The organism is Brevibacterium sp. (genome assembly GCF_052105255.1).
Lineage (GTDB): Bacteria > Actinomycetota > Actinomycetes > Actinomycetales > Brevibacteriaceae > Brevibacterium > Brevibacterium linens_B.
In genome coordinates, this window is sequence record NZ_JBQDYQ010000001.1 from 1 (window position 1) to 57,671 (window position 57,671).

Consider the following 57,671-nt stretch of genomic DNA (forward strand, 5'->3'; position numbering starts at 1 on the left):
CCTACGACGCCTGGCGGTCGCTCGAGTCCTGATCCGGAACAGGGAGCTGCCGGCCCTGCGCGAGCCGCTTACCCCTCCGGGGCGGGGATGATCGGCAGCTCGGTGGTCACCTCATCCCGGGGAACCGCCTCGGTGCCGGTGGCGATGTTGCCGACGGAATCGTCGGCGGGCATGCCGGTCAGCCGTTCGGGGTGGAGGATCTCGCCGAGCTCGTCCCGTTCAAGTAGCCCGTGCTCAACGACGAGATCGGCGATCGGTTCGTTCTTCGCCAGTGCTTCCTTCGCCAGTTTTGCTGCGGCGACATAGCCGATGACCGGGGCCAACGCGGTGATGACGGTGACCGAGCGGTCGACGGTGTCCTCGATATGCGCCTCGTTGGCGGTGATGCCATTGACGCAGTTGATGCGGAAAGTCTGGGCCGCGCGTTCGAGCCACGTGATCGACTGGAACAGCGAGTGGGCGATGATCGGCTCGAAGGCGTTGAGCTGCAGCTGTCCGCCTTCGACGGCCATGGACACGGTGACGTCGGCGCCGGCCACGGAGTACGCGACCTGGGAGACCGCCTCGGGGATGACGGGATTGACCTTGCCGGGCATGATCGACGATCCCGCCTGGCGGGCGGGCAGCTTGATCTCACCGATGCCGGCCTGCGGCCCCGAGGACAGCAGGCGCAGGTCGTTGGCGATCTTCGACATCTTCAGCGCGCTGCGCTTGAGCGCCCCGGAGAAGGTGATGAAGACGCCGGTGTCGGAGGTGGATTCGACGAGGTCGCCGGCCGTTTTCAGGTCGAGCCCGGTGATCTCACGCAGGTGCTTGATGACCGCTTCCTTGTACCCGACCGGGGCGTTGATCGAGGTGCCGATCGCGGTAGCACCCATGTTCACCTCGCCGAGGAGGGCGACCGCTTCCTCGAGACGTTCGACGTCCTCGCGCAGGGTGGTGGCGAAGGCGTTGAACTCCTGACCGAGCGTCATCGGCACCGCATCCTGCAGCTGGGTGCGCCCGACCTTGACGATATGGGCGAACTCGCGGCCCTTCGCGGCGAAGGCATCGGCCAGGAGCGTGAGTTCGCCGAGGAGGTTCTGCAGTGAGAACGCCAGCGCGATCTTGATCGCGGTCGGGTAGGTGTCGTTCGTCGACTGGCTGTGGTTCGTGTGGTCGTTGGGGTGGATGAACGCGTAGTCGCCCTTGGACCGGCCGGCGATCTCGAGCGCACGGTTGGTGATGACCTCGTTGGCGTTCATGTTCGTCGAGGTGCCGGCTCCGCCCTGGACGACGCCGACGGCGAACTGGTCGTGGAGTTTGCCGGACTTGATCTCTTCGCAGGCGGCGTCGATGAGGTTCGCGCGCTGGTCATCGAGCGCTCCGATCTCGGCGTTGGCCCGGGCTGCGGCCTGTTTGACGCAGGCGAAGGCGCGGACGAAGTCGGGATAGACGGAGATGGGGCGGCGGGCGATGGGGAAGTTCTCGTTCGCACGGGCCGTGTGCACTCCCCAGTACGCGGTGTCGGGGATCTCGAGGCTGCCGATCGAGTCGGTCTCGGTACGGGTGGGGAGGTTCTGAGGGTCCTGTGCAGTCAGGGGAATCGAAACGGTCTGCAGTGAGGATGAAGTCGACTCAGTCATAGTGTTTTCACAGTCTCATCTCTGTCATGTGTTTGAAAATCTCACGATCTCTTCAGCGCGGACTTCTCGACCGCCTCGGCGACGGCCGGAGCGACTCGGGAATCGAGCGCACCGGGCACGATGTAGCCGGGCTCGAGGTCATCGCCGACGAGATCGGCGATCGCACGAGCGGCGACGAGCTTCATATCGTCGGTGATCTCGGATGCATCAGCGTCGAGCGCACCGCGGAAGATTCCGGGGAATGCGAGGACGTTGTTGATCTGGTTCGGGAAGTCGCTGCGCCCGGTGGCCACCACGGTGGCGTACTTGGCGGCGACGTCGGGGACCACCTCGGGGTTGGGGTTCGACAGAGCGAAGATGATCGCGTCGTCGGCCATGTTGGCCAGGTGCGCCTCGTCGATGGTGCCGCCGGAGACGCCGATGAAGGCATCGGCACCGTCGAGGGCCTCGCCGATCCCACCGGCGATTCCGCGCGGATTCGTCGACTCGGCCAGGAACTGCTTGGTCTCGGTCAGATCGGAGCGACCGGACTCGACGACGCCCTTGGAATCGAGGACGACGATGTCCTTGACACCTGCGTCGGCAAGGATCTTCACCACGGCCACACCGGCAGCACCGGCACCGGAGACGACGACGCGGACGGACTCGAAGGACTTCTTCACCACGCGCAGAGCGTTCGTCAGCGCGGCGAGGACGACAACGGCGGTGCCGTGCTGGTCATCGTGCATGACGGGAATGTCGAGGGCTTCCTTGACCCGGTCTTCGATCTCGAAGCAACGCGGGGCGGAGATGTCCTCGAGGTTGATCGCTCCGAAGGTCGGGGCCATGCGGACGATCGTTTCGACGATCTCGTCCGTGTCATTGGTATCGAGCACGATCGGAATCGCATTCAGCCCGGAGAAGGACTTGAACAGAGCGCACTTGCCCTCCATCACCGGCAGCGAGGCGGCCGGACCGATGTCACCGAGACCGAGCACAGCCGACCCGTCAGAGATGACCGCGACGAGCCGGCCGGTCCACGTGTGCGTGCGCGCCAGCTGCGGTTCGTCCTTGATCGCGGTGCAGACCTTGGCCACGCCGGGGGTGTACGCGATCGAGAGGTCGCGCTGGGTCTGGAGCGGTGAGGTGAGCTCGGCGGAGAGCTTGCCGCCTTCGTGCGCCTCGAAGATCTCGGCGTCGGTGATGGGAGTGTGGTTTTCGGTCTGGGAGGTTTCGGTCGGAATCGACATCGTCAGTCCTCATTGCCTGGTTGATGGAGGTGGTCTGCGGCGACATTCGATGTGCGCGCAGGGAGGATTCGGGCGCACTCGACCGGACGGACCCCGTCTCGGGTCCGCCGGCGGTCGGCGTTCGAATCTGGCGGGCGTTGGCCGATGCAGGTGGCTGGTGGAGGTCGTCAGCCTCGGTGGAGTTCGAAGTTGAGACCCTCACCGCTGTCGATCTTCGCGACTCCGACGACGCTGTGATCTTCATTGCCGAGCACGGTGCGCATCGCTTCTTCCGTCCGGATCTCGCTGAACGAGGACACGGATCCGACGATGAGGACCCTGCTGTTCGGCGTCAGGCTCGGTTCGATCGACAGGATGCCCATGTCTTCGTCGACGACAGCGCGAGAGGCACCGAGCTTATCGGCGATGACATGGGCGACCACTGTGTCCTCGGCGTTGAACCAGCTGACGATCACGTCGGTCGAGATCCCCGACAACTCTGCGATGACTGCATCAGCGAGCACATCGACCTGATGCGGTGTCCGGTACATGGCAGGCAGAGTGGAGACAGAGCTGCGACCGGAGGTCTCTGGCGTCGGGGAAACCTCTTCTGCGTTGTGTGCGTCTGAACTGTTCATCGGCTATGAGCTCCTTCGGCTGTCGAGGGTGTGATCATATGGGTGTTCTGCGTGCGATGCAAGGACGACTCCGTCTGGTCTCCGACACTGAGACCGCAGTCGGCGTCGACATGGGTGAAGACCCCGTCGCAGACGGCCCCGACGACCTTGTGACTGAACTCGAAGGTGGGGAACGGAGTGTTCGAGGAACGGCTGAACCGTCGGCTCGTGTCCGGCGACCACGTGTGGTCGCTGTTGACGAGGGCGAAGTTCGCCGGTTCGCCGACCGCCAGCGGTCGACCGGCGAAATCGGCGATGCGCCCGATGCGGGCAGGAGTGGTCGAGGTCAGCTCGGCGAAGCGCCGCCAGTCCAGTCCGCCGCAGTCGGCGAGGACGTAAGCGACCACGGCCGCTGCGGTCTCCAAGCCGATCATTCCGAAAGGTGCCTCACACCAATGATTGTCCTTGCTCTCCGCAGTGTGCGGGGCATGGTCTGTCGCCACGGCGTCGATGGTCCCGTCGAGGACGGCCTCGCGCAGGGCCAGGACGTCATCATCGGATCGCAGCGGCGGATTCACCTTGTACCGCGGATCGGCGAGGGCGGCGATCTCATCGGTGAGCAGCAGGTGGTGAGGAGTGACCTCGGCGGTCACGGGCCAGCCCTGGCTCTTGGCCCACCGGACGATATCGACCGATCCACGCGTCGACAGATGGCAGACGTGCAGGTGGGCACCGAACTCCGCGGCCAGCAAGGCATCTCGGGCGATGATGATGTGTTCGGCGACCGACGGCCATGGCGGCAGGCCCGTCGTTTCCGCCACGGGACCGGCGTTGATCTGACCGTCACCGGCGATCGGGCCGTCCTGAGCGTGCTGAGCGATGGTCACATCGTTCGCAGCTGCCGAACGGAAGGCCCGGCGCATCAGAGCCGAGTCGTTGACGCACTTGCCGTCGTCGGAGAAGACCCGCGCTCCGGCGGCAGCCATGTCCTCCAGCGGGGCCAGCTCGGTGCCCCGGAGTCCGCGGGTGATCGCTCCCACGGGGTGGACACGGGCAGAGGTCTGCTCCCGGGATCGTTCCTTGACCTCCCGGATTCGGTCCGCATCGTCGGTCACCGGATACGTGTTGGCCATGGCGAACACGTCGGTGAATCCGCCCGCGGCCGCGGCACGGGCCCCGGTCGCGATCGTCTCGGACTCTTCGCCGCCCGGTTCGCGCAGATGCGTGTGCAGGTCGACGAGTCCGGGCAGGAGAATGAGGTCGCGGGCATCGATGACTGTCTGTGTCGGCGTCGCGGTGTCGCCGTCCGCCCGATCGGCCGCCGGCTCCATCGCCGCGATCCGCCCGGCCCGGATGGTCACATCTGTGCGGTGACCGCCATAGGGGCGCACGCCCGCGAGGATGCAGTCCCCGGTCGGGTCGCCGACGCCCGATCTCGCGCCCTTGTCCGCGCTCATGCGTTGCCGCCCGGCAGCTGCTCCCATGCGAACACAGGACCGTCGTTGCAGATCAGCGGGCTCTCGGCGCCTTCGCTGCGAGCACCGGACGCGCAGCCGTGGCAGTAGCCGATCCCGCAGGCCATCTGTGCCTCCACCGACACCTGGATCGCGCAGTTCCAGCGTGCGGCCAAGGACTCCGACAGGGTGACCAGGCGGTTCGAGCCACATGTGAGGATCACGTCCGGCGGCGCGGAATCGAGCTCGAGGGTGAGAGCGGTGTGAAGGCATTCGGGGCTGCTAGTCCCGTCAGCGTCCGTGACCTCGAACACCGTCCGGGCACCGTGGCGCCGGTAGAAGTCGGCTCCGATGAGCGACTCCTGTCGGCGTCCGCTGGTCACCGCAGTGATGTCGATGCTGTCGCCGTATTGCTGGGCCACGGTGGTCAGTGAGCAGGTGCCGATCCCTCGTCCGAGGAGCAGCGCTGAGCGTGTCCCCCGCCCGAGGTCGAACGACTGTCCGAGGGGACCGATGAGGTGGATCTGTTCACCTTCGTCGAAGCCAGCGAGGGTCCGAGTTCCATCGCCGACGACTCCGTAGAGGATCTCCACGGTTCCGGCTTCGACGTCGACCGAGTAGATCGCCATCGGCCGGGGCAGCGCCGGCACCGTTCGGTTCTTCCTCGCCACGGTGAGCATGACGAACTGTCCGGGCAGTGCCGTGCTCGCGATCTCCGGTGCCACGACGGTCATGGCACGGTAGTGCTCGGTCAGTGGTCGGTGTTCGACCACCTCGGCGTCAAGGCTTCGGATGCGAGGACGTGAGGCGCGCTGCAGGCCGACGAGGCCCCAGCTCTTCTGCACGGATGCGGTCTCTTTCGCCGAACCGGGCGGAGCGGCTGGTGGGGTCATGGTGGTCATGGGATGTCCTTAGATTGCCGAGTCGAGGCCTCGCAGGCCGGCGATGAGCACGTCGATGCCGCGAACGATATCCGTGGTGTGGGTGAGTTCTTCCGGAGCGTGGCTGATGCCGTGGTTCTGGCTCGGGACGAACAGCATGCCCACTGGGCAGACATGGCTGATCATCTGTGTGTCGTGGCTCGCCCCGCTCGGCATGACTCGGTAGGAGCAGCCGACCTCGTGAGCTGCGGACGTCAGCTGCCGCTGGATGCTCAGCGGCAGAATCGCCGGTGAGGCGTCGGCGACGACCTGCACATCGCTGTCGACGCCGCGTTCGGCCGCGAGCCTTTCGGCTCGGCCGATGAGTTCGAGAGCGGTCTCGCGCTGGCGGCGGTCGTCGGTGTCGCGGATGTCGACGTCGAGACGGCACAGGCCGGGAATGGTCGTCATTGATCCGGGTTCGACCTCGATCGTGCCCACCGTGATCCGCGTCCCGCGGTGACGCGGGTCCGTGGCCAGGGTCTCTCCGGCTGTGATGAGTTCGGCCGCAGCGGCAAGGGCATCGGCGCGCAGGTGCATGGGCGTGCCTCCCGTATGAGAGGCCCGTCCTCGGAATTCGACGTGCAGGCGAGTGCTGCCGGAGATCGTATCGACCACGCCGATCTGCGTGTTCGTGTCGGTGAGCACGCTTCCCTGTTCGATGTGGAGTTCGACGAAGCCGGCCCAATCGTCCGCGCTCCAGCGAGCCTCGTCTGCCGCCTCGGGGTCGAGTCCGACCTCGCGGAAGGCGTCGGCCATGCTCGTTCCCGCCGCGTCGTGGAGGTGGTCGAGATCGGCCGACTCCGTGAGCCCTGCGGCCAGGCGGCTGCCGGTGCAGGCCTGACCGAACCTGGCTCCCTCCTCGGCGGCGAAGGCGACGAATCGCAGAGGATGGTCGAAGGTCTCCTGCTCGGCCAGCTGCCATGCCGCGACCATGGCGGCGATGACTCCGGCGATGCCGTCATAGGCGCCTGCGTTCGGGACGCTGTCCAGATGGGATCCGGTGCCGATGGCTGGTCCGGGCCGACGTCCGGCGAGCTCTGCGATGGTGTTTCCGGCCTGGTCGGTCCAAACGGTAAGTCCTAGATCGGTCATGAACTCCGTGAAGACCTCATGAGCTTCACGTTCAAGGCGCGTATAGGCTAGTCGCGTCACTCCCGGCCCGTGGCCGGTCTCGGTCAGGCGCGCGAACCGGTTGAGCAGTTCGTCGACGAGGGTCTCAGTTGTCGTCTGCGACGCCAGCGATGCTTCGGTGATCGTCGTCATCAGTGTGCCTCCTCACCGGTCTCACCGAGTAGCCCCGGCGCGGTCACCGCGGAGGTCGGCATAGCACGGTCGCCCGGGAGGTCGATCGCGTGCAGGTGGCCGAGCACTGCGGCTCCGCGTTCACCAATCTGCGCTGCCAGGCTGTGTGCCTCGTAGTCGGCGGCGAACAGGGAGACGGTGACGATCCGTTCGCCCGGGTGGATTTCCCCGCTGACGGATCCGTCGGCGCTGATAACGGCCAGCGCCACCCCGGTGTGCACTGACACTGCGGTCGCCAGCTGTGCGTCAGGACCGGTGCGGGCAATGATCCGGTCGGTCTCGGGTCCGATGGACGCCGCGATGCCGGCGGCCAGGCGACGCAGGATCGAGGGTCGGCCCACGAGGATCGGCGAGTCAGCGGTGGGGTCCGAACTGAGTACGGCGCGCAGGTCCGCGTTCAGCTGTTCCTGCGCCTCCGCCGGTGATGGGAGGGGCAGGTGAGCGGCGGTCATGGTTGTCATCTGTGGTCACCTTTTCTGTCAGCGGTCGGGCCGGTCATTCGAGTTCTGTGCCTGTGCGTTCCGGGATGAAGAACATTGCACCGAAGGCCAGCAGGTAGATGACCGGCAGCAGCCCCAGCGCGAACGCGAACCCGTGGTTCTCCGCGATCAAGGCGATGATGAGCGGTGCGAATCCGGCAATGCCGCGGCCGAAGTTGAACAGAACGTTCTGCGCGGTCGCACGCGCCTCGGTTGGGTAGTGCTCGGAGATCAGCGCGCCGAGGAGGCCGAGCATGCCGTTGGCGAAGAAGCCCATGACGAAGCCGCCGACGAGCAGCAGCACAGGGCTGTCGATGAGGCTGTAGGCGAGCACCGAGGCTGCGGCGCCGATCTGGATGATCCAGAAGGTCTTGCGGCGTCCGATCCGGTCACCGAGCTGGCCGAAGATCACGATTCCGAGCATCATTCCCAACACCGTGACTGCGGTCCACAGCGACGAGCCAGTGACATCGAGTCCGATCTGCGTGCTCAGGTAGTTCGGCAACCAGGTGATGATTCCGAAGTAGCCGAAGTTCTGCACGGTCGCGAGTACGGCGATCGCGATCGTCGTCCGGCGTCGGACGGGAGAGTCGAAGAGCACCCGCAGCGAGGACTTCTGAGGTTCGGCGAGTTCGCGTGCAGCTTCCTGATGGGCGACGAACTTCGGGGGCTCGTGGAGGCGCTTGCGGATGATCACGGCGATGACGGCAGGCAGGATTCCGACGACGAAGAGTCCGCGCCAACCGAAGGCGGCGATGATCGGGGCGGAACCCAGAGCTGCGGCGAGGACCCCGAACTGGAAGCCGATGGCCACCCTTGAGGTCGCCCGGGCACGTTTGGACGCCGATACCGCCTCGGAGGCCAACGTCATGCCGATGCCGAATTCACCGCCGATGCCGATGCCTGCGATGAACCGGTAGGCGGCGAGGTCCCAGTAGCCGAAGGCGACGGCGCTGAGACCGGTGAATACGGAGAAGAGGATGACCGAATAAGTCAGCATCCGGACGCGGCCGAGGCGGTCGCTGAGCATCCCGAAGACGAGTCCGCCCAGGACTGCGCCCAGCAGCGTCAGAGTGGTCAGCGATCCTGCCTGGACATTCGTCAGTCCGAAGGTGGCGATGATTCCCGACAGGGCGAAGCTGAGGATGAGCAGGTCGAATCCGTCGAGGCCGTAGCCGATCGCTGAGGCGAAGACGGCTTTGCGGCCGTACTTCTGCTCCTCGACTGTTTCAGGTGGCTCCATTGCCGGCCCGCCTTCCGCTGCGGTGCTGCGACTGGTCGCCGCTCGTGCTGTGGGTGTTCCGTTGTCTGCGTCCATGGTCCTTTTCCTTCGAAGCGGATGGTTCAGTGAGGCATTTCGAGGCTGCCGATGACCTCGTGGAGTGCGGTGATTGCGTATCGTGCGCAGACCTCCGGCAGCTCGTTGATGATGTCGTTCATGGCAGTCGGACGGGTGAAGGTCGCGGTACCGACCTGGACCGCGCCGGCACCGGCGATGAGGAACTCGAGCACATCCCCCGCGGTGGCGACCCCTCCGCAACCGATGACGGGGATGGACACAGCTCCGGCGGCATCGTGGACGAGCTTGAGGGCCAAGGGTTTGACGGCGGGCCCGGTGTAGCCGCCTGCGCCGTTGCCCAGCACGCTTGTGCGTGAGGCGATGTCGATCGCGAGTCCCGGGTAACTGTTGGACACGACGACCGCGGCGGCTCCGGCATCTTCGCAGGCCGCTGCGATCTCTGCGATCGAGGCGACGGTGGGGGTGAGTTTGATGAAGAGGGGCTTGTCCACGATCGCCTTGACGCCGGTGATGACCTCGTGGGCCCGCTCCGGTGAGGCACCGATAGGCAGCCCGTCGTGTTCGAGGTTGGGGCAGGAAATGTTGAGTTCGAACGCGTCGAGGGTCTCGTCGGCGAGTGCGCCGGCGATGTCGTAGTACTCATCGGTGTAGAGCCCTCCGATGCTGACGATGAGTCGGGTTCCGCATGCCTGGTAGTCGCGCAGCAGACCACTGCGGAACCCGGCAGAGCCCGGGCTCGGGATTCCTACGCTGTTGAGCATGCCGTGCGCGGTCTCCGTCAACCTGTGTGCGGGGTTGCCCGCCCGCTGTTGGTCGAACACCGTCTTCGTCACCATCGCGCCGAGGCCGTCGACGTCGATCACTCCGGCGAGTTCGGGTCCGAAACAGCCGGAGGCCGGCATGACGGGATTCGTCAGGTGCACCCCGCCGAGGTCGACACCGAGGTCGACGACCGGTGCGGGGGGAGCTGTGACTGCTGTTGCCGACATCATCGTCCAATCTGAAAATGCGATTTCCACTTTTGCTATGTCGACATTCTTAGTCGGGCGCTTTTCAGGGTGTCAAGCAGATCACGGAACTCGCTTTGAGATTTCCGCGAGGTGAATGCAATCGCTCACATCTGCACCGCCACGCGGTCGTCGCGAGCTGCGGGTGGATTCGCCGGCCCCTACGTCTCGGAAGGGGTGTATCCGAGGTCACCGGACATCTCAGAAGCGGTGTCTCTGACCGTGGAAATCGCCCAGGATTTCGCTTCCTCGGTGCCCATCCGGTGGAAGGGAGCCGCTAGGGTGACTGACGCGACGACGTCGCCGGTCGACGAGCGGATGGGAGCCGAGACGGCCCAGACGTTGTCGTCGAGCTCGGAGTCGCAGATGTCATAGCCGCGTGAGCGGATGAGCTGGAGGTGAGAGAACACCTCGGCGACCGATACCGGGGTGCCGCGCATATAGCGCAGAAGCGCTGATCGGGACAGCACCTGCCGCACCTCTTCCGGATCACGCCAGGCTAAGAGGACCCGCGCCGAGGCGGCGGCATTGAGAGGCATGGTCTGACCGACCCGGACGAACAGTCGCAGCGGTCGTGTCGACTCCGTCATCGCGATGCAGACGACAGCGGCACCGGTGAACTCGCAGAGGAATATGGTCTCGCCGCTGACACGGCCGGCCTCGACCACGGCAGGGTGGGCGGTCACCAACGGAGACTGGTGCTGCCGACCGGCTTCGGCGAGCTCTCGGCTGGCCGGACCGATGAAGTACCGCCTATTCGTCGTCGAGCGGGTGACGAAACCTTCGGATTCGAGCGTTCCCATTAGCCGATGGGCCGAGGACACGGGGATGCCGATCCGGTCGGAGAGTTCGGCGAGGCTCAGGCCGCCGGCGCTGTGAGCCAGGGTCCGCAGAATACTCAGTGAGCGAACGATCACCTGCACACGGCCTCCTCCGAATAGTTGCTGTGAGTCTACGAGCATTGCGGCTCATCAGTCTATCCAGCTCACGGTCGCTGCCGCGCGCTGCGCTCTAGGTGGTCTGCGACGTCCAAGACACCGCCCGCAAACTCCATCTGGTCTCACTCGACTGCTAGGGTACGGCAGCAATGATCGCGATAATGCAGTTCCGTCACTGAGCGGGTTCTTCACTTACTGTCGAAGTAGAGTTCCGAGTGCGCCGCACAGCGGGGGTTGAATGCCGCATAACATTCCGGGCACTCGTCGACCGACTTATACGTCTCGATCGTCATTTCTGTCCAGCAGTTCCCGCACAGAATGGCGGGCTGGTCGAACTTCTCTCGTGGCCACTGCTGTGCGGGATGATCCGCAGTCTCGGAGTGGCACAGGTGGCAGGGATAGTAGCGGTCACAGCAGGCGAAGCGGATGGCGATGATATCGAGTTCGGTCACGTAGTGGACGCACCGAGTGTGCTCATCGACCGTCGGGCCGAATACTTCGGGGATCCGCGCCATAGCTCGGCACGCCTTCCTGAACATCGCGACTAGGGCTGGTGCTGGTCCGATCCAGCCTAACCGTTGTGGTTCTCCACCTGATCTGGTGATCATCCCAGTAGAGTGGAAGACCCCGAGCCGATGAGGATCCATGCCGCAGATTGACGACTACGTCCACCCCTTCGCCGAGGTGGCGCTGAGCAATATCACCCGCGAATATCCGTACGCCTCCCATCATCTGGCGCGGAGTCTGGCCGATATCGTGCCCGCGGTGGAGAAGCACCCCGCATTCGCGAACTCCTATGACTGGCATTCGAGCGTGCACATGCATTCCCTCCTGGCGTCGTTGTTGGAGACTGAAGTGGCCGAGGGTGCTGGTTGGCGCGAACGCGCGCTCGAAGTTCTCTCTTCACACCTGAGTGAGGAAAATATACTCGCCGAGGCTGCCTTCCTCCGTGAGAATCCCTCGTGGGAGCGGCCGTATGGCTGGGCCTGGGCGGTCGAGCTCAATCGGGTGCTCAATGCCAGCGAAGTTCCGGAGTTGCGCGCGCTTGGTACTCACACGCAAGTGCTCGCCGAGACTGTCTTCGACTTGGCGGCTGCATGGCTGCCGAAGGTGGCCAAGCCGGTTCGACATGGAGTGCATTCCAACACGGCGTTCGGACTGCGTCGAATCCTCATCGGTGCTCGAGAGGCAGAACGGCACGATGTCGTCGATGCCATCGCAGGTGCGACTCGTCGATTCTTCGCCGAGGACACGGCGTGGAACTTCCGCCAGGAGCGCAGCGGTCACGACTTCCTCTCCCCCGGCCTATGCGAGGCAGATCTCATGGCTGAAGTGCTCGCCGAGGACGAATTGGCGACGTGGCTACCTGAGTTTCTATCCGAACTCTCGCCGGAGTCACCAGCGCTCACACCGGTCAAGGTCCTGGACCCAACCGACGGCCAGCAGAGCCACCTCTACGGTTTGGGCCTCTCGGTCGCGGCATCGGTGATGCGATTGTCGCCGAGGCTAGAAGCGATCGCGGAGAATACGGGCAATGATGACCTCATGGCGCAGGCCAAAGGCATGTTCACACGGGTCGAATCGCTGATGGCCCCCGGTCTCGAGGCCGCGGTTTCAGACGAGTACGTGTCGTCCCACTGGCTCGCGACCTTCGCGTGGGAGGCCGTTCAAACGAGTCCGGGCAAGTAACTCAAATCAGCTCAACCCACATACATCGACTGAACCTGCACTTCGGATCACTGCACGGCTCGCTTCCATTCAGCTTCGATGCGGTCGGCGGCAGCACTAGAGTCTTCGTGCTCCCATACCCGAATAACGGTCCATCCCGCGTCCTTCAGCTTTCGGTTGACTGCAGAATCTCGTTCCGAGTTTCGGCTGATCTTCGTCGACCAGTAATCTGTGTTCGTCTTGGGCATGATGAAATGCTCCGGGCAACCATGCCAGAAGCACCCGTCGACGAAAACTGCGATCTTCGCCTTGGTGAAAACAATGTCAGCTCGTGACCTGACCCCTTTCATCGGAGAACAGTCCACACGGAAGCGCAGCCCTCGAGAGTGCAGGATCGACCGCAGAGCCAACTCCGACTTCGTGTCACGCCTCTTGTTAGCTACCATGGTTAGACGCGCATGCTCAGAAGACGCCCATGACCCGTTTTCACCCTTTCGTGGGCCACTCTCAGAACTCGTCTTTGCCCACCACCCCAAAATCTGCCAACCGCTGCAGAGCAGTAAGCACCGATTTGGACTGTCGTGCAGTCGGCACCATAGAACCCTGGCGAAGCTTCTCAATTATTCCGACGTTTGTGCTCGAGAGCAGACCCTCAGAAACACCTTCCGAGAGCGCCTTCTCCCATACAGCAGGGGCTATCGCCAGCACTCGCGCCGCATCCTCGAATTCATTGTCCATCGCCTGCAGCTTTCGGGCTTCCGTACGCTTTCCTTGAGCATCAGACTTGTCAACAAGCGCCTTCTTGAACTCTGGACGGAACTCAATAGGTGCGCGTTTGACCCGCTCCCAACACGCCTGTTGCTTTGCCCACTGAGTTACGTTCGCCTGCGGCCTATCTTCCGCGGTCAGTACAGCGAGCACGGTCTCGGCAATTGAGTCGATCGAGCCGAGCATTGTTTCGGGCAGCTCTTGGCGCTTCCATATTGCAGAGAAATCCAATTCGGATCCGGCGAAATGCCGAGGAATCTCATACGCGATTTTTGCCATTGTGTAGGCAACGATATTCGCCAGATAGCCCGACTCGTACCAACTTGCCTGCGCAACTGTACGGCGGATTGCTGAATACAAAATCGCCTTTGCCACGCCATTGCGAAAATATTCCTCATTGAACGCGGACTTCTGTTTTTCCCACAGGTCTGTTGCGTTCTTCGCGAACTCGAGGAAGTTCGACTGAGCACCTTTGCTGACAAGGTGCGGCAGTAGGTCCCATGCATTCAGATACTTCGCCCAGTCGGTCTTAGTGATCTTCTGGCTCTTGGGCACTTCGAGATCAAAAACTTTCACTTGAGCGACTGTCCGATTTGCGCGTTCATTATCGAACTCACCTCTTGTGCGCTCGTAGAACCATCGGGTGCTGTATTGAGCTCCTCTGGCTCGAGGCGCCAGCACCTTTGCACTCAACCTGCTCATGTGCCGGTGGTATTCACTGTTAGAGAAGAAGTCAGCTTCGCTGACCTTGTTCTGGTTGTTGGCATAACGGGAGATTTCCGATACTCGCTCCGCAGCCTCCTCAGAGGCAACGAGCACCAGCTTCATCTGCACATATACATCATCGAGAGTGTTGCTCGAATTGCTCTTCAGGTAGTGTGCCAATGATGCTGTGGTCTGACCTCCGTTGACGATCTGCCAATTGGTGATGCTTTCGATGAAACGAGTGTGGTCATCTCCTGTCGACAAGATCTCTGACGCAGTTGTGGACAGCCCATTATTGAACGCTAGGAACATCTCCGGGTTCTGTTTCAGAGTCTGTTGGATGCCACGGTTGACCTTTCCCCGTGCGCTCAGAAACGTCCGCACGTTCGATTCCAGAAGTCTGGTCCCGTGACGACGGTAGACTTCGGCTAGAACTGTGCCCGGAATGATGCCGACAAATGTTGGATTATCTGAATCGTCCTGACTGGCCAGCATTGGCAGCCCCTCTGGCATCCACTCAGTGAAATCGACATTTGTGTCTTCTTTGCCCGAAGGCGATTCGGCCAGCTGCTGGAACCGGTTGAGGTCCCATATTTCAAATGTTGATCGCAGCCCGGCAACCGTTTCATCAGGAATGTGCTTGATTCGGTCGCTCATCGTCGCGTCGGTGATCAGGAAGAAACGAATCTGCTCATATCGCTCTGAGGCCGTCTTGAAATACTCTGCGTACTCGTACTCTTTCGAACTCTCTTCGAGATAGTCGACGAGGTATCCCCCTTCAGATTGAATCAGGAATGACTTGCCAAAATCGAAGATCTTGTCAGCATCAGTTTTGTTCAGCTTCGCGCCGGATTCGCCGAAATATTTGCCGACCAGAACAATCAGAGAGTCGTCTCCGCCGTCTTCGGCGTACCCGAGGATTTCAAGTCGCTTACGATTTCTGCCGTGGCACGAGACAGGTTCGATGTTCAGGTCGAACATTTCTTCTGCGTCCTGCAGACGGTTCCCGAGCTCTTCTGCAAACGCTTGTATCTGGAAAATACCTTGCCCACTAGCTCGTAGCGCAATGTCGTTTTCGAGCTCGGCGTGGAAGTCATTCATCGTCGAATCCTCTTTTCACTATATGGAAACGTAGCCAAATCAGATCAAGGCAGGGCAAGCTCGGCGGCGAACTTGGCCAGATCTCCGGTCCTCAACGTATATGAGACGTCTCTGATCTGATCAGCAATATCGCCTGCTCGAATCCGCGGAAAATCATCTTTGACGTCGTATACAGCACAATCGCCGTAGCTGAATGCGACGTCTTTCAGCTCGTCGTCGGCGTTCACCAGCCCTAGAGCTATGATCGCGTCGTCTAAGTGTTGGAGGGCATTTTCGTCGTTGGCACATTTGACACGTATGTCCGAAAGGACATCCGCAAAGCCCACTGACTTCGGAGCATCCACGTCGTTTTCGACAAGTGGCCACACTGCAAGTTGCAGTCCATGATCTTCCTGATCCAACTGGCTGACGCTAGATACGGTAATAGTTCCACTGTCAGGTCGGGCCGACTTCACCTCGAGACTGTGCGTCGCCGAAAAGACGAAATCTCGCACAGAGCCCCAAGGCGCTTTCCATCCGGAAAGCACACGCTCCGCGTCACCACCTAGATCGATCAGACTCTGAATTGTCAGCAACTCGGCGATAAGTCCTCTAAGCTCGTCTGCGGAAAATCCTGAACGACCTCGCCCAAACAACTGTTTGAGATCTCGCACTGCAACAAGGAATGAACTCAAGCTAGCTTCAGGCGATTCGCTTTCCAGGCTACTTTCCCACGCAGCCACCATGACAGTCGCAAAAGCCCTCCTCAGACTGGCTTCGCTCTCTTCAAAGACCACGTAGTTCATCGCTCTCTCTTGCCTGAAGTCGTGGATAACTCGGTACCCCCGGCTTGAGCGAAGTCTTACAGGAATCCTGCCTGTATATCCCACTGATACTCGACAATGTCCTGCTCGAGACTGGAGCCAAACATTGAAGTGCGGATGATCAAGCGCATCGAATTCTCCGTCGGCCAACTGAGAAGATCTCACGATGCGTTCAATTGATAGACTCACAGGCCAGCTCCTTCATCTTCGTCTACATCGTCCCAATCACCGAGTCCGAGCTCCAGTCTGGCGTAAACAGAATTGACGATGTATTTGGAGCCGAATTTGGTTCCTCCAGATTCGAGGTCCTCTCTTGTTTCCTGTTCCGATAGTCCCGGAGTCGCCATAACCAAAGCAGGTACTTCCTTCAACTCGCTTAGACGTCTACGGGCATTCCTCTTCTCCGGAGGCATGCTGGCGTCTACCGCCGACGTTGACTCAGGTCCTATCGAAACGGTGTAGATGAGTAGCATCGGGCTCTTTAGCCCAGCCCTCAACACTTCGCTTTGTGTAAGTTCACGCTCGGAATCGTTGGAACCAGAGTACGATTTGGACTTCTTTCGGGCGGCCAGAGCCGCAGCCCGTTCCTCACTAGCGACAGAGGCAACTATGTTTCCTCCGGTAGCCAATCTCCGCTGGGAAAGCCTTAAGTCCTTCCCGTCCTCGGACAGTTCCACGTTGTTTCGATACGATGCACGCGCATCGACATCGTACGGAAGATCAGCCTCTGCAAGGTACGTCACCGGATGTTTGCCGCTTCCGCTCATGAGGCCGACAGTCCACCCGCATTGACGCCCGACGCTAGCTATGCCCGCAGGCAGTGACGAGCCGATACCGAACACCTTGCTTGTAGGTAATTTCGTATTCAGGCTGAAGTCGTGAAGGAAACTTTCAACAGTTTCATGAGCTACACCCCGCCAGTAGATATTTCGACTCCCCGACGACCGTTCAGCGCCTCCAGCGGGCAACATCTCGAGCAGACCTAACACCGCTTGACGATTCTGCTCAGTCAATTGTTCATTGTTCGGAATTGTGTGAGTTTCAAATGCCTTACCTCGGTACGAAAACACTCCGGGAGAATCATGTTTCACACCAGCTCGCTGTTTGTTGGCTGCTGTGATGAGAAAGGAAGTCTCCGGATGCAATCGAATTTTCAGTCCAAATTCCCTCGGGGTCAAATTCAGATCGCGCATTTCGGCAACGCTATTTCGCAGATCTTGCGAAACCCCGGCCACGTAGGTGAAATGATCGATGACTTCACGGTCCATCCAGACTCGTGTCAAATCGTCATAGCCTGGCCGATGCCCGAACCAGCGCCCCATCTGGAGCAATGTGTCCGCGGCGCCCGCTCTACGCGTAAAATAGGAAACGACCAGGCCATCCAAGGTCAGGCCGCGGGCAAGAACATTCCCACCCACGTAGATCGCGGGCCTTTGCTTCCACTCAGCGAGGGACTTTCGAGTGAATGTCGCCAACCGATCATTGCGGTCCTTCATCGTCAGACCGTTCACTAGGTCAATGTGAATATCTTCAGCGACCTTCTGCAGCTCCGGCCCAAGATCGCGTACATCAAGATTTTGCGAAGCAAACTGGGCATTTGCTACTCGTTGCAGCTCCCTTATGATCCTGGGAGTGGCATCACTTCTCTCACCGAAGTATCCAGCCGAAGCGAGGATAGCTTCACCTACAGATTCCACATAATCTTCTATTAGTATTGAAAACTTTTCCTGGACAGCATTGAATCTGGATACATTGACCATCATCGAGGAGGGCGATTGGGCCCCGTCCCTACGGTATCGTTCCGCCGTAGCGAGAAAGAATGCAAGGATTGCATCTTTCAAACTTCGAGCTAACTTATTGACTACAGCATCTTTTTTATGCTTCTGGGGTAGCAATTCATGAAAGTCGTCTATATCCGAATTAATATTCTGTGATTTATCACCCTCAGGTGGGAAATAAAAATCGACCCCTCGATAAGTCGAAGGGCTTTCCAGCGCCACGATGTAATCACGCGGGAAAAGGTCGCGAGCTTCTTTGTCGTCTGCGATAAGGATATTTGCAAATGGTGTCGCAGTGATCCCCAAATAGGAGTTCCGCCGAGAAACCGACAGCAGGTCGATAATCGCCCTATTGACCGCGGTCCGCTCCTTGTCTTTGGCACTGGTATTCACAGATGCCCAATCGGACTCGTCGTCGATAACGACGAGCGGAACATTATGAACATCTCCAACGGCAGTCGAACGGATATATTTGGCGAGGCTCTTCAGAACAGAAGTATTTTTCTTCACCACAAATACGGTCGGATTGCCAGTGGCCAAATTGACTGTCGTGGATTCAGCGGTCTTCATACTGAAGTCATAGCGAGCCGAAGTCAATGCAGTTGTTCCGATATTCTCATCGATCCGGCCAACACCGATCCGTGTGTTAAGTCGCCTCGAGGCCCCATCGCTTCGAAAAGAAGTGTCATCACCAATAAGGTCGGAGTCCAACCGCTCCTGCGTCTGCCTTCGAAGGTCCTCAGTGTGGCCACCGATCACGACGACTATCTGGTACCCAAGATCAATAGCCTTATTCAGCACACCTATATACGTGGCGGTCTTTCCCGACTGCACCTCACCGATAACTAGTCCTTTTCGACTCCAGCTGGCTCCGACCTCCGGATCTCCCAGAAGTTCTACAATCTTGTCGGTTTGTCTACCAAGTGTCCGAACGACGCTCTTGCCCCAACCACGCTCGATCAACAGCCGATCGTATGTTGCGCCTCTGCGCATCTCGACCTTTGCTTTGCGTTCATCGAGCCATGGATCGAAGGTGGACTCGTTCCGAACTGTCGCACCCAACTCCAGCTTGCTTTTATGCGCCGAGGCCAATTCAGTCGCGATCTTTACCGCTCGCTGGTCAGAAATCCTCATGCCGAATTTCTCATTTAGCGCATTGTATTCCAATGCTATTTCATTAATATGGGCAAGATCCGAATCATCGGTTTTCGACAGGATGTTTGCGAGAATGTTACGAAAGGTTTCCTCGTGGGCAGAATCAGTCAACTTAGTCCTCAATCAATTCTTCGATAATTTCGCGGAGAGTCGGTTGCTCAGAAAATGGCTCTATATCCTTTAGGACATCAAAAGCGATTTCCGAATCTCGAGGTATGAGACCACCGTCGATAAAAACGGCGACTCGTTTACTAATATCCTCTGCGTCGTATTCTTCGGCGGCATATGTTTTGTTATCGGATATTTCAACATATGCACTCTGCGCGGGCACACAGCGCGCGACGTCTTCGAGAAGAGTCTCCACGGCACGGCGTTGCGTTTTCGTCAAACCGGTAAATGCCGTTTGCACTAACGGATGGTCGTGATTGACTTCATATCTGATCTGGTGGCGTTCTTCGATGTAGTTCCACAGCGGGGTTACCTCATCCTCTCGCCGCCGAACTCTGCCGCGGTACGTGTGTACCCGCTCGCTCTTCCTCGTTTCGTTGAGGATCAATGCCCGATAGTGGTTGAGGAACTCCCGAGGTGGCTGGACTTTTGATTTGCGGATATCAAGCTGCCAAAGATGATCTAGGCTGTTCGGGAACTCCACCCGTACTCGGGTTTGCTTCTTCAACTGCGACTGCTTGGTCACTCCGTACCAACTGCCCCAATCGATCAGCCGATGCCCTCGATAGACATAGAAGCCTTGTTTCGATTCCATCGCATAGCTCAAGTCCTTGCGTCTCAGTTCCTTTTCTGTCAACGCACTGCTGTGGGGCAACACGAAGGACTGCATCTCAACAGTCTCACCGAGAATCTTGAAATATTCGACTGGTGAGCGCTGTGTCTTCCGGACCGAAGAAAGAAACGGGTCCAGTGGCTTTGCTTTGACAGAATTGACGTAGATCTCAAGTCCACCGATGTAGTTATGATCCAGAAACTGGTGAAACACCAATCCGAGATGCTCCCGCAGTTCTTGAAGGTGCTTGGCCATCACCTCGTCAGGATGCTCGGACTCTCCTATCAGATAGTCCAGAGTTTCCCAGATCACCAAGGTCCCAGAGTCCAACCGGTCGAAGTCTACAGCCGCAGGTATGTGGTCAATATCTTCGCGGTCGAGAACGCGGATTCGCCAGTCCCCTGCTTCAGCAACGAAGTCCAAGTCCCACTGGATCACCGTGACTTCACCGTTCAACTTCGAAGCCAGAGTCAGCTTTCGACCTTGCGAAAGTGAAGCGGTCTTGAGGCCCAGTCCGAATCGCCCCAAGTCGTTTTCGGCCCGCGCATCGCGTCCAGTTCCAGCAAGACGCAAAGCTGTCCTCGCTTCTTCGGGCGACATTCCGTCCCCGTTGTCGAGAATCGACACATAGAGGCCGTCGACTGGATCTCCTGCCACATCGACACGGTCCGCATTTGCAGTGACGCTATTGTCGATAAGATCTGCGATGGCGTCGTCGAAGGAATACCCTACTGATCGCATGGATTCCAGTAGCTCGATTCCCGGGGTGAGGATCTCATAGGTCATAGGAATATCCTCCCGACTGCAACAGGGAGGTTCTGTGATTCAGGGGCCTGTTTAAGCTTTAGTGATTTCGCCACGTGTCTCGATGTAGTCGGGGGATAATGCGATGAGTCCAGAAACAGTCGTTGCCTGGTGAAATTCGTGACTCTGGCTGTACCGCCTGCGCCGAGGAAGCGTTCACTCTGCCTGAATCTGATCACTGTCTACACCTACCTTGCTTGGTACTGATGACGCTCTGTTTCAGCGTGCAATTTCGAACCTTCTCGTAGCTTAGCTGCTCCCACTGACGTAGTGGGCGATATCGATCAATTCCCTGTTTTGGAACGCAGGCTGATTCAACCACACAGGTCCTTTATCGCAATCAATCAGCTCAGATGGGAGCATCGTCTTCCGCCGGGCACGAAATATTGCGGTTTCCAGGTGTGAAAGAAGGACTTTTGTTTCGTCCAGTCTGCACTCGACAAACTGATTCGCCGATGGCCCTTTGCAACTTCGCCTACTAGCCGAGGGACACGTCGCGATCTGCGCTCAGAACTTTCTTTAGGTCTTCCATCGTCAATTCGCTGTTCAGCGCAAACAGATCCGCCATGCGTTCAGAATCAATCTTGCCCTTTTGAGCAAACCGAATCATTTCAGTCCAGGCCAACATTCCGATCACAGCACCTGGACTGTCAACGAGGTCGGCCAGCTGCCGAACTCGGTGTCTTGCACCTTTCGAAACGGAAGCAGCAATGAATACCCAGAACCTCAGCGGAGCGCCCGGCGCTGCGCGGTAAGTTTCCACATACTCACGCATAGCTCGTTCGTGAGAAGAGGGAAGCGAGTAATCACCACTGTAGGCCTTTGTATCGACGATTCCTCGCCACTCTCCAGGCTTAGTGACTACGACGTCTGGCTCACGCCCTGCTTGTCCGACGCACTCCGCATCCAGCTTGAAAACCCGCCGAAAGAGCTCGGCGGTAGCCAGTTCGAACTTCCGGGGCGCATCTTTGGCCGAGGAGTACGGCAGCGACTGGTAGCTGTATAGAAAATTATCCAGTGTCCGATCTGTCCCGAGCACCTTCTTAGCAGCTTTCTCAACCTCAGAGTGACTAAATCCGGTCTCATCGACAAGCCGCGTGACAATGTTCGAAGTCGCGCCGTCGACAAGCAGTTCCTGCTCTGACATTCTCGTCAATTTCGTAGTCACCTGACGGCGCACAAACTCGTTGCGTGTGATGCCTTTAGCGCCGCTCAGATTTCTTGTGTCCTTTGACTTTCCCGGAGGGAGTCCATACGCCCGCTGGAACCTGTCCTCATCCTCGGGGTTGGGAATCAGTTTGACTCGCCCATATTTTTCAATTAGTTTGGCAGCTTCATCCCCACCACTCGGGGCTAGACCGACCTCGCCCGGCCTACGGTCAATCACGCCTGTAACCTCAAGCCAATTGAATACAGTGTTTGCGATGTCACCGAACCGATCCGCAATCTTTTCGAAGGTATCGCCTCGTTTACCGAATCTCTCTACAAACTCGGCCTCGTTGATTTCTGTCGAACGATACTTCTTAACCTCCGCCGCTACTCGATCAGCGTCAGCTTCGGTGTCGCCGGTGCCGTTCAAGATCACCACTCTGGCAACTTCATCATTCGTAAGATAGCCGCCTAGTTCAGGGTGAAGAAGAAGTCGGAGCAACAGCACAAATGGTCGAAGTTTGAAAGCTGGTGAAATATCAACACCGCGCGACATCGAGTAAACAGAAGGGTACTGGAACTTCATCACCTGATGTTTGAGGACCGCGGACGGATTTTCGCCCTCTGCCAAGGCAGTGCCAGCTAGAGTCAGCTCAAGTCTTCCGGTTTCGTCTGAGTTGAATGCCAGGCCGAGGCTACGCACCAGTGCCGCGTGCGTCCGTCCTCCAGAACCAGTTCGGTCCCTTCGTGCACCGCGGCGTTTGATTTCTTCTCGCTCGAGGATCTCTTCGAAAACTAGGTGGCTCTCACGATTCCCACCCCACCCCGACTCACCAGCCGCTTCATTCAGGGCGGAAACAGTCAGAGGCAGACGGTAGAGCTTCCGCTGCGGCCGCGAGAGCATCCAATAGTCTTTGGTCGCCATATTCGAACCCTACCGCGAACGGTTGCTCCCGCTCAGTTCGGAATGTACTTCATCAAGGATGGTTCAACATAGGGGTACTCGATTCCAGCAAAGCTGTTGAGGATAGCTTCGAAGATCACCTTCGCGCCCTTAGGCGGCACAGCCATACCGATCTGTTTGCGCACCGACTCCTTATTTCCCTTGAACACGAAGGAATCGGGGAACGTTTGGAGGCGCGCACGCTCACGATTTGTGAGAGCCCGGGGCTCTGACCAATGGTAGATGTGGGTGCCGCCTCCGCCCGACCCGGTGACAGTGTAGGCAGGCTTATCCGAGCTCAGCCGACGATAGATGGATGAAAGCTTGGTCCGAGTATTGATTCTCAGGTGTTCGGGCATGTTAGCGACCCATGCATTGCCTCCAGCCGGGATGTGGTTGAGCCGTTCAATTACTCGCTCTGATTGGCGAGTCGGCTCCTGATTGGCAGCCCACTCCGGGATACCTGCAAGTGCTGTGCTCGCGGATACATCTGAATCGGCAAATACCTCGGGGCTTGGCACCTTGTACTCAACATCAATGTCTTTGCGGATTCCGACCACGATCATGCGATGCCGAGCCTGAGGAACTCCGTACTCTTCGAACTTGTAGTAGTGCGGGTAGATCCGGTAGCCAGCATCGATCATGTCTCCGAAGATCTTGCGAAGCGTGGCTCCACCATCAGCACGAATTCCACCCACGTTTTCAGCCAAGAACCATTCCGGCTGGAACCGTTTAAGCGCCTGGACTCCGTATGTGTATAGCGGACCGAACTCACCTTCGAATCCTTTCCGCTCTCCAACAACGCTGAAATCGTTGCAGGGAAAGCCGAATGAGAGGCCGTCGATATCCCCGAGCTTCGCAAGCTCTTCGTAATCCAGCTTTCGAATATCCGCGTGAACGACCGACCTTGATTCTTCATCTCCGACAATGTTCCATGCGTAGGTTCGGCAGGTATCTTCGTCATAATCGGTGGCCCACTGATGAACGATCTTGCCGTGCTCATTCGAGGCCAAATGTGCGCCCACACCAAGCCCTCCCGGGCCTGAAAACAACTCGCCCATCCTGAACGTCTTCACGGAGGCGTCTTGCGGATGCGTCGCCCTGCTATCTTCCATCTGCATCGTCATCTCGAACGCCCTTCTTCCTGCCTCAGACCATGTCGTAGCGCCACCGCGGATGCACTTCACGAAGTGCTCATACACCCCGCGCTGCACTGTTCAACACAGGATCATCTTAGCTGTGTTGTGTCTTGCGCGCAGCTCCGCTTCTTATACTCGGGAGCATATAGCTCTGCACTGACATGGGCGGCACGCCGCTTAGGAGTATCTGTCAGATGTTTCTTGAAGATACACCTGGACGAACTTTTCTGTGCCAATGCTCGATGCGAACCTCGACGCTATATCTAAGAGACCACTTCCAAGACAGCGTCAGTTGCCGGCCAGGGACATCCACCCGCGAGCGAGTTCCTGAGTGATGAGCGCATACGCCTCGGTCGAGACCTTGCCCATCCCCCACGGCTCGTCGATGGCGAGCCCGTAGATTCCCATGTCCTTCATCGTCATGAGGTCCTCGGGCATGGGCATCGCCGAACTCACCCGCTATGTCGAGATCGTCAATCAAGGCGAGTCGACCACTCCGGAACGTCTGCAGATCACGCGCAACCAACGGCAGCGGATCATCGAACAGATCCACGACCTCGAACGAGCACTGACCGCCACCGAGTACAAGATCGCCGTCTACGGCGGCGCTGCCGACGACGATGCCCACGCCACACTCGGCAAAGTCGTCGAGGCCGGCATCACCCTGCTCGACACTGCCGACGTATACGGCGAACCCCGCGACGGCACCACCGGCCCGGCCGGGACCAACGAGGAGATGCTCGCCCCTTTCCTCGCCAAGCGCCGCGACGATGTCCAGCTCGCCACGAAATTCGGCATCATCGGACTGCGCACACTCTCTGACGGATTGACGGAACGCACCGACGGACGACCCGAATACGCACACGAAGCCTGCGATGCTTCGCTGCGCCGCCTCGGCGTGGATTCGATCATCTCTACTATTTGCATCGGCCGGATCCCGATGTTTCCATTGAGGACACGGTCGGGGCCATGGCCGAGCTGATCACGGCCGGCAAGGTCGCGCACATCGGCCTGTCCGAGGTCACCGCGGACGAGCTGCGCCGCGCCCACGCGGTCCACCCGATCACGGCTGTCCAATCCGAATGGAGCCTGTGGTCGCGTGACGTCGAAGACCACGTGGTGCCCGCCTGCGCCGAACTCGGGGTCGGGTTCGTCCCGTACTGCCCGCTGGGTCGCGGATTCCTCACCGGCACCCTGACGAAGGACCAGGTGGCCGGCGATGTCCGCGGCGGGACCGCGCGCATGGGTGAGGCGTGGGATGCCAATCAGCGGATCGTCTCCATCGTCGCCGAGGTGGCCGATCGTCATCACGCGACCAACGCTCAGGTCGCGCTGGCCTGGCTCCTCAATCGGGCGGCCAAGATGGGAGTCAACTCAGTTCCGATTCCCGGGTCGCGCAGGCCCGAACGCAGTCTGGAGAACCTCGGCGCGCTCGACCTGCCACTCGAACCTGAGGACATTCAGCGGCTCGATGAGATCCGGGCTCTTGTCGAGGGCGGGCGCAATATCGTCGACAATCCGAGGTGAATCAGCTCCGGACGGGGGTAAGGGAGGAGCGCCGCCAGTCGCTCACCCGACAGCGGCCAAGAACCCCTCACCTCACGGGCCCCGGAAGTTCAAGCACTCGGGAATTGCGAAGCCGCCACCGGAGCACGCTGATGCCCAACCTGGTGCGGTTGTAGCCCGACAGCGGGTCGTAGCCGAGGCAGCGTTCGATCTGCTCGGCCCGGCTCTGCACCGTGCTGTGGTGGAGACCGAGGTCGCGGGCCGCCTGCCTGATCGTCGGTGCTTCGAGGAGCACGCGCACCGTGGACTCCGCCCACGGCGAGTCCATGATCTCGTCTATCAGAGCAGCGTCCGGATCGGTTGTGTCAGATGATTCGGCGAGCAGTTCGACGAGCCCACCGAAGTTTTCCGACCGCACGAGCCCTTCCTCGGGCGGGCGGCTGAGCCGCAGTGCCACCACGGCTGCCCGCAGTGACCGCGGCAGTTCTCCGATCGACCCGGACGGCCCCAGTCCGGCCGGTGTCACGGCGATGTCCTCGGTGTCGTCGGTCACGATGACCACCTGCAGAGTGCCATGTTCGCTGGTGATGACATCGGTGGGACCGGCGGGTCGTTTCTCGAAGACGGCGAACAGCGGGGCCGCGAGGACTCGATATCCCGAACCAGGCGTCAGCCCGAGGCGAACCGCGGCAGCACTCCGGTCTTCGGGCGTCGCGGCAGGATCGAGGGCGAGTGCCACGTCCCGCGGGGTCTCCAGCTGCTGCCGTTCGAGACCGAATCTCACCCCGATGGCCAGGCCGAATCTCTCAAGGATGAGTTCATCGTTGGGCAAGGCACCGTCCTCCCGCTCGAGCCAGACCTCGGAATCGTTCGGCAGGGACAGTGCGGCCACCTCGGCGGGTCGGTCTCCCGGAATCGAGACTCCGCCTGAATCGACCCTCAGCTGCCTGCTCCCGTCCCCACTGCGAAAGCCGGCCGGGCAACCGGCCAGAGCCGCGGCCGCGGAAGCGAGGGCATGGGAATTGACCTCGCCGGCCATGAGTTCGTCGAAGCAGGCGATGACGCGCAGACCCAGGCTCGCCTCGGGATCGAGCTTGGCAATCCTGCCGAGCAGCTCCTGCACGTCACCACCTCCTCGTTCGTCCGTCGGTCGACGATTGGCAGTCCACGATTGTCGACCGACGGTCGCGATTCGCCTCGGTCGCGAATCAGCCTTTCAGAGCATCGTAGACTGCCGTCTCCATCTCGAGGTAGCCCCCAACCGATTCCGGGTCGGCGAAGGGGAAGATCTGTGTGGCCCAGTACCCGCCGATCTTGTTCTGTCGGTCGAACCAGTAGAAGAGGTTGGCAAGACCCGCCCATGCGGCGGCGCCGGCCGGGCGTCCGGTCGGGGCGTCCTCCTCGTTGATCATGAACGTGTATCCCCAGGTCTTCGGCATGCCGGGGAAGAATTCCGCATCGTTGGACAAGCTCGGGATGACTCCGGGCAGCAGTTTCACCCGAAGATCGCCGAGGTGGTTCTGCGTGGCCATGTCCACCGTTTCGGGGCGGAGGACGACGGTTCCGTCGTCGGCTGCTCCGTCGTTGAGCCACATCCTGATGAACTTCAGGTAGTCATCGACGGTCGAGAAGAGTCCGTGGCCGCCCATCTCCACCTCCGGTTCGGGCAGCATGAAGTCGGTCGCCGCGAGTTCGCCGTCGGTGCGCTGGTGCATCGTGGCCTGCCGCTCCTGCATCGACGCGGTCGGACGGAAGGTGCTGTCGTCCATGCCCAGCGGTTCGAGGACTCGGGTGCGCATCGCCTCACCCAGAGTCTTTCCGGTGATGCCTTCGATGACCTGGCCGGCCCAATCCATGTTCGACCCGTACTCCCACTGGGTGCCGGGATCGAACAGCAGCGGAGTCTCCAACGCCTTCCTGGTCGCGGTGACGATGCTCGGCTGGCCGTGTTCGCGGGCGAGTCGTTCGTACTTCTCGTTGAAGAAGTCGTAGCCGAAGCCGGCGGTGTGCAGCAGCAGCTGTTTGGTGGTGGGTTCGCTGGCGGGTGCCCGGAGGATCGGTTCTCCACTGTCGTCGAAGCCGTCGATGACCTGTACGTCGGCCAATCCTGGGGCATAGTCCTTCGCCGGGGCGTCGAGGTCGAGCTCTCCCGACTCCACCAGCTGCAGTGCCACGGTGCCGGTCAGGGCCTTCGTCGTGGAGAAGATCAAGAACACGGAGTCCGTGGTCATCGGCTGCGGGTCGTCGAGGGAGCGGACTCCTGCAGCAGTGAGACTGATGGTCTCCTTGTCGGTGGTCACTCCGGCGACGACGCCTGGGACGCCGCCGCTGTCGACCGTCTTCGTGGCCACGCGGACAACTGCGTCGTTGACAGCTGTGTTCTCAGACATGATGTTCCTTTCAGTCGGCCAGGAGCTTCTCGATCCAGGCCATTCGGGTGCTGATCATTCCTTGCGCAAGGTGTGTATGGGCGGCGAAGATGTCGAAGGCGTGGAAGCCTCCGGGCCACACGTGCAGCTCCGCTTCGCTGGCGTCGTTCCAGAGGGCCGAGGCGTAGGCGACGGCTTCGTCCCGGAAGATCTCGGCCGAGCCCACGTCGATGTACGCGGGCGGCAGATCGGTGAGGTCGTTGGCACGCGATGGTGCGATGTAGGGCGAGACCGCCTCGGTGCGGAAGTCATCGCCGAGCATCGCCTGCCATCCGGTTTCGTTGCTCACCCGATCCCAGACGCCGATGCCGTCGAACTGATGGGTCGACGGTGTGATGCCGCGGTCGTCGAGCATCGGGTAGATGAGCAGTTGGCCCTTGAGCTTCGGTCCGTGCCGGTCACGGGCCGCCAGCGCCATTCCGGCGGCCAGTCCCCCTCCGGAGCTGGCTCCGGCGACGATGAGACGGGCGGGGTCGACGCCGAGGGTGTCGGAGTTCTCCGCCGTCCACAGGAGCGCGGCGTACATGTCCTCACGCGCATAAGGGTCTTGGAACTCGGGCGCCAGGCGGTATTCGGGGCAGATGAGGATCGCACCGATCTTCTCGACCCAGTCGAGGTTGAGGCCGAGCGCGCTGAAGCGATCGCCGAACATCAGCCCGCCGGAGTGGGCGTAGACGATCGTCGGTCGTCGTCCGGTGTCCCCGGATCGTCTGAAGACGGAGACGGTGATGTCCTCGCCGAGGTGGCCCGGCACCTGATATTCGGAATGTTCGACCCGACGGCCGCTGAGAGTCTCCGCCAGCGGCTCCGAGGCGTACGAGACTCGCATGAAGTCGATGAGCGAAGGAGTGATGGTCGGCGGAAAGACCCCGCCGATGACGGACAGACTCGCGGCGAGCTCCGCGTCGAATCGTGACCGTCGTTGTGTCATATCACCAAGTATGCCGACCCCGGCACCGCGGCACTACCGCCAGACCATCGTGCTTTTCGCGCACACACCCGACAGTTGTCGGGTGCACCTCACTTCACCCGATGAACCCCATCACCGACTCCTTGACCTGGAGGATCGCCAAGAATCCGAACAGTGCCAGGCACACGGCGAGCAGCACGTTCGACCACTTCGTGTTGCGCAGCTGAGCCGGCACGGATGAGCGATTGAGGATGACGAGCAGCGCCAGGGCGAGCACCGGCAGAATGAACGCGCTGATCGCGGCGTAGACGAGCACGAGGGTGACGGGTTTGCCGAGGCTCATGATGACCAACGTCGCGATCGAGAGGTAGACGAGGACGCCGCGGAACTCGATCGACTTCGCCGACATCTCATTGGCCGGTTCGTCCTGGTGCGGGTAGCGGCGCAGCACGCGCAGGCAGTCGGCGGTGACGTAGGCGATTCCGGAGAACCCGCCGAGCACGCTCGTATACACCACGGCGAGGAAGCTGATGAGGAAGACCATCCGACACCGAAGGCAGGCTGGTCCTGCCCGGTTCGATGCAGGAGAACTGCGCAGACGTTACACGGGGCGGGCGGACTAAAGCATTGTGAATGCAGAAAATGCCCCGTTTGACCGTCCAAAGACAACCACACGGGGCAGTTTGCTCCACGAGGACTACAGCCCCTCGCCTGCAATGTCCGAAAGCAACTCCACGAAGTTCTTAAACGGACCAGCGATGCGCCATTCCAGCTCATCGTCCGACAGGGCAAAGAACCCAGCCGACACCCCAACCTCAGCCCTGGTTAACACGTCGAAGTCCTCCATAGAGAGTTCGATAGAGGGCTCACGAATCAACCGCCCCCTAACCTCGGCGGGAAGAGACTCCCACTGGCGACCGACAGCATCGGGGACATTCACCCACTCGCCCGTATTTTCCAGAAGCCTGACTGGGAACCCGCCGAACAAGTCAGCACCTCCACCGTCAAACAGAACAGCGGGGGAAGACGCGGTCTGTACCGCCGGGCTGTCAACTTCTACCGACTGCCGGAATGCACCTTTTGTAAGTAAATGAAATCCCATACACCCCATTGTGCCCGACCTCAACCGGCCCCCACCCCAATATGCTTAGATTCAGTCATAGAAGGATGGGGAATCGCCGGGGCAGCTGTCGCAATCCTCAGCCCAGGTGTCGCAGTCTGGGCACGTTGCGATGCTCGGCGCGCGCTCACGCAAGCCAAACGATCAGCCAACGCAGCCGAAGACGCAACCGGCATCAACAAGGCGCTATTCGAACAGGGGAAAGTCCGTCTGGGCCTCACCCCGAACCCGCACGAATCTCACTGGCACAACCTCACCAACTACGGGACGCACACCGCATTCAGCATCTCCATCACCGCTCCGGAGCTATATCTGAACCTGCCTCCACAGCTTCCCGAAACACTCTCGCCAGGAATGAGTGTGGCGCTCATCGCAGCACCCGAGTTAGACAAGACTGATCGGCGCATATTCGTTAAGTACAAGCGGAACCCAGACGGCCCGGACGAGAGCGCAGTGTTCTATATCTAGGCCAAATCTTGCTCGATCTGGTCAAGCCCGTTTTGTTTCGTCGGCGATTCACAGATCCTCAACTGAGGCCCGCCGAGTCCAACCGCTCGGTCGACCGCACCCAATCGGCCGGCAGACGCTCAGTCCTGCCGAGCTCCGAACACCGGGTGGTCGCTGGCGATCGAGATGCGGTTGAACGCGTTGATGAGGATGGTCGACCATTCGATCGCAGAGATCTGTTCGGTCGTCAGGTGCTGCGCCGCGTAGGCGGCGATCGCGTCCCGATCCTCCGCCTTGTCCAGCACGGTCAGGGACTCGGCCAAGGTCAGCGCCGCGAACTCCTGTTCGGTGAAGATCTCAGCCTCATGCCAGCTGGGCAGCACGTCGAGCTTGAGCTGGGAGACGCCGGCCTTCCTGGCCGCCGGGGCATGGATGCTCAGGCAGGTCCGGCACCCGTTGATCTGCGAGACCCGTGTGTTCACGAGCTCGATGAGCCCGTCATCGAGTCCTGCGGCACGCGAGGCCTTCCGCGATGCCGCGGCCGCCTGGGCCATGGTCTTGTAGTTCTCGGGGTGGATCTTGTCGATGAAGGGACGACTCGCGTTGCTCATCGACCCGCTCACGCCTGGCTTTTCACGATGTCGATGTCGGCACCGGTGGCGTTGCGGTACTTCCCGCCCTGCGCCGCGTAGTCGTCACCGGTCTCCTGCAGCTTCTTGACGAAGAGCGGGCACACGGGCACCACCGTGATTCCGCGTTCGCGGGAATCATCGAGCGCCTCGGCGACGAGGAACTTCGACAGTCCCCGACCGCCGAACTCCTCGTCGACGACAGTGTGGTGGAAGATGCGTTCTGTCTCAAGATCCGGCCCGGGCAGGAAGTACGCGTGGCCGGCGACGGTGCCGTCGGCGACGGCGATGTCATAGGACCGGGTGGCCTCGTTGATCGACACGGTCACCTCGGCGCCGGTCTTGTCCTCGAATGTCTTCACCATGGCTATAACCCTTTCGTCGTGCTCTGTTGGTACTGGGTGAAGCGGAATTCGGCACCGCTCTATTCCGCAGGTCCACCTTGAACCTGGGGCGGCGGATTCTTCCGCGGTCTGATCGTGACGTCGGGCAGCCTCGGCGCGGGGAGCCTTCCCATGCCGTCGGCATTGCGACCGGGCCCACCCTTGCCGACGTAGCCGTCGACGACGCCGAAGCGGTCGCCCTCGGCCTGCCATTCCTCACGGTAGGCCGCGGTCTCCTCATGGGTGCGGCCGACGAAGTTCCACCACATGACGATCTCTTCGGGGAACGGTTCGCCGCCGAGGAGGATGAGTCGGGCGGGTTCGTCGCTGCGGTTGGCGATGCGCAGCTCTTCAACACCGGTTCCCGTGTAGCCGACCGCCGCAACGGGCAGGTCGACGTTCTCCAAGGCGATATCGCCGGAGTCGACGAGGACGCCGTGCTCGAATCCCGGATTCACGGGCAGGTCGATGCTCGCACCGGGGTCGAGGCGGATCTCGGCGCCGAGCAGCGGCGAATGTGTCTGCACCGGAGATTCCGTTCCCCAGAGTTTTCCGAGGAAGACGAGCATCTCTCCGCCGGCGAAGGAGCCAGGGGCGGGTTCGAAGTGCTCGAATTCGCGTTCGGGCTGGTGGCGGGTGGCGTCAGGCAGGGCCAGCCACAGCTGGACGCCGTGGAGGGTCGTGGTCTCCTCGGTCGAGACCTCGGAATGGCAGATGCCGGCGCCTGCGGTCATGAGGTTGACTTCGCCGGGCAGGACGAGGCCCGCGTTTCCGCCGGAATCGATGTGTTGGATGGCGCCTTGGAACAACCAGCTGACGGTCTGCAATCCGGTGTGCGGGTGCGGGGCGACGTCCATGCCGCCGGTGACCGAGACATCGGCTGGCCCGTAGTGGTCGACGAAGCACCAGGGTCCGATGAGGGAGCGCTGCCGCTGCGGCAGGGTGCGGCGCACGATCATCGCCCGTGGACCGCCGAGCGGAATCTCACGGGAGGTGATGATCTCAACCGGGGAACGTCCCTGCTGGTCACAGGCCGGCCCGGGCAGTCCCCCGGCCTTGCAGACCACTTGATCGGGGCGGGTCTCGACGTTGCTCATGGCCACATCGTAGCCCTCTTCGCGGCGGGCGGGGAGGGGGAGCGTGTGCCGCGCGGACTCGACTGCTCAAGCCGGGCGACGCCGACCCGCACGCTCGGCGAACGCGTCGACCGCTGCCAGAATCTCGTCACTGCGCCAGAAGGGCCCCAGACCATGTTCCGCCTTTGACTTCACGATGCCGGCATCGACAAGCGTTCGCAATGGTGGATAGATGTTCGGCTGTGCGACCCCGAGCAGCTCTGCGGCCGTGGCGGAATTGAGCACAGGATGCTCGAGAAGAATATCGAGCAGGCGCCACGCGTTCGAGTTCTTCCGAGCAGTCAGCGTCGAATCCCAACCGCGACGAATCTCCCTCAGATCGTCAACGAGCTGAGTGCTGTTGTCCACCGCGCGGAAAGCTGCCTCGGCGAATATTCTGACGATCGGATTGACATCACCATTGCGATACTCGGTCAGGGCCTGGTGATATCGACGGACGTCTGTCAGCAGCCCAGCTGAGACCGGAACAGCGACATTCCGGGTAATGCCTCGCTGCCGAAACATCGCTTGCACCAATGCGCGTCCGGTGCGTCCATTTCCGTCGGTGAATGGGTGAATCGTTTCGAATTGGGCATGTGCAATCGCGACAGCAGCCATTGTCGGAACATCACGCCGTTGAATGAACTGCGAAAGGTCCTCGATCAGACCTTCCACTCGGGAATGATGAGGCGGAACGTATTCCGCCCCAACAGGCGAATCCGATCGGCTCCCGATCCAGACCTGCTCATTCCTGAAAGCTCCGGCGGGATGACGTGACTGCAGTTCCATGAGAACGCGGTGAATTTCTCGGATCGACTGACTGCTGATCGGCCCCGAATCCTTGAGAGCGCCCGACAATGCATTCGTATTCGCAGCGATCTGCTCCGCATTGCTCCCCGCGCGGGCCCCGTACTCTGCCGAGAAGATGGCACGTGCGCTCGCAGTCAGGTTCTCGATCTGCGATGACGATGCAGCCTCCGACCTGAGCAGTATCGGCGCGAAACCTGCAATCTCCGCACCACGCTCGGCATCGAAGCGACTGAGTTCACGCGTAGCTTCTTCAGAAACCTCTTGGACATCACGACCGAGGTCCGGAATACGATCGGCAATCGCCGGTGGAACCGCCGCCTCATATTTTTCAGTTCCGATCATCGCGGTCGCCTTCGGCCCAAACCCAGGTCGCGTGCTCCAGATTAGGGTTTCACTCTCCAGGGCAGGCCACTGCGTCAGTGCGCGTTGTTCCCGTCTCGGTCGTTCAGAACTCATAATCGCCATCTCCCAAATTTATGAGTTATACCAGTTTCTCATAAAAGTGAGGCCGTCGCTTTATAGGTTTCGTTCGGACCGACCAGACTCGGAATGGGCGAAGACGGCGGCCTACTACAGCTCATCGAGAACAGGCATCCAAGAACTCCCCCTACTCGACCGGGCGGACCTTCGATACGAGTTCGAAGATCTCGTCGGCCTCGGCATCCGTGAGCCCGGCGAAACCGTCGAGGATGATCTCGGCATTCGTCGCGGCCGCCTCGTCGCAGAGCCGCAGTCCCTCCTCGGTCAAGGCGACGAGCACCCCGCGCTGATCCTCCGGGTCGGGCTCTTGCGTGACCAAGCCACGATCCTCGAGCTTGCCGAGCAGTCGACTGAGCGCGCTGCGGCTGATCACGAGGCTGCGCAGCAGCTCTCGGTGGCGCACCTGGGCCTCGGGTCGGGCGTTGATGAGCACGTCGAACTCGTTCACGGTCAGCCCGTGCCGGGTCCGGAACTCGTGTACGAACCTCGTATAGAAGTCCTGATACTTCTCCATCATCAGACGCCAGGCCGCGATCTTGATCGGGCCGTTCTGCCTGATCATGCTGCTCACCGGAGTCGTCTTGTCCATCGGTCCGCCCCCGCTCGTCGATGTGTCATGCCACACTTTTGTTGCATAGTCAACAGAATAGTAGTTCAATGATATAACTGGCCCCAGATTCGGGGCCCGTCGACCACCCCTCGGCGTCAGTACCCGGCACATCCCCAACGTACCCCCGGCTGGAGAGATTGAGCAGAGTCGCCCGGACTCCGGTCTCACTCCGGGGGTATCGTGTTGCCGCCGTCGGCCCTTCACCATCGGTTCGAACTCGCCGAGGCGGCTCGCCCGATCCCCGACCGGCTCAGTCTTGCGGGATCCGCTTCCGCCACGGCCACCACACTCCGCGTCCGATGTCGTGGACGAGCGCCGGGACGACGAGCGAGCGCACGAGGATGGCATCGAGCAGCACGCCGAAAGTGACGATGAAGGCGAGCTGGACGAGGAACATGATCGGGATGACCCCGAGTGCCGCGAAGGTCGCCGCAAGCACCACGCCCGCCGAGGTGATCACCCCACCCGTCGCCACGAGCCCCTTGAGCACGCCTGCCCTTGTGCCCACCTTGAGCGACTCCTCGCGCACCCTGGACATGAGGAAGATGTTGTAGTCGATGCCGAGCGCGACGAGGAAGACGAAGGCGTAGAGCGGCACCGAGGGATCGGCGCCCGGGAATCCGATGAGGTGGTTGAACACGAGCGCCGAGACTCCCAGCGCGGTGCCGAAGGACAGCACGGTCAGGACCACGAGCAGCAGCGGCGCGAACAGGGACCGCAACAGCAGGATGAGGATGACCGTGATGACGACCAGGATGATCGGGATCGCCAGGGTCCGGTCCGCCTCGGCGGTGTTGTTCGTGTCCAGGTCGACCGCGGTCTGCCCGCCCACCAGCGCATCGGGGTCGACGTCGTGGACGGCCTCGCGGATCTCCGTCACCGTCGTCTCGGCAGCCAGGGAGTCCGCCGCATTGGAGAGGGTGACTTCGAGGAGGACCTGACCGTCGACCTCGGTGGGATCGATCGCCGCCGAGCCGCCGGCAGCATCCGGTGCTCCGCTGGCCGGGCCACCCTGCGGGGGCTGGAGCTTTCCGTCCTCGTCGATCCCGATGGTTCCGCTCGGGGAATCCTCAGCGGCCACGGTCATCGAACCGACCCCGCCGAGGCGGCCGACCGCCTCGGCGGCAGTGCTCAGTTCGTTCGCGTCGAGCACTACCTGGGTCGGAGTTCCGGACCCACCTGGGAAATGCTCGGCCAGGACGTCCTGGCCGTCGCGAGCCTCGGATTCGCCGAGCACGAACTCGCTCTGCGCGACCCCGGAGGCCTTGAACTGCGGCACCGCGATGAGCGGCAGAGCCAGCAGGATGACGAGTCCAATCCAGATCAGGCGCGGTCGGGCGGCGATCCCACCCGCGATCCGGGCCCACATTCCCTTCTTACGGAGCCCAACCTCGGCGGTCGTCACCTGGGGTCGGAACGGCCAGAACACGGCACGACCGACGATGATGAGCGCGGCGGGCAGGAAGGTCAGCGCCGCGAGCATGGCAACGACGATGCCGATGGCCGCGACCGGGCCGAGGGCGCGCGTCGACGCAAGGTCGGTGAGCAGGAGGACCAGGAGGCCGGCGATGACGGTGCCTCCGGAAGCCGCGATCGGTTCGGCGACGCCCTTGAGCGCAGCGAGCCCGGCCCGAACACGATCCGGCTCGGTCTGCAGGGCATCGCGGAACCGGGCCACGACGAGGAGGGAATAGTCCGTGGTGGCGCCGACGACGAGGATGAAGAGGATGCCCTGGACCTGGCCGTTGATGAGCAGGATCCCGGCGTCGGCGAGATGCCAGATGACGAAGATCGACGCGGACAGCGCGGCGACCGAGGTGAAGAGGACGATGACCGGCAGCAGCGGAGAGCGGTAGACGATGACGAGGATGACGAAGACCGCGATGAGGGCGACGAGCAGGAGGATCCCGTCGATGCCGGCGAAGGCCTCGGTGAGGTCGGCGGCGAAGCCGGCGGGGCCGGTGACGTAGACATCGGCAACCGTGGCCGGGGTGGCGACGTTGCCGGACTCATCCGGCGCCGCATCGGCGGCATTCGCGGTCGGGAAGGTGTTCGCGATGACGTCTCTGATCTTCTCGACGTCATCGGCGGTGGTGTCGGAGGAGACGGGGAGGATGAGTTGGAGGGCGTCGCCGTCGTCCGCGGGGATGACCGGTGAGGCGTCGGCGGCAAGCAGACCGTCGTCGTCGAGTTCCTTCGCCACGTCGTCGAGGGCCACGGAGTCGTCGTCGGTGAGGCCGTCCGTGTTCTCGAGAACGACGATGGCGGGGACATAGTCGTCGTCACTGAAGCGGTCGATGATCTCCTGTGCTCGGGTCGATTCGGCGGACTCGGGGAGGAATGAGGAACGATCGTTCGTGGCCACCTCGGAGATCTTGCCGAAGTAGGGTCCACCGACTCCGGCGACACCCACCCAGGCGACGAGCAGGATCGCGAAGAGCGCGATGAGGCTGCGGCGGGCAGGGACGGGCCGCCGGTGGGTGGGGGCGGGGGTGCCGTCGGCACCGTCTCCAGCGGTGCCGTTGCCGCTCGGAGGGGTCGAAGTCAGCAGATGGTGGGGCATGGGTCCATGCTACTCGGGTCTGGGTGTCAGGGAGTCGGGCCGCGCGATCCCTCCGGCCCTGCCGGCGCCTGCCGCGGTGTCGATATCGGACCGCGCTCACCGTGCGATTTCCATTCGCTTCGACTCGAATGCGATGACGATGTCGGCCATAGTGAAAGGATCGCTGAGGCGACGGCTGAGCTTCTTCTCGATCTGCCCCAACCGATAGCGAACGGTGTTCTCGTGCACGTGGAGCCGGGCGGCTGTCTCGCTGATCTTTGCTCCGCAGTCGATGTATGTCGTCAAAGTCGTCCAGGCATCCTCGCTCTCCGAGAGAAGGCCGAGGAATCGACTGATGAGCTGTCGATCAAATCGCGAGTTCATTCGCGCCGCGGCCCACTCGATTGGCCGCATCTCATCAACATAGGCGAAACCACCATCTGCAGCAGCCACCAGAGCAACGTCCGCTGCCCTGAGCATCTCCGGGACCTGGCTGAGAGCAGTGAATGGCCCAGAGATGCCGATTCCGATCAGGCCCGGCTCATCAAACCTCTGCCTGATTTCATAGTCCGCCTTACAGAGAGCAATCATCTCAATCTCGGTCGGCATCGTCCCCGAATCACTCAGCAGCAGTCCGTTGCCGACTTCGGCTCGTCGCAGTTCCGTTGAAGTCTGTTCGGGATCCGTCCGAATCCTTAGGACTCGTACCGGCTCGAATGCCGAAAACCCGAACCGCTCCAGCGATCGCCACAGACTCGACTCGCGTCCAACAGAGATTCCCGCCTCAAGGTCCCGCAACAGGCGTGCCGATTCCTCATTGCGATTGCTGATGGAAAACGACTCGAAGCCGGCAAAGGCGCGCAAAAGTTTGGACACGGTGTCAAGTACGGCATCCACCTCGGCACGCCGGTCTGCAACCGCTTCCTCATCATCATGACTGGCAACGACGACGGCGTGGTCTCGCAATCGGATCCTCATGGTCCGGGCGAAAACATCCCACCGACCGATCGTCCCGCGAATCGTCTCCAAATGTGAACCCGGCCCGGTGTCACCGGAGAACACCGAAGACCGTATCCACTCAGAAACAAGGTGGCTCGGCGCAGCGCCGACCGAACGGACGACCTCACCGAGCTCGTTGATCACAAGCGCGGATCCACCACAGAGCCGGACAACCTTCTTCAGCATCGACTCCACTGGGTCGACAGCATCCAAGGACATGAGCAACTCGTCGAAGATCCGCTCCTGCGATATTTCCTGGCGTGCGCGCACTACGTATTCTCCTGCCGACAGCGGCCATGAATCGGTTTTGTAAGTTTCACAAAATCGTCCCACAGAACTTTCGATTGCTCCATTGACCAAGGGGCCAGGCTGAAGTCAGGCTATGAAGCACATCACAATCAAAGGAGAGCCCCGTGGCTGATCTGCGAGTCGCCGTCGACGTTGGCGGTACTTTCACTGACATTTGCATCTTTGACGAATCCACCCAACAAATGCGGGTGACGAAGGTCCCTTCGACCCCCAGCAACCCAATGGAAGCAGTCCTCAACGGCGTGCGTCGGGCTGACGTCGACCTCGAACAAGTCGAGCTCTTCTCCCATGGAACGACAGTTGCCACCAATGCACTCATTACTCGTAATTTTCCCAAATCTGCGATGGTGACAACCAAAGGTTTCCGTGATGTCATCGAGATTCGAGACGGAACGAAGAACGATCTCTGGGATGCGTACTCCGACGTATCCGGTCCCTATATCCGTCGGCGTGACCGTTTCGAGGTCACTGAGCGCATAGATTTCTCAGGCAACATCGTCACCGTACTCGACGAAGATGAAGCGCGACAGCTCGGGCGCTTACTGAAGAAGCGCGGGGTCGATACGGTGGCTGTCTGCTTCATCAATTCCTACGCGAATGCCGCACATGAGATCCGCATGCGAGAGATTCTCAGTGAGGAGCTCCCCGAGGCTAGCATCTCCACCTCGGCCGAAGTTCTTCCGGAGATCTTTGAACACAACCGTTTCAATACCACCGTAGCCAATGCGGTACTCGGCCCATTGGTCTCCGGATACGTCGAACAACTGGATAACAACCTGACTGACGACGGATACACCGGTGAGCTTCTGCTGCTCCACTCGGGCGGCGGGTCCATGACCGCCGAGATGGTCAAACACTTCCCGGTCCGCCTGGCGGCCTCGGGAATCGCCGCCGGCGCTATTGCCGCTCAACATGTCGCCGAGCAATGCGGTCATGCCAATGCAGTCGGCCTCGACATGGGCGGCACCTCGACGGACATTTCGCTCATTGCCGATGGCGAGCTGCGTGAAACCAATGAGTGGGAGGTCGAATACGGTCACCCGATCGTCTTCCCCAGCATCGAAGTTCTCACGATCGGTGCGGGAGGCGGATCCCTGGCGCACATCGATATTGCCGGGTCGTTGAGGAACGGACCGCAGTCGGCTGGTGCCGATCCTGGCCCGGTCTGCTATCGCCGCGGTGGGTCAGAACCGACGAACACCGATGCCAACCTTTGGCTCAATCGGCTCGGCACGGATCTTGCCGATGGAGAGATGACACTGGATCGCGAAAGTGCAAAATCTGCCATCAAGGAGAAGATCGCCGATCCCCTCGGGCTCGATGTCGATTCCGCGGCCGAGTCCATCGTCAAGGTGGCCAACGCAAACATGGCGGATGCCGTCCGTCTCGTGTCTATCCGCCGCGGACTCGATCCCCGCGATTTCGCACTCATTGCCTTCGGCGGTGCTGGAGCATTGCATGGAGCCGATGTCGCTCGCGAACTCAATATTCCTTCTGTAATCGTGCCGCCAAGCCCCGGAGTCACCTCGGCCCTCGGGTGTCTGCTTGTCGACATCCAGCACGATCTGTCCCAAATGTTCACCGGCGTCGCAGATTCAGCCGACGCCGAAACAGTCGAACAGCACTTCCGTGAGCTCGAGCTCGAGGGACGAGATCGCCTACGTCACGAAAAGGTGGCAGAAGAAGATGCCGTGTTCGAGCGCGGGATCTCGATGCGCTATCACGGTCAGTGGCGTTCGCTGCAGGTCAAAATGGGTTCCGGGCCGAACGCGTTGCGCGAGGCAGTTCAGTTGTTCCACGAAGAACACGAAAAGCAGTACGCGTTCCGACAGGACGACACCCCTGTCGAGATCTATCAACTGCACCTGAAGGCTCTCGGCAAGACACCGAAACCGACGTTCAAACCGACACCGGCCAGCGGCAAGGATCCAGGAGAGCCCATCGAGGTGCGGGAAGTCTTCTTCGACGGTCAATGGCACTCGACGCCTGTCTACCAGCGGGAGAACCTTCCGTCCGGAGCTGCATTCATCGGGCCCGCAATTCTCAACCAGATCGATTCGACTACGGTCATCCCGCCGGATTCCTCCGCGGTGATCGACGAGTGGTTCAACATCCGCATTGCACTGACAACCGAGGCAGACGTGCCCGCACTGGAAACCGCTTCCGCCGATTCGACACAGAACGGCCTGTGAGGAGAGACCAATGACGACAACAACGGAAAAGTCGACTTCCACGCTCGACCCGGTGACCTTCGAAGTACTCAAAAACGCGTTCGCGACCAGTGTTGATCTCATGAGTGAGCAGATTCTGCGGACCTGCTATTCTTTCGTCATCTATTCGAGGGACTTCTCATCTGCACTCTGCGACCGTCACGGAAATACCGTGATGCAGGGCAGCGCCGACATCGCCGTCCACGTCGGCACCCTTCACTTCCAATGCAAAGCAGTGATGGAAGAGTTCGGCGACGATATCAATCCCGGAGACGTCTTCCTCATCAACGACCCCTACCGCGGCGGCACTCATTTCAATGACGTCAGCTTCATTCGCCCGATCTTCGCGGACGACGAGATCATCGGCTTCGCGCAGAACAAGGGCCACTGGGCCGACATCGGCGGATCCGTGCCCGGGTCGTTCGACGTCTCCGCCAGCGAGCACTTCGGCGAGGGACTCCGCATCACCCCGCTGCGGGTATGGCACAAAGGCCGGTTCCTCCACGATGTGGCTCAGCTGCTCGTGTCGAATACGCGTGCCCCTGATCAAGCACTCGGCGACCTCAATGCCCAGGCTGAAGCAACAGCTGTGTGTGAGCGCGAGGTCCTGCGCCTTGTCGACAAATACTCGAAGGACACGGTTCTCGATGCAATGCAGGAGACACAGGACTATGTCTGCCGCACCGTGCTCGCCAGCCTCGGCGACCTACCCCGTGGAGAGTGGGAGACTGTCGACTACCTCGATGGCGATCCCGCTAAGGGTGAAGGCCTGGTGCCGATCCGGGTCAAGCTCACACTGGACGGCTCAGGCATTCACTATGACCTCACCGGATCGGCCGAAGCCGTTTCAACATTCCTCAACTCCGGATACGGAACGACATTCTCTGCAATCTATGCCGGCACGAAGACCTTCTTCCCAGAGGTCCCACTCAACTCGGGCTTCTATGAAGCTGTGACAGCAGAGATCGGAGAAGAGGGAACGGTCGTCAACGCAGGTTGGCCGCATGCTGTGACCGGTTTCTGCTCGGGTCCTTACGAAAAGGTCATGAACGCGATCTTCGAACTGTGGTCTCACATCATGCCCGAACGAGCGATGGCCTGCGCCTTCAACCTGGAGTACCTGCTCGTCGGCGGGCACGATGCACGGTCGCAGTCGAATCCGTATTTCATGTGGTACGACTGGATGGCCGGGGGCTGGGGCGGTCGGTCGACCAAGGACGGATCCTCAGCAACCTCACCGGTCTTCGGCACCGGGCTTGCCGTGCAGCCGGTCGAAGGTCAGGAACGGCTGACACCGGTGATCACCACACAGCATTCGATCAACACCGACTCCGGCGGACCCGGGCGTTTCCGCGGAGGCTGCGGGGTGAACAAGGGCGGCATCCTCACAGACGCGGCCGGCGCGGTGATGAGCTACTGCTGTGATCGCGGCCGGTCGACGACGTGGGGAATCAACGGTGGCCTTCCGTCGATCCCCCACGGTGTATGGCTCAACCCCGCATCGGAGAACTCCCACTATCTGGGAGCGACTTTCTCGAACGTGTCAATCAGCCCCGGTGACACATTCGAGCGCCCGAGCGCTGGTGGAGGCGGCTTCGGCGACCCGCTGGAGCGTCCAACCGGTGAGGTCCTCGAGGATGTCATCGACGGCTACGTCTCCATCGATCGTGCAGCCAAGGATTACGGTGTCGTCGTCCATGAGATCGATGCGGAACTCGACGAGTACGAGATCGATGAAGCGGCGACAGCACGGGAGCGCGAAACGATCCGCGCCGAGCGCGATTCCTGGTTGGACGCTGATGCCGCCGAGGTCGCACGTCGCTACCGTGACGGCGAGCTGTCTGTTCACGACGTCGTCCGTCAACACGGCGTCGTCCTCGACTGGGGCACCGGTGAGCTGCTCGAAAAGTCGACCGCTCAGTTCCGCGACAGCATGCGATCGCGTTCAGCCTCCTATTGGAACTGACGAATGCGATCAGCGGAGGCGCTCGTCCTTTGAAGGCGGGCGTCTCCGCTGTCGTGGAGTTGACCTTTCCCACCTCGCGGTCGAAAGTGAGAGCAAGAAGTGTTCGGCAGAGCACATCGGCAGAGCGAGGAAGGTCAGCCACATGCCCACAGCAGCAGTCGTCCAAGCAGGATCAGTTCCCTTCGACATCGACGCCTCCGTCGACAAGGCGATTCGCCTGATGACCGAGGCTCGCAACAACGGCGCCGAGATCGCCGTCTTCCCCGAGGCATTCATCGGCGGCTATCCGAAGGGCAGCACCTTCGGCGCACCGGTGGGACTGCGCACGGATGACGGGCGCCGACAGTACGAGCGCTACAGCAACGGCGCGGTGACCCTCGACGGGCCGGATGTCGAACGACTGGCTGAGGCTGCCAAAGAACTCGGACTCTTCGTCGTCATCGGGATCATCGAACGACTCGGCAACACACTCTATTGCACCGCACTCATGCTCGACCCCGAGGTCGGAGTCGCGGGCGCACACCGGAAGCTCATGCCCACCGGTTCGGAACGGCTCATCTGGGGCTTCGGCGATGGGTCGACCCTCGACACCATGGATACTCCGCTCGGACGCGTTGGGTCGGTCATCTGCTGGGAGAACTACATGCCGCTGCTGCGACAGGCGATGTATGCGAAGGGCGTGGAGCTCTACTGCGCTCCGACCGTCGATGACCGGCCGACGTGGGCCGCGACGATGACGCACATCGCGCTCGAAGGGCGCACACATGTGCTTTCCGCTTGCCAGTTCATCACTACGGACGCGTATCCCAATGATCACCCGTTCGAAGTGGACCTGCCGTATGGCAGCACGGCCATCCGCGGCGGCAGCATCATCGTCGCACCCACCGGAGAAGTGTTGGCCGGCCCTGTCTATGACGAGGAGACGATCCTCTATGCCGAGATCGATCCGACGGCGAAGACGCGTTCACATCTCGACTTCGACGTCGTCGGCCACTACTCCCGCCCGGACGTCTTCGAACTCACGGTCCGCACCGAGCCAAGGAATTCGGTGAGCTTCGACTGATCGGCTGATCACCCCAACGGGACCGTGAGACCGACCTTTGCGGCGTCCATGACGACCTGGGTGCTGAAGCGGCGGATGTTGTCGTCGCCGAAGAACAACTGCCTCGTCAGCTCCGTGTACTCGGCCATGTCCTGGACCAGGAGGATGAGGATGAAGTCCCACTCCCCGGCCACGAGTGGCACTGTCGGAAGTGGCACTGCCGACGGCGGCACGGCACCGCTGCACAGCCGCGACTTCGACTTCAACGACGCAATCCTCGGTGCGGGGATCGACTTCTTTACCGCACTCGTCACCTCACGCCTGCCCGAAGGGAACCGCTCATGACCACGACAACCGCCGCATGGACCGCCAACGACCGTGACCACAATTGGTCAAGTCCCGACCAGGACGGTGCGGCCCTGAACTTCCACCGCACACTGAACGGCTACGAGCCCACCGCGCTCATCGAACTGCCGGAGCTCGCCCGCGAACTCGGGGTCGCCGCGGTCTTCGCCAAGGACGAGTCGACCAGGCTGGGCATGCCCGCGTTCAAGGCACTCGGTGCCTCGTGGGCCGTCCACCGTGCCCTTGAGGCGGCGCAGGCGGACACCGACGCCGAGGTGGTCACCGCCACGGATGGAAACCACGGTCGTGCCGTAGCCAGGTTCGCCCGGGAGGCTGGTCGTCCGGCTCGCATCTTCGTGCCGGCAGGCGGCATCCACCCGAGCGCTGTCGCCGCGATCCGCGGTGAAGATGCTGAGGTCGTCGAGTTAGAGGCCAACTACGACCAGTCCGTCGAAGCGGCCGCCGACTATGTGGCCGCCAACGGCGGGGTGCTTGTCCAGGACACCGCGTGGGACGACTACGAAGAGGTTCCCGGTTGGATCGTCGAAGGCTACTCGACGCTGTTTCGTGAGATCGACGCTCAGCTGAGTGAGGCCGGCCATCACGCACCGGACCTCATCACCGTGCCGACCGGAGTCGGGTCTCTGCTGCAGGCCGCGCTCGCGCACCACCGGCGGGCGAGCGTCGGCGACGATGCCTCCCGTACGGGAGCGGCCGGCGCCGTGAACACGGCAGTCGTGTCCGTCGAAACGGAAGTGGCGGCGTGCATCGGACCGGGCCTCGATGCCGGGCATCCGGTGACCGTGGAGACCGGGAAGACGATCATGTCCGGCCTCAACTGCGGAACCCCCTCGTCGCTGGCGTGGCCCTTGGTCCGTGACGGCCTCGATGCCGCGGTCACGGTCAGCGACGCTGCCGCGATCGATGCCGCGCATCGGCTCGCCGATCTCGGGGTGGCCGCGGGACCCTGCGGAGCCGCCTCGTTGGCGGGGGTCAGAGAGGCACTCGCCGGTGTGGACGCGGAGTCCCGGCGCCGGCACCTGGGCGTGGACTCAGGCAGCGTCATCGTCCTCACCGTCACCGAGGGCTCCGCAGCGAACCCGGTGCCCGACGCCTGAGGCTGGATGCCTAGGGCACGTCGGGCACCGGGGCTTCGCCGGGATCAGTCCGTCACTCGTTCTCGTCGTCGCGCCAAGACGCCGAGGGCCACATCGATGATGAGGAACACGACGAGGCTGATCCCCACCATCGGCAGGGATATTCCAATGCCGATTCCCGCGACGACGATGACGCCGGTTCCCCACCACGGCGCGTTCAGCAGTGCTCCACGGGGTGGCTTTACCCCACAGCGTCTCGTTGGGTCGTGCTTCGGCCGACGCTGCCACCACATGATATAGCCCCAGACGACCATCGCCGCGATCCCGATGGCGAGGACGAAGAGCACGATCTGGTTGGCCAGCCCGAACAGCGATCCCATGTGCAGGTCGATGCCCCAGCGGGCGAGCTTCGCCGCCAGACCGTAGTCGGCGAAGTCAACGCGATCGGTGACCTCCATAGTCGTCGGATCGAAGGCGACGGCGTCGACCTTCGTGGGATAGTTGCGCTGGATCTCCCGGGCCACCCACGCCGAGTTCGTGTCCGTAGCCGGCAGAATTTCGACCGCTCTGGTGTCGATGTTGACCCCGTGTGCCATGGCCAGCATCATGTCGAAATCGGCCGGGTCGACGTCGGCGGTATCGGTCGTCGACCCTTGTCCTGTGCCGGCCTCGTCGCCGTTGTGCTCGGCGTGGGCGTCATGGCCTTCGTGTCCCTCATGTCCTTCGTGGCCAGAGTGGTCACCGGCACCGCCTGCATCAGCCGACTCCGTGGCCGACTCTCCCGTCAGCTCTGTGGAGATCGCCGGTGTCTCCCAGATCAGTGCCGCACGCAGCTTCGTGACGTTCTCGCCGCCGAGCTGGGACCAAGTGATTCCGGTGGCGGAGAGGAACAGCATCCCGATCGCCGCCCAGATGCCGACCGAGGCATGCCAGGAAAAGGTCCGTCGCAGGCCTGCTCGGCGCTCGATTCCGCCTCTTGAATCAAGCATTGAACCAATGGTACAGTACCAGTATGTCTACAATGCCGCAGACCTCATCGCCCGCCAACGCCCGCACACTCCTGCTCCCCTATGCGCTCGGCCTCATCATGGCCATGCTCATTGTCCAGGTCGTCATCGCCGCCACTGGCGGAGAGGTCACCATCCTCGCCGGGATCCTCACCGCCGTCGTGGCTCTGGGCATCGCAGTATGGCTGTGGCGGAACCGGCGCGTCCTCAAACGCGTGCGCTTCGGAGTCGTCATCGCTCATGTCATCGCGTTCGTCACGGTGAGCACGTCGTACAACTTGCACGCGATCGTTCGCCTCATGGCCGAGGGCGCTGTCGACAAGAGCGCTTCGGACATTGCTCAGGCCGCCCTCGGTGGCTCGTGGTTCGGGGTGACCATCGTCATGAGTGCCCTCTGGGGCTTCGGCCTGCTCATCCACCTCGTCGGCGCGGTCCTCGGCCGCGGCTGGGAGGACTGAGTGTGGCCGTGTCCCCCTCCCCGGAGGAGCAGGAGTGGATCGACCATCGAGTCGACTCCTGGGTTGAGACGTACAAGAAGTCGATGCTCACCCCGGTCACGCTCTCCCTCGTCGCCGAGCATCAACCGGCCGAGGTCTCAACCATCGCCGAGGCGGTCACCGCCGCCACCGGGTGGCAGATCACCGAGCGCGGCCTCTACCGTACGGTAAAACGTCTGCAGGATTCCGGCCTGCTGCAGAGCGCCGCCGTCGCCGCCCCGCGGACCGGGGCGAAACGCAAACTCCTGACTCTGACCCCGCTGGGGGCGAGCTTTCTCGACGGAATCAGGGGCAACCTCGTCGAGGTGCCGGGCGGCTGACGATTCTGACGAGGCTCACCCCTCCAACAGACCCTTGATGTCCGCGGCCGAGATCACCTCGCTGAATGCGCTGCCGTCGTCCATGAGCGCGGTGAAGAGTTCGGCCTTCTTCGTCTGCAGCGCCAGCACCTTCTCCTCGATCGTGTTCTCGGCGACGAGTCGGTAGACCATGACCTGCCGGGTCTGACCGATGCGGTGCGTCCGGTCGACGGCCTGATTCTCTGCCGCAGGATTCCACCACGGGTCGAGCAGGAACACGTAGTCCGCCTCGGTGAGGGTGAGGCCGAACCCGCCGGCCTTGAGGCTGATGAGGAACACGGGAGCGTCGCCCTCCCGAAAGGTTTCGATGACCTTCGTGCGATCCTTGGTCGACCCGTCGAGGTAGACGTAGTCGATCCCGCTGTCCTCGAGTTCGGCCGCCACCGCACGCAGGTAGCTCGTGAACTGGCTGAACACGAGCGCCCGATGACCCTCATCCCGGACCTCGGCGAGGTGGCTCATGAGCACACTGAGTTTGCTCGAGGCGATCCCGGAGTCCGCATACTCGGCGACGATCCCCGGATCGAGCGCGAGCATCCGCAGCAGCGTCAGTGACCGGAAGATCGCGAACCGGTTCTTCTCGAACTCCCCGAGGAGGCCGAGCACCTGCTTACGCTCGCGCTGCAGCACCGTGTCGTAGAGGCGCCGGTGCGCTGGCTCCAGCTCGACCCCGAGTATCTGCTCCTGCTTCTCCGGCAGGTCCGCGGCCACGAGATCCTTGGTCCGGCGCAGCATGAATGGCCGCAACCGCGACCTCAGCCGATCCATCCGCTCGGGAGACTCTCCCGATTCGATCGGGCGGACATAGTCCTCCCTGAAGCGCTTCGCGTTCGGAAACAGTCCCGGCGAGGTGATCGCGGCCAGCGACCACACATCGGTGAGCGAATTCTCCATCGGCGTGCCCGTGATCGCCAGCCGGAACGGGGCCTCGAGTCGCCTCGCCGCGCGGTGCGTCTTCGCCTGGTGATTCTTCATGAACTGGGCTTCGTCGTAGATGAGGCCGGCCCAGTCGAGGGCGGCGAATTCGTCGATGTCGAGACGCATCACCGCATACGAGGTGACGACGATGTCGGCACCGGCGACCGCCGCGGCGACGGAGCGCTTGCGCTTCTTCGCGGTCTCTCCCACCGCCGTCACGCTCAGGTGCGGGGTGAATTTGCGGGCTTCGAGCACCCAGTTCGCCACCACCGAGGTGGGGGCGACGACGAGGAATGGGGCCTGAGTCTCGGTCTCGCTTTCGGTGCGGTCGTGGTCGATGAGAGCGAGCGTCTGCAGGGTCTTGCCCAGACCCATATCGTCGGCGAGGATCCCGCCGAGGCGGTGCTGCCGGAGGAACGCCAACCAGCGGAACCCCTCCACCTGGTAGGGCCGCAGCTGCGCGTTCACGGTGTCGGGCACGGCCACCTCGGCGATCGTATCGAGGTCCCTCAGCCCGCCGATGAGTTCGATCCACTTCGGATCGTCGGCGATGTCGTCGGCGAGATCCTCGAGTTCGTCGTACAGGGCGGTCTGGTAGCGGCTGATCTGCGGGTTCTCCGGCGAGAAGCCATCGAGGGCATTCGCTTCGGTCAGCAGTTCACGCAGACGGCCGAAGGCGGGGTTGTCGAGGGAAAAGAACGATCCGTCGTCGAGGATGAGGTGGGTTTGCTCCCTCGCGAGCGCGGTGAAGAGTTCGACGAAGGGGATCTCGTGGTCATCGACCGTGATGTCGATGCCGAGGTCGAACCAGTCCGAGTCATCGGTCGCCTGCGTGCGGAGGCTGACCTGCGGGGTCGCGTCGAGTTCACGGAATTCCGGGGCGTTGTCGCTGTCGGCGAAGGTAACCGTGACGTCATCAAGTTCTTGGATTCGGGGCAGGATCCGGGTGCTGAAGGTGGCGGCGTCGATGCCGGTCAGGATGGTCGATTCCGTTCGGGCGGCGTCGGGGTCGATGGTGCGCAGGCGACGGAGGACGGCGTGCTCAAACTTCTGGTCGCGACCGCGCACCTGGTCGGACAGTTCGCTGCGATGGGGCACCAAGTGGAATGTCCGCTGTGGCGAGTAGTAGGTCCATGACCAGCTCAGACGCATCGTCGGGGTGGATCGGCCCGGGCCGCGGTCGCTCTTGTCTGCGCCGCCTCTGGCGGACCTGCGCTGGTCGGGGTTGTCGTAGCTGATGTGGAGGTTGAGGTGCGGGGACTTCTCGACGGGCAGGTCCACGGATCCGTCGCTGCTGATGACTCGGTCACCGGGACCGCTATTCGTGGCGCCGAGGTCGGACTTCTTCCCGTTCCCGACTCCCCGGATCCCGCCGCGCCTCTCGGGCGACTTCCGCAGCAGCGGGAGGACGCGGTCAACGAAATCTTCGTGCCCTGGTTCGGGGATCCTTGTGGCCGCGGGCCCTTCGAGAAGGGTGCGCTGTGCCTCGGTCATCGGCTCGGTCAGTGGTGCAAGTGTGACCACGGCCTTCGCCTTGCCCACCATGTCCAGGTGGTACACGCCGCCGAGTCCGATAGGCCGGACTTCGTGAGCCTGCACCGGCTGATCGTCGATGACGACTGCGGACTTGAGCACGAGGTCGTCGTCGCTGCGCGTGACATCGAGCTGGAATTCGGCCCGTTGCCCCAGCCGGATTGCGATCTGCTTGTCGGCGCTGACGAGTGGGATGTCGAGGTCAGCGGCCTGACCGAGCAGCTCCCACAGGAAGGGTGAGCCGAAGTCGTCGAGTCGGATCGTTGCCGACGACTGTGCATGGCCGAATCGGCCGAGCCCGTCGTCGAGGGTGGCCAGTCGGTAGAACCATTCGAATTGGTCGGCGTCGAAGCGCGCGGCGTTGAGTCGTGAGGTGAACCAGTGCCAGCCGGCCTGCCCCTTGATCCAGTTGTTCTTTGCTCCAGGGATCAGCGGCCGGACGTGCACCTGCGGTTCCGCCTCGTCAGGGATTTCAGCGGCCTTGAGTCTCGATGGTGCCCTATTGAAGTAGCTGCGCTGTGGGGCGCGGTGAAGTTCGAAGCCGAGTGCCACGGTCTCGGGCTGCGCGCTCGACCGACGCGAGACCTCGATGATGCGGTCGAGCCGCTGTCTCCATTCCGGTACCCGAACCTGTCTGACTGTCGATCGCCCGCCACCGATGATCGCGCCGAAGTCGGAAGGGTCGACACCCCTGACCTGGTCCGTTTCATCTTCCCCGGGCACGTGACCGTCAAAGTCGTCCATGATCGCGGAGGTCCGCTGTTCGAGCATCTGCTGATTGTTGACGATGACGACCGCTACGCAGTGCTTGCAGTCGTAGCCGACCGGGCAGGTGCAGGCGGTGTCGACGATCTCGACGGGTCCGCCGTCGTCTGAATCATCAAAGGTGATCGTGGTCTGATACAACCCCGCGGAGCCGGCCACATCGGCAACGAGCTGCCGGTCGGATTCGTGCCAGACGGTCCGCAGCACCTGGCCTTTGCGCGCATAGTCTGTGCCGCGCGCGAAGGTTCCAGGGTCGACGAAGGCCTTCAGCTCGTCTTTCGGGACGATGGTCATGGCTCGATCCATGCCACCAGTCTTCCATCTGCAGCTGACATGCGTGGCCAGCCGGCAGCAATGAGGCCCGGCCTCACATCTCTTCGTGCGTCAGGGGATCCCGGTCCTTCATCCGACCGCGCTCGAGTCCGGAGATCGCGGCCACCTCGGCGGGGGTGAGGGCGAAGTCGAAGACGTCGGCATTGGACCGCTGGCGTTCAGGGTTCGCCGACTTCGGGATCGGGATGGACCCGACTTCGATATGCCAGCGCAGGACCACCTGGGCCGGGGTGACATCGTGGGCGGCGGCCGCCTCGGCGATGGGGGTTTCGTCGAAGAGCCCCTGGTCACGGTAGAGCGGGGACCAGCTTTCGGTCTGTACGCCGATGGAGCGGTGGAAGGCGATGAGATCAGCCTGCGGGAAGTACGGGTGGAGCTCGACCTGGTTGACGGCGGGGGTGACCCCGGTTTCGTCGATGAGTTCGGTGAGCATGTCCTCGGTGAAGTTCGAGACACCGATGGACTTCACGAGCCCGCGCTCGCGCAGTTCGATGAGCCCGCGCCAGGTGTCGACGTACTTGCCGACGCTGGGATTGGGCCAGTGGATGAGGTGGAGGTCGAGGTAGTCGAGGCCGAGCCGGGCCAGGGACTCCTCGGTGCTCGCGATCGCCTCGTCGAAGCCGTGGTGGCGGCCGGGGATCTTCGAGGTGACGAAGAGGTCCTCGCGAGCGACGGAGCAGTCGGCGATGGCCTGACCGACCTCGCGCTCGTTCTCGTAGTTCACCGCGGTGTCGAGCAGGCGGTAGCCGACGTTGTCGACGGCACCCACGATGGCGTCGACGCCTTCCTCGCCTTTCATCGCGTAGATACCGAGCCCGAGCTGCGGGATCGCGCGTCCGTCGTTGAGGTCGAGGGTGGGGGTGGGTGAGTTCTGGGCTGAGGAATCTGCTGAGTTCGCCATACCTTCACCCTATGACCGCCGAGGCGGCTCTGGCCAGGGCGTTCACCGCCGGATGCCGAGGGTGAGCTCTTCCTGTGAGAAGACCCTGAGCATCACTCAAGGTGGGTTGTCGCGATATTCTTCCGGTTAATGTGGACGCATGGAGACGACAGTGCGGGCCGCAGCGCGGGGACCTTTTCGCTTCGTCCGTCGGCTCTCGCGCTGGCAGATGGCGATTCTGCTTCCGTGCGCTGCCATGGCGATCGCTCTGCTTCTCCACGTGGCGCAGTGGGTGACCTCCTGGATCTCGACCGCACTCGCCCAGGCACGCGGAGGCGCCGGCGCCTGTTCTGATCTGGTCACGGATTTCGGTGTTGATCCGGATGCAGTGGAAATCATCGATCGCGCCCCATTCGGATTCGTCTGCCAAGCCTCGACCTACGACGGCGGTACGGCGATGATCGAACACTCCGGGGCCACCTCGGCGATGTTCATCACCTCGGCCGGGCTCGCGGCGCTCGGCTCCGCTGTGCTCCTCGGTGTGCTGCTTGCGTTCACGGTGACCCGACTGCTCGCTTCGGCCCGATCCCCTCGGGGTGACGGCGGCGTGGATCGATGGGCACTGCTGCTCATCGGGATCGGGGTCTTCGTGCTCCCGCTGATGATGGTCGGCCAGCGCCTCCAGTGGTATGCGAAGTCGGACGGATTCGGGATCTGCCCGGAGTCCGTCAGCGGCAACGATGTGCTCGGATTCTCCGTCACCGCCGACTATCTCCCGCCGAGCCTGACCTGCTCAGGCGACACCGTCACCGGCCAGGAGTTCTCCGTGACACAGTACGGGTTCCCCTTCTACGGGTTCCTCGCCGGGCTGGTCCTGGCGGCGGTGGGGTTGGCCGTGCTCATCATCGTCAGGGTGCGGTCGCGGAGGCGTAAGGGCGCTGAGGTGTGAGCTCGGATGCGCTCAGACGATTAGTCCGACGGGTTCCTTTCCGTCGAGTACATCGATGACGGTTCGGGCTGCGGCGATGCCGACGCGCTCTCTGGCTTCGACTGTCTGACCGGCCAGGTGGGAGGTGATCCAGACGTTGTCGAAGTTCCGCAGCGGGTTGTCTTTCGACATCGGTTCGGTCTCGAGCACATCGAGGGCGGCACCGGCGATCTGGCCACGTTCGAGCGCGTCGACGAGAGCGGCCTCGTCGATGAGTGACCCGCGGGCGGTGTTGATGAGGAACGCGGTGTCCTTCATCGCCGCGAGCCGGTCGGCGTCGATCATCGGGGTGCCGGCCGCTCGGGCATGGAGGGTGAGATAGTCGGCGGCCGCGACGACGGTGTCGACGTCGGCGAATTCGATGCTCGGGCCCGCCTCGGTGTCGGGGTGGGAAGTGCCGACGATGACTTTCATGCCCAGAGCTGCACCGATTGCGGCGATTGCCTTGCCGCTGGGCCCGTATCCGATGACGCCGAGGGTCTTGCCGCGCAGTTCCGTGCCTGCGATGCGTGGCCACTGACCGGCGTTGGTGCCGGCGATGACGTCACTGAAGTGTTTGGCGCAGTTGAGCATGAGAGCGAGCGTGAGTTCGGCGACGGCGTGATGGTTGACGCCGGGCGTGTTTGCCACGCGAATGCCGAACTCCTGGGCCGCGGTGGTGTCGACGGAGTCGTATCCGACTCCGCTGCGGGCGAGGATCCGGAGGTCGGCCGCCTCGGCGAGCATGTCACGGGTGATCGGTTCGCTCGCAACGATGGCACCGACGGCCCCTTTGAGGAGATTGCGCTGTACATCCTCGGTGCGTCGACCAGCCGCCGGGGAATACACGGGATCGAGCCCGTTCTCCCGCAGCAGCCGGTCGACGCTGTCGCCGGGCTCCAGGTAATCGGTGGTGATGACGATGCGACGGCTCATGATGGTGAGCCTATCGCGGCTCTCACTTGAGTGCGCCGAGTACCTCGTTGAGCGCCTCGGTGGCCGAGGGGTGGGTGTAGATCGTGTCGCGCAGCTCGGTCGCGGTGACGTCGTGGCGCATGGCGAGCGCCACGGTATTGATGACCTCCTGTGAGTGCACATGAACGAGGGCCGCGCCGAGGACGAGGTCCGTTTTCGCGTCGACGACGAACTTGACGATTCCGCGCGGGTCGCCTTCGATCTTCGCCCTCGGCGCTGCGGCGATATCGGCCTGCAGCTTCGCTCCGACCTTGATCTCATAGCCTTCGTCGCGAGCGGCCTTCTCGGTCAGGCCGACGCGGGCGACGGGCGGGGTGAGGAACATTGTGTACGGAACGGAACCGCGATCCTTCGTCGACCGCTTCCCGTCGCCGAGGAGCTGATCGGCGAGGATCCGATTGTCGTCCAGCGAGATGTAGGTGAACATCGGTCCGCCGTTGACGTCGCCGAACGCGTACACGCCCTCGGCGGAGCTGCGCAGGTACTCATCAGTGACGATGAACCCGCGATCATCGGTGTCGATGCCGGCCTTCTCGAGGCCGAGGTCCGCAGTCGCGGGTTTGCGTCCGACGGCCAGGAGGACCGCCTCGGCATCGATGGTCTTGGTCTCACCGCCCACCTCGTAGGTCACGGTCGCGGCGTCAGCGCCGTCGTCGACTGCAGTGACGGAGGCGTCGTTGACGATGGTGACCCCGTCGTCGGCGAGAGCCTGGGCGACCACGTCAGCGACATCGTCGTCTTCGTTCGCTAGCGGGCGGGGTCCGCGGTCGAGGACGGTGACCTGCGAGCCGAAGTGGGCGAACATCGATCCGAACTCGAGTCCGATGTACCCGCCGCCGACGATGACGAGGCGTTTCGGGAACGGGTCGACGTGCTGCAGCGATTCGGAGTCGTGGATGCGGCCGCCGAGCTGGGCACCGTCGATGGGTGGGATGTTTGCGACGGATCCGGTGTTGACGACGACGGTGTCGGCGGTGATCGTCATGGTGTCGGCGCCGCCGGTGACACGGACCTCGCGTTCGCCGGTGAACTCGGCGTGGCCGTTGACCAGCAGCACCGAGTCGAGGTCGGCGAGCATCGAGTGGTTCTTCTTCCGCATCGCCCCGGTCAGGGTGTCGCGGCGTTCGACGGCCTTGGCGAAGTATTCGTCGACGTCGTCATCGGCGCGTTTGTTCTCGGCGTCGTGGACGAGGATCTTCGTGGGGATGCAGGCGATGTTGATGCAGGAGCCGCCGATCATCATCTCCGACTGTTCGACGACGGCGACCTTCTTGCCGGCGCGAGCCATTGTTCCGGCCAGGGTCTTGCCGCCCTTGCCCCAGCCGATGACGAGGAGGTCGACGTGTTCCGTGTGGTCGGCTCCGGTGGGGGCGGAGGAGGAGGGAGTGGTTTCGGGCGAGGTGGCCTGCTGTGTCACTGTCTCTGTGGTCATGCTCTGTCCTCTCGAGTCGGTGCCTGTCAATGTACTCGCCCCTTAATGCTACCTGACGGCGGCCCAGATACCTCGCGCCAGGTTGCTGGGCCGCCGTCGGGTAGTAATTGGGGAACGTTTCATCCCCGGGCTGCGCCCAGATCCTCGCGGAAGGCTCGGCCCGCCGCACCCAAATCACCACATGAGGTGATGAAACGGAAGCCCTGTTCCTTGCGCAGCTTCGCCTCCTCGCCGTCGCCGCAGTGGATTCCCGGAACCGCCCCGGCGGCATCGGCGGCCGTGCGGATCCGCACGAGCGCCTCGGCGTGGGCCTCGTTGTGCTGGCCGGGCAGCGCGCCGACGGCGAACGCGAGATCCGACGGACCGACGTACACCCCGTCGATTCCCGGCACGGCGCAGATGTCCTCGACCGCGGCCAGTCCCTCCTCGTTCTCGATCATGACGAACAGCAGCGGCCGCTCATCCCGGGTGTCCTGCACAGCGCCGTGCATGATCTCGGCTGTCGGTCCCCACGAACGGTCCCCGCCCCGCGAGGGATAGTCGAGCGCGGCCACCGCGGCCTGCGCCTCGTCGACCGAGGACACGAGCGGAACGATGATCGCCTCGACTCCGGCGTCGGCGAGCGCACCGATCTCCGTGAATCGGTTCGCCGCGACCCGGGCGGTCACGAGCGCGTCCCCGCTGGCGCGCACGGCATCGGTCAGCCGCAGCACATTGGTGGGCCGCACCAGCCCGTGCTGCAGGTCGAGGCAGACATAGTCGAATCCGGCCGCCGACCCGGCCTTCGCCAGCTCCGGACTCGTCGACATCAACCACAGTCCGTTGTAGATCTCCCCCGCGCGCAGGCGAGCCCGATGGTTCTCAATCGCAGCAGTCATGACTGCATCGAATCACGGAATCCCACCGCCCACCAGGGGTGCCCGATATCCGGATGAACCTCGCCGAGGCGGCCCTACACGTCCGTACGCACCGTCGTCCCGCCTCGGCGACGGGAATCACTCTGCCGGGCTGTCCTCAAGGAGGGGGCCGATGACTCGGTGGCGAGCGATGACGAACGGGGCGCTGGACCCGACCTCGATGAGTTCGAGGTCGAGGCGGCGCGGCAGCAGCGGCCGTCCCTTGCCGAGGACCACCGGCGCGGTCCAGGTGATGATCTCGTCGAGGAGTCCCTCGTCGGCGAACTGCCCGGCGAGGTCGCCGCCGCCCATCACCCACAGGTCACGGTCGCCGGTGGCGGTGCACATTTCGAAATAGTGGTCAGAGACCGAGCCCTTGGCGAATCGGATATCGGGGGTCTTCCCGTCCGTCCCGGCTTCGGGCAGGCCGAGCTTCCGGTGAGTCAGCACCCATGCGGGAACCTCGTAGGGCCACGGTCCGTCGAGGTTGCGCAGCACCCATTCGTACGTCGTCGCGCCCATGACGACGGCTCCGACGCCGTCGATGAACCCGTCATCCGGCGGTTCTTCGGTCTGGCGCAGCAGCCATTCGAGTGAGTCGTTCGGGTCCGCGATGAACCCGTCGAGCGTGGTCGCGGTGTAGTAGACGGTACGTGCCACGGGCAGTCTCCTCCTGAGTCGGTCGCCCTTTCATCCTATGGGGCCTCCTGCCGAGGGTGCCGCGCGGCAGGGCACTTTTTGCAGCGCAGGCCGATGCAGGTGAGTGCCTCTCACCAGCTCGGTGAAACTGCAGCAGCTCGGCCCCTGGAGTCTGTTGCCGAATAGGTGGGGCGTGTTTGTCAATCCGGGCTGGGCGGTGGTTTGAGACAATGAAGCATGGCGCTCAACTACCGTCCAGTCGATCGGGACCAGCAGTTCCTCCTCCCTCCAGACATGAGGGAATGGTTGCCAGCAGATCACCTGGTGTGGGTGATCGAGGCACTCGTGGCAGATATGGACACAACACCATTCACCGGCCGTAAACGCAGACTGTCGACCACGTCTCGAGCCGGTCAACGCGGCTACGACCCCGACATGCTGTTGGTGTTGCTGCTGTATGCCTACAGTGTCGGGCAACGGTCCTCGCGAGGCATCGAGCGACTGTGTCATACCGATGTGGCTTTCCGAGTCGCCTGTGGCGGAGACATTCCTGATCACACGGTCATCTCCCGGTTCAGATCCGACCATGCTGAAGACTTCGCCGATCTCTTCACACAGGTACTCGGCGAATGCGTCAAGGCCGGTATGGGCCGAGTCGGAGTCATCGCGATCGATGGGACGAAGATCGCTGCCGATGCCTCGATGGGCTCGAACAGACGCGAGGAATACATTCGCGACCTCATCGATGAGATCACCGCCGAAGCGGCAGAGGCTGATGCCGACGACGAACAGCTCAATATCGATGACGACGATGACCAGGCGGCCAGGACAGCATTGATCGCTGGGAAGGGTGCTCGTAGCCGAAGTGGGAAAGCCGATCGGCTCGACCGTGCCCGGGAATGTGCGGACTCGATCGATCAGGCACCACCGTCGAATACGGATCGGGAGATCGAGAAGTCAGAAGGTGTGCTGGCGAAGAAGGAAGCGGTGTATCAAGCCGCCTACGACGAACGCTTGGCTCGTTACCACGCCTGGCGGGCCGCGCCCGTCCACAGTCGCGGACAGAGACCGGTGATGCATCCGGAGGAATATCCGCGACTGAGGGCGAAGAAGGATGTCATCGAGCGGTCCCGGGATGCGATTGCGGCGAAGAAGGCCAAGCTCGCTGCAGCCGAGGTCGCTCAGTCGAAGACGAGGAATCTCACGGACCCGGACTCACGGTTGATGAAGAACCGGTTCGGGTTCGTTCAGGGCTATAACCTTCAGTTGTCTGTCTCTGATGATCATGTGATCCTCGCGGCTGAGACGTTTGCGGACGCGGTTGATGTTGGCTTGTTCGAGCCGATGCTCAAGGCCACAGCCCGGGAGTATGAGGCTGCGTGCGGGGTCGAGCCTGAGATCGGGTTGGCTCTGGCTGATGCGGGATATCACTCGACGCAGAATCTGGAGTGTCCTGGCCCGGACCGGTTGCTTCCGGATCGTCAGTCGCGGAAATTGTCGAAGGTCGATGCGGTGGCCGAGGTATCGAAATCAGCACCGATCCAAGCAATGAGAGAGCGGATGGCCGTTCCTGCCAATCTTGAGTTGTACAAACGGCGGGGTGCGTTGGTCGAACCAGCCAATGGGTGGGTCAAAGAAAGACGTGGTCTTCGTCGATTCAGTATGAGGGGTCTGAAGAAGGTCGCTGGTGAAGCCAAGCTCATGGCTGCTGTGGTCAATATTGGTCGGTTGAACGCGGTGAGAGGATTCGCTGCCACGGTCTGAAGAGACTCGAGGGGGTGAGGAGTATTGATGGGCCCGATATCGGTACTGGTATCAGGCCCATCAAAGTCGTTCTAGCCCCTTTTGCGGGTACTGTTGCCAGCCGAGAGTGT

Annotated in this window: 50 protein-coding genes; 11 read left to right on the plus strand and 39 right to left on the minus strand. The window is 62.0% G+C overall.

Annotated features, from left to right (window positions below):
• Nucleotides 1–68: 68 nt before the first annotated feature.
• The 11 genes from ACTIIH_RS00005 to ACTIIH_RS00055 form a co-directional block, all read right to left on the minus strand.
• Nucleotides 69–1,625, minus strand: a complete 1,557-nt coding sequence (locus ACTIIH_RS00005; RefSeq protein WP_441449940.1) for an aspartate ammonia-lyase — start codon at nucleotides 1,623–1,625, stop codon at nucleotides 69–71.
• A 41-nt stretch (nucleotides 1,626–1,666) separates the two neighbouring features.
• Nucleotides 1,667–2,854, minus strand: a complete 1,188-nt coding sequence (locus ACTIIH_RS00010; protein WP_441449941.1) for an NAD(P)-dependent malic enzyme — start codon at nucleotides 2,852–2,854, stop codon at nucleotides 1,667–1,669.
• A 167-nt stretch (nucleotides 2,855–3,021) separates the two neighbouring features.
• A complete protein-coding gene (locus ACTIIH_RS00015; protein WP_096145672.1) occupies nucleotides 3,022–3,471 on the minus strand; it encodes a hypothetical protein in 450 nt (149 codons plus the stop codon).
• Nucleotides 3,468–4,934, minus strand: a complete 1,467-nt coding sequence (locus ACTIIH_RS00020; protein WP_441449942.1) for a dihydroorotase — start codon at nucleotides 4,932–4,934, stop codon at nucleotides 3,468–3,470. Before ACTIIH_RS00020 ends, ACTIIH_RS00015 begins: the two co-directional genes overlap by 4 nt.
• Entirely contained in the window at nucleotides 4,904–5,806 is a 903-nt protein-coding gene (locus ACTIIH_RS00025; RefSeq protein ID WP_441449943.1) for an iron-sulfur cluster-binding protein, read from the minus strand. Before ACTIIH_RS00025 ends, ACTIIH_RS00020 begins: the two co-directional genes overlap by 31 nt.
• Before the next feature lie 9 nt (nucleotides 5,807–5,815).
• Nucleotides 5,816–7,090, minus strand: a complete 1,275-nt coding sequence (locus ACTIIH_RS00030) for a Zn-dependent hydrolase (RefSeq protein WP_441449944.1) — start codon at nucleotides 7,088–7,090, stop codon at nucleotides 5,816–5,818.
• Complete coding sequence (locus ACTIIH_RS00035; RefSeq protein WP_441439236.1) at nucleotides 7,090–7,590, minus strand: hypothetical protein; 501 nt, start codon at nucleotides 7,588–7,590, stop codon at nucleotides 7,090–7,092. The genes ACTIIH_RS00030 and ACTIIH_RS00035 overlap by 1 nt, the downstream gene beginning before the upstream one ends.
• Nucleotides 7,591–7,624: 34 nt before the next feature.
• Nucleotides 7,625–8,851, minus strand: coding sequence for an MFS transporter (locus ACTIIH_RS00040; protein ID WP_441449945.1), 1,227 nt, complete (start codon nucleotides 8,849–8,851; stop codon nucleotides 7,625–7,627).
• 101 nt (nucleotides 8,852–8,952) lie between these two features.
• A complete protein-coding gene (locus tag ACTIIH_RS00045; RefSeq protein WP_441449946.1) occupies nucleotides 8,953–9,900 on the minus strand; it encodes a dihydroorotate dehydrogenase in 948 nt (315 codons plus the stop codon).
• Between the two features lie 176 nt (nucleotides 9,901–10,076).
• Nucleotides 10,077–10,838: an IclR family transcriptional regulator gene (locus ACTIIH_RS00050; RefSeq protein WP_096145668.1), complete on the minus strand. Its 762-nt coding sequence runs from the start codon at nucleotides 10,836–10,838 to the stop codon at nucleotides 10,077–10,079.
• Between the two features lie 203 nt (nucleotides 10,839–11,041).
• Nucleotides 11,042–11,368: a CHY zinc finger protein gene (locus ACTIIH_RS00055; protein ID WP_096145667.1), complete on the minus strand. Its 327-nt coding sequence runs from the start codon at nucleotides 11,366–11,368 to the stop codon at nucleotides 11,042–11,044.
• A gap of 130 nt (nucleotides 11,369–11,498) precedes the next feature.
• On the opposite strand from ACTIIH_RS00055, the gene ACTIIH_RS00060 reads away from it, so the two are divergent.
• Nucleotides 11,499–12,542 (plus strand): DUF2891 family protein, encoded by a 1,044-nt coding sequence (locus ACTIIH_RS00060; protein ID WP_101643217.1) that lies wholly within the window; start codon nucleotides 11,499–11,501, stop codon nucleotides 12,540–12,542.
• A 47-nt stretch (nucleotides 12,543–12,589) separates the two neighbouring features.
• Here the strand turns inward: ACTIIH_RS00060 and ACTIIH_RS00065 are convergent, their stop codons facing one another.
• From ACTIIH_RS00065 to ACTIIH_RS00100, 8 genes are all read right to left on the minus strand, one after another.
• Nucleotides 12,590–13,141 (minus strand): very short patch repair endonuclease, encoded by a 552-nt coding sequence (locus ACTIIH_RS00065; RefSeq protein WP_441449947.1) that lies wholly within the window; start codon nucleotides 13,139–13,141, stop codon nucleotides 12,590–12,592.
• Nucleotides 13,029–15,095, minus strand: coding sequence for an AIPR family protein (locus ACTIIH_RS00070; RefSeq protein ID WP_441449948.1), 2,067 nt, complete (start codon nucleotides 15,093–15,095; stop codon nucleotides 13,029–13,031). The genes ACTIIH_RS00065 and ACTIIH_RS00070 overlap by 113 nt, the downstream gene beginning before the upstream one ends.
• 44 nt (nucleotides 15,096–15,139) lie before the next feature.
• Entirely contained in the window at nucleotides 15,140–16,087 is a 948-nt protein-coding gene (locus ACTIIH_RS00075) for a PD-(D/E)XK motif protein (RefSeq protein WP_324777946.1), read from the minus strand.
• Nucleotides 16,084–18,942: a Z1 domain-containing protein gene (locus ACTIIH_RS00080; protein WP_441449949.1), complete on the minus strand. Its 2,859-nt coding sequence runs from the start codon at nucleotides 18,940–18,942 to the stop codon at nucleotides 16,084–16,086. Before ACTIIH_RS00080 ends, ACTIIH_RS00075 begins: the two co-directional genes overlap by 4 nt.
• A gap of 1 nt (nucleotide 18,943) precedes the next feature.
• The gene (locus ACTIIH_RS00085) at nucleotides 18,944–20,398 is read right to left on the minus strand and encodes an ATP-binding protein (RefSeq protein ID WP_101643746.1); all 1,455 of its coding nucleotides are present in this window, start codon (nucleotides 20,396–20,398) and stop codon (nucleotides 18,944–18,946) included.
• A gap of 496 nt (nucleotides 20,399–20,894) precedes the next feature.
• Nucleotides 20,895–22,490, minus strand: a complete 1,596-nt coding sequence (locus ACTIIH_RS00090; RefSeq protein WP_441449950.1) for a restriction endonuclease FokI C-terminal domain-containing protein — start codon at nucleotides 22,488–22,490, stop codon at nucleotides 20,895–20,897.
• A 32-nt stretch (nucleotides 22,491–22,522) separates the two neighbouring features.
• On the minus strand, nucleotides 22,523–23,635 hold the full coding sequence (locus ACTIIH_RS00095; protein ID WP_219618678.1) for a DNA cytosine methyltransferase: 1,113 nt from the start codon (nucleotides 23,633–23,635) through the stop codon (nucleotides 22,523–22,525).
• A gap of 300 nt (nucleotides 23,636–23,935) precedes the next feature.
• Nucleotides 23,936–24,070, minus strand: a complete 135-nt coding sequence (locus tag ACTIIH_RS00100; RefSeq protein ID WP_233429439.1) for an acyl-CoA dehydrogenase family protein — start codon at nucleotides 24,068–24,070, stop codon at nucleotides 23,936–23,938.
• Here ACTIIH_RS00100 and ACTIIH_RS00105 point away from each other — a divergent pair.
• Together ACTIIH_RS00105 and ACTIIH_RS00110 are read left to right on the plus strand one after the other, a co-directional pair.
• The gene (locus tag ACTIIH_RS00105) at nucleotides 24,054–24,629 is read left to right on the plus strand and encodes an aldo/keto reductase (RefSeq protein ID WP_441449951.1); all 576 of its coding nucleotides are present in this window, start codon (nucleotides 24,054–24,056) and stop codon (nucleotides 24,627–24,629) included. The genes ACTIIH_RS00100 and ACTIIH_RS00105 overlap by 17 nt on opposite strands.
• Nucleotides 24,617–25,174 (plus strand): aldo/keto reductase, encoded by a 558-nt coding sequence (locus ACTIIH_RS00110; RefSeq protein ID WP_267892186.1) that lies wholly within the window; start codon nucleotides 24,617–24,619, stop codon nucleotides 25,172–25,174. Before ACTIIH_RS00105 ends, ACTIIH_RS00110 begins: the two co-directional genes overlap by 13 nt.
• A 67-nt stretch (nucleotides 25,175–25,241) precedes the next feature.
• Here ACTIIH_RS00110 and ACTIIH_RS00115 read toward each other — a convergent pair whose 3' ends face one another.
• The 12 genes from ACTIIH_RS00115 to ACTIIH_RS00170 all read right to left on the minus strand — a co-directional run bounded on the left by ACTIIH_RS00115 (nucleotide 25,242) and on the right by ACTIIH_RS00170 (nucleotide 37,987).
• Complete coding sequence (locus ACTIIH_RS00115; RefSeq protein ID WP_441449952.1) at nucleotides 25,242–26,276, minus strand: helix-turn-helix domain-containing protein; 1,035 nt, start codon at nucleotides 26,274–26,276, stop codon at nucleotides 25,242–25,244.
• An 85-nt stretch (nucleotides 26,277–26,361) separates the two neighbouring features.
• On the minus strand, nucleotides 26,362–27,543 hold the full coding sequence (locus ACTIIH_RS00120) for a serine hydrolase domain-containing protein (RefSeq protein ID WP_441449953.1): 1,182 nt from the start codon (nucleotides 27,541–27,543) through the stop codon (nucleotides 26,362–26,364).
• A 10-nt stretch (nucleotides 27,544–27,553) separates the two neighbouring features.
• A complete protein-coding gene (locus tag ACTIIH_RS00125; RefSeq protein WP_441449954.1) occupies nucleotides 27,554–28,513 on the minus strand; it encodes an alpha/beta hydrolase in 960 nt (319 codons plus the stop codon).
• A 94-nt stretch (nucleotides 28,514–28,607) separates the two neighbouring features.
• Complete coding sequence (locus tag ACTIIH_RS00130; RefSeq protein WP_441449955.1) at nucleotides 28,608–29,036, minus strand: hypothetical protein; 429 nt, start codon at nucleotides 29,034–29,036, stop codon at nucleotides 28,608–28,610.
• 153 nt (nucleotides 29,037–29,189) lie between these two features.
• Nucleotides 29,190–29,594 carry a hypothetical protein gene (locus tag ACTIIH_RS00135; RefSeq protein WP_441449956.1) on the minus strand — a complete coding sequence of 135 codons (405 nt, stop codon included), beginning with the start codon at nucleotides 29,592–29,594 and terminating at the stop codon, nucleotides 29,190–29,192.
• Nucleotides 29,595–30,199: 605 nt separating this feature from the next.
• Nucleotides 30,200–30,670, minus strand: coding sequence for a carboxymuconolactone decarboxylase family protein (locus ACTIIH_RS00140; protein ID WP_441449957.1), 471 nt, complete (start codon nucleotides 30,668–30,670; stop codon nucleotides 30,200–30,202).
• 8 nt (nucleotides 30,671–30,678) lie between these two features.
• The gene (locus tag ACTIIH_RS00145; RefSeq protein ID WP_101555534.1) at nucleotides 30,679–31,053 is read right to left on the minus strand and encodes a GNAT family N-acetyltransferase; all 375 of its coding nucleotides are present in this window, start codon (nucleotides 31,051–31,053) and stop codon (nucleotides 30,679–30,681) included.
• Nucleotides 31,054–31,112: 59 nt separating this feature from the next.
• The gene (locus ACTIIH_RS00150) at nucleotides 31,113–32,168 is read right to left on the minus strand and encodes a pirin family protein (protein ID WP_127363619.1); all 1,056 of its coding nucleotides are present in this window, start codon (nucleotides 32,166–32,168) and stop codon (nucleotides 31,113–31,115) included.
• Between the two features lie 66 nt (nucleotides 32,169–32,234).
• On the minus strand, nucleotides 32,235–33,338 hold the full coding sequence (locus tag ACTIIH_RS00155; RefSeq protein ID WP_101555532.1) for a Fic family protein: 1,104 nt from the start codon (nucleotides 33,336–33,338) through the stop codon (nucleotides 32,235–32,237).
• A gap of 265 nt (nucleotides 33,339–33,603) precedes the next feature.
• The gene (locus ACTIIH_RS00160; RefSeq protein ID WP_164742741.1) at nucleotides 33,604–34,101 is read right to left on the minus strand and encodes a MarR family winged helix-turn-helix transcriptional regulator; all 498 of its coding nucleotides are present in this window, start codon (nucleotides 34,099–34,101) and stop codon (nucleotides 33,604–33,606) included.
• Between the two features lie 235 nt (nucleotides 34,102–34,336).
• Complete coding sequence (locus tag ACTIIH_RS00165) at nucleotides 34,337–36,649, minus strand: MMPL family transporter (RefSeq protein ID WP_441449958.1); 2,313 nt, start codon at nucleotides 36,647–36,649, stop codon at nucleotides 34,337–34,339.
• Nucleotides 36,650–36,745: 96 nt separating this feature from the next.
• The gene (locus tag ACTIIH_RS00170) at nucleotides 36,746–37,987 is read right to left on the minus strand and encodes a PucR family transcriptional regulator (protein ID WP_441449959.1); all 1,242 of its coding nucleotides are present in this window, start codon (nucleotides 37,985–37,987) and stop codon (nucleotides 36,746–36,748) included.
• Nucleotides 37,988–38,040: 53 nt separating this feature from the next.
• On the opposite strand from ACTIIH_RS00170, the gene ACTIIH_RS00175 reads away from it, so the two are divergent.
• From ACTIIH_RS00175 to ACTIIH_RS00185, 3 genes are all read left to right on the plus strand, one after another.
• The gene (locus ACTIIH_RS00175; protein ID WP_096168344.1) at nucleotides 38,041–40,128 is read left to right on the plus strand and encodes a hydantoinase/oxoprolinase family protein; all 2,088 of its coding nucleotides are present in this window, start codon (nucleotides 38,041–38,043) and stop codon (nucleotides 40,126–40,128) included.
• A gap of 10 nt (nucleotides 40,129–40,138) precedes the next feature.
• Nucleotides 40,139–42,112, plus strand: coding sequence for a hydantoinase B/oxoprolinase family protein (locus tag ACTIIH_RS00180; protein WP_441449960.1), 1,974 nt, complete (start codon nucleotides 40,139–40,141; stop codon nucleotides 42,110–42,112).
• A gap of 142 nt (nucleotides 42,113–42,254) precedes the next feature.
• On the plus strand, nucleotides 42,255–43,175 hold the full coding sequence (locus tag ACTIIH_RS00185; RefSeq protein WP_441449961.1) for a carbon-nitrogen hydrolase family protein: 921 nt from the start codon (nucleotides 42,255–42,257) through the stop codon (nucleotides 43,173–43,175).
• An 8-nt stretch (nucleotides 43,176–43,183) separates the two neighbouring features.
• Here the strand turns inward: ACTIIH_RS00185 and ACTIIH_RS00190 are convergent, their stop codons facing one another.
• Entirely contained in the window at nucleotides 43,184–43,357 is a 174-nt protein-coding gene (locus ACTIIH_RS00190) for an Lrp/AsnC ligand binding domain-containing protein (RefSeq protein WP_441449962.1), read from the minus strand.
• A gap of 138 nt (nucleotides 43,358–43,495) precedes the next feature.
• Here ACTIIH_RS00190 and ACTIIH_RS00195 point away from each other — a divergent pair, with 138 nt between their 5' ends.
• Entirely contained in the window at nucleotides 43,496–44,617 is a 1,122-nt protein-coding gene (locus ACTIIH_RS00195) for a pyridoxal-phosphate dependent enzyme (protein WP_441449963.1), read from the plus strand.
• A gap of 44 nt (nucleotides 44,618–44,661) precedes the next feature.
• Here ACTIIH_RS00195 and ACTIIH_RS00200 read toward each other — a convergent pair whose 3' ends face one another.
• The gene (locus ACTIIH_RS00200; RefSeq protein ID WP_441449964.1) at nucleotides 44,662–45,585 is read right to left on the minus strand and encodes a PepSY-associated TM helix domain-containing protein; all 924 of its coding nucleotides are present in this window, start codon (nucleotides 45,583–45,585) and stop codon (nucleotides 44,662–44,664) included.
• Between the two features lie 23 nt (nucleotides 45,586–45,608).
• On the opposite strand from ACTIIH_RS00200, the gene ACTIIH_RS00205 reads away from it, so the two are divergent.
• Both ACTIIH_RS00205 and ACTIIH_RS00210 read left to right on the plus strand, forming a co-directional pair.
• Entirely contained in the window at nucleotides 45,609–46,061 is a 453-nt protein-coding gene (locus tag ACTIIH_RS00205) for a hypothetical protein (RefSeq protein WP_441449965.1), read from the plus strand.
• A 2-nt stretch (nucleotides 46,062–46,063) separates the two neighbouring features.
• Nucleotides 46,064–46,420 (plus strand): helix-turn-helix transcriptional regulator, encoded by a 357-nt coding sequence (locus tag ACTIIH_RS00210; protein WP_165770348.1) that lies wholly within the window; start codon nucleotides 46,064–46,066, stop codon nucleotides 46,418–46,420.
• Between the two features lie 15 nt (nucleotides 46,421–46,435).
• Here ACTIIH_RS00210 and ACTIIH_RS00215 read toward each other — a convergent pair whose 3' ends face one another.
• Both ACTIIH_RS00215 and ACTIIH_RS00220 read right to left on the minus strand, forming a co-directional pair.
• Nucleotides 46,436–49,981: a DEAD/DEAH box helicase gene (locus ACTIIH_RS00215; protein WP_441449966.1), complete on the minus strand. Its 3,546-nt coding sequence runs from the start codon at nucleotides 49,979–49,981 to the stop codon at nucleotides 46,436–46,438.
• Between the two features lie 61 nt (nucleotides 49,982–50,042).
• Nucleotides 50,043–50,909, minus strand: coding sequence for an aldo/keto reductase (locus tag ACTIIH_RS00220; protein WP_127363612.1), 867 nt, complete (start codon nucleotides 50,907–50,909; stop codon nucleotides 50,043–50,045).
• Nucleotides 50,910–51,048: 139 nt separating this feature from the next.
• On the opposite strand from ACTIIH_RS00220, the gene ACTIIH_RS00225 reads away from it, so the two are divergent.
• Complete coding sequence (locus ACTIIH_RS00225) at nucleotides 51,049–51,837, plus strand: hypothetical protein (RefSeq protein WP_096168350.1); 789 nt, start codon at nucleotides 51,049–51,051, stop codon at nucleotides 51,835–51,837.
• Between the two features lie 12 nt (nucleotides 51,838–51,849).
• Here ACTIIH_RS00225 and ACTIIH_RS00230 read toward each other — a convergent pair whose 3' ends face one another.
• The 4 genes from ACTIIH_RS00230 to ACTIIH_RS00245 form a co-directional block, all read right to left on the minus strand.
• Nucleotides 51,850–52,791, minus strand: a complete 942-nt coding sequence (locus ACTIIH_RS00230; protein ID WP_096168351.1) for a phosphoglycerate dehydrogenase — start codon at nucleotides 52,789–52,791, stop codon at nucleotides 51,850–51,852.
• Between the two features lie 22 nt (nucleotides 52,792–52,813).
• Nucleotides 52,814–54,262, minus strand: coding sequence for a dihydrolipoyl dehydrogenase family protein (locus ACTIIH_RS00235; RefSeq protein WP_441449967.1), 1,449 nt, complete (start codon nucleotides 54,260–54,262; stop codon nucleotides 52,814–52,816).
• Nucleotides 54,263–54,381: 119 nt separating this feature from the next.
• A complete protein-coding gene (locus tag ACTIIH_RS00240) occupies nucleotides 54,382–55,140 on the minus strand; it encodes an HpcH/HpaI aldolase family protein (RefSeq protein WP_164742740.1) in 759 nt (252 codons plus the stop codon).
• A gap of 117 nt (nucleotides 55,141–55,257) precedes the next feature.
• Complete coding sequence (locus ACTIIH_RS00245) at nucleotides 55,258–55,818, minus strand: dihydrofolate reductase family protein (protein WP_101555522.1); 561 nt, start codon at nucleotides 55,816–55,818, stop codon at nucleotides 55,258–55,260.
• Nucleotides 55,819–56,151: 333 nt separating this feature from the next.
• On the opposite strand from ACTIIH_RS00245, the gene ACTIIH_RS00250 reads away from it, so the two are divergent.
• Nucleotides 56,152–57,561: a transposase gene (locus ACTIIH_RS00250; RefSeq protein ID WP_441450039.1), complete on the plus strand. Its 1,410-nt coding sequence runs from the start codon at nucleotides 56,152–56,154 to the stop codon at nucleotides 57,559–57,561.
• Nucleotides 57,562–57,671: the final 110 nt, after the last annotated feature.

Coding starts and splice junctions, on each gene's coding strand:
- ACTIIH_RS00005 (WP_441449940.1), bottom strand. CDS start 1,625: ATGACTGAGTCGACTTCATCCTCACTGCAGACCGTTTCGATTCCCCTG.
- ACTIIH_RS00010 (WP_441449941.1), bottom strand. CDS start 2,854: ATGTCGATTCCGACCGAAACCTCCCAGACCGAAAACCACACTCCCATC.
- ACTIIH_RS00015 (WP_096145672.1), bottom strand. CDS start 3,471: ATGAACAGTTCAGACGCACACAACGCAGAAGAGGTTTCCCCGACGCCA.
- ACTIIH_RS00020 (WP_441449942.1), bottom strand. CDS start 4,934: ATGGGAGCAGCTGCCGGGCGGCAACGCATGAGCGCGGACAAGGGCGCG.
- ACTIIH_RS00025 (WP_441449943.1), bottom strand. CDS start 5,806: ATGACCACCATGACCCCACCAGCCGCTCCGCCCGGTTCGGCGAAAGAG.
- ACTIIH_RS00030 (WP_441449944.1), bottom strand. CDS start 7,090: ATGACGACGATCACCGAAGCATCGCTGGCGTCGCAGACGACAACTGAG.
- ACTIIH_RS00035 (WP_441439236.1), bottom strand. CDS start 7,590: ATGACAACCATGACCGCCGCTCACCTGCCCCTCCCATCACCGGCGGAG.
- ACTIIH_RS00040 (WP_441449945.1), bottom strand. CDS start 8,851: ATGGAGCCACCTGAAACAGTCGAGGAGCAGAAGTACGGCCGCAAAGCC.
- ACTIIH_RS00045 (WP_441449946.1), bottom strand. CDS start 9,900: ATGATGTCGGCAACAGCAGTCACAGCTCCCCCCGCACCGGTCGTCGAC.
- ACTIIH_RS00055 (WP_096145667.1), bottom strand. CDS start 11,368: ATGGCGCGGATCCCCGAAGTATTCGGCCCGACGGTCGATGAGCACACT.
- ACTIIH_RS00060 (WP_101643217.1), top strand. CDS start 11,499: ATGCCGCAGATTGACGACTACGTCCACCCCTTCGCCGAGGTGGCGCTG.
- ACTIIH_RS00070 (WP_441449948.1), bottom strand. CDS start 15,095: ATGAATGACTTCCACGCCGAGCTCGAAAACGACATTGCGCTACGAGCT.
- ACTIIH_RS00085 (WP_101643746.1), bottom strand. CDS start 20,398: ATGACCTATGAGATCCTCACCCCGGGAATCGAGCTACTGGAATCCATG.
- ACTIIH_RS00090 (WP_441449950.1), bottom strand. CDS start 22,490: ATGGCGACCAAAGACTATTGGATGCTCTCGCGGCCGCAGCGGAAGCTC.
- ACTIIH_RS00095 (WP_219618678.1), bottom strand. CDS start 23,635: ATGACGATGCAGATGGAAGATAGCAGGGCGACGCATCCGCAAGACGCC.
- ACTIIH_RS00105 (WP_441449951.1), top strand. CDS start 24,054: ATGTCCTTCATCGTCATGAGGTCCTCGGGCATGGGCATCGCCGAACTC.
- ACTIIH_RS00100 (WP_233429439.1), bottom strand. CDS start 24,070: ATGACGATGAAGGACATGGGAATCTACGGGCTCGCCATCGACGAGCCG.
- ACTIIH_RS00110 (WP_267892186.1), top strand. CDS start 24,617: ATGGCCGAGCTGATCACGGCCGGCAAGGTCGCGCACATCGGCCTGTCC.
- ACTIIH_RS00120 (WP_441449953.1), bottom strand. CDS start 27,543: ATGTCTGAGAACACAGCTGTCAACGACGCAGTTGTCCGCGTGGCCACG.
- ACTIIH_RS00125 (WP_441449954.1), bottom strand. CDS start 28,513: ATGACACAACGACGGTCACGATTCGACGCGGAGCTCGCCGCGAGTCTG.
- ACTIIH_RS00130 (WP_441449955.1), bottom strand. CDS start 29,036: ATGGTCTTCCTCATCAGCTTCCTCGCCGTGGTGTATACGAGCGTGCTC.
- ACTIIH_RS00135 (WP_441449956.1), bottom strand. CDS start 29,594: ATGGGATTTCATTTACTTACAAAAGGTGCATTCCGGCAGTCGGTAGAA.
- ACTIIH_RS00140 (WP_441449957.1), bottom strand. CDS start 30,670: ATGAGCAACGCGAGTCGTCCCTTCATCGACAAGATCCACCCCGAGAAC.
- ACTIIH_RS00145 (WP_101555534.1), bottom strand. CDS start 31,053: ATGGTGAAGACATTCGAGGACAAGACCGGCGCCGAGGTGACCGTGTCG.
- ACTIIH_RS00150 (WP_127363619.1), bottom strand. CDS start 32,168: ATGAGCAACGTCGAGACCCGCCCCGATCAAGTGGTCTGCAAGGCCGGG.
- ACTIIH_RS00155 (WP_101555532.1), bottom strand. CDS start 33,338: ATGATCGGAACTGAAAAATATGAGGCGGCGGTTCCACCGGCGATTGCC.
- ACTIIH_RS00165 (WP_441449958.1), bottom strand. CDS start 36,649: ATGCCCCACCATCTGCTGACTTCGACCCCTCCGAGCGGCAACGGCACC.
- ACTIIH_RS00180 (WP_441449960.1), top strand. CDS start 40,139: ATGACGACAACAACGGAAAAGTCGACTTCCACGCTCGACCCGGTGACC.
- ACTIIH_RS00185 (WP_441449961.1), top strand. CDS start 42,255: ATGCCCACAGCAGCAGTCGTCCAAGCAGGATCAGTTCCCTTCGACATC.
- ACTIIH_RS00195 (WP_441449963.1), top strand. CDS start 43,496: ATGACCACGACAACCGCCGCATGGACCGCCAACGACCGTGACCACAAT.
- ACTIIH_RS00200 (WP_441449964.1), bottom strand. CDS start 45,585: ATGCTTGATTCAAGAGGCGGAATCGAGCGCCGAGCAGGCCTGCGACGG.
- ACTIIH_RS00205 (WP_441449965.1), top strand. CDS start 45,609: ATGTCTACAATGCCGCAGACCTCATCGCCCGCCAACGCCCGCACACTC.
- ACTIIH_RS00215 (WP_441449966.1), bottom strand. CDS start 49,981: ATGGATCGAGCCATGACCATCGTCCCGAAAGACGAGCTGAAGGCCTTC.
- ACTIIH_RS00220 (WP_127363612.1), bottom strand. CDS start 50,909: ATGGCGAACTCAGCAGATTCCTCAGCCCAGAACTCACCCACCCCCACC.
- ACTIIH_RS00225 (WP_096168350.1), top strand. CDS start 51,049: ATGGAGACGACAGTGCGGGCCGCAGCGCGGGGACCTTTTCGCTTCGTC.
- ACTIIH_RS00230 (WP_096168351.1), bottom strand. CDS start 52,791: ATGAGCCGTCGCATCGTCATCACCACCGATTACCTGGAGCCCGGCGAC.
- ACTIIH_RS00235 (WP_441449967.1), bottom strand. CDS start 54,262: ATGACCACAGAGACAGTGACACAGCAGGCCACCTCGCCCGAAACCACT.
- ACTIIH_RS00240 (WP_164742740.1), bottom strand. CDS start 55,140: ATGACTGCTGCGATTGAGAACCATCGGGCTCGCCTGCGCGCGGGGGAG.
- ACTIIH_RS00250 (WP_441450039.1), top strand. CDS start 56,152: ATGGACACAACACCATTCACCGGCCGTAAACGCAGACTGTCGACCACG.